This is a genomic window from Arcicella lustrica, assembly GCF_034930985.1.
Lineage (GTDB): Bacteria > Bacteroidota > Bacteroidia > Cytophagales > Spirosomataceae > Arcicella > Arcicella lustrica.
The window spans coordinates 519042-576366 of record NZ_JAYGIM010000001.1; the positions used below are offsets into that span (position 1 = coordinate 519042).

The 57325-nt window shown below is 33.3% G+C and carries 69 protein-coding genes (2 of these 69 only partly in view); 57 read left to right on the forward strand and 12 right to left on the reverse strand.

Annotated features, from left to right (window positions below; all coding sequences use genetic code 11):
* Positions 1 to 765, reverse strand: the beginning of a protein-coding gene (locus tag VB798_RS02035; protein WP_323255433.1) for a DUF5916 domain-containing protein. It extends 1494 nt beyond the left edge of the window; only the first 765 of its 2259 coding nucleotides appear in the window; its start codon is at positions 763 to 765; its stop codon lies off the left edge, out of view.
* Between the two features lie 450 nt (positions 766 to 1215).
* Here VB798_RS02035 and VB798_RS02040 point away from each other — a divergent pair, with 450 nt between their 5' ends.
* Positions 1216 to 2304: a sensor histidine kinase gene (locus VB798_RS02040; RefSeq protein WP_323255435.1), complete on the forward strand. Its 1089-nt coding sequence runs from the start codon at positions 1216 to 1218 to the stop codon at positions 2302 to 2304.
* Between the two features lie 4 nt (positions 2305 to 2308).
* A complete protein-coding gene (locus VB798_RS02045) occupies positions 2309 to 3052 on the forward strand; it encodes a LytR/AlgR family response regulator transcription factor (protein WP_323255436.1) in 744 nt (247 codons plus the stop codon).
* Positions 3053 to 3121: 69 nt separating this feature from the next.
* Here VB798_RS02045 and VB798_RS02050 read toward each other — a convergent pair whose 3' ends face one another.
* From VB798_RS02050 to VB798_RS02065, 4 genes are all read right to left on the reverse strand, one after another.
* A complete protein-coding gene (locus tag VB798_RS02050) occupies positions 3122 to 4390 on the reverse strand; it encodes a lipoprotein N-acyltransferase Lnb domain-containing protein (RefSeq protein WP_323255438.1) in 1269 nt (422 codons plus the stop codon).
* Positions 4391 to 4438: 48 nt separating this feature from the next.
* Positions 4439 to 5113 carry a 16S rRNA (cytidine(1402)-2'-O)-methyltransferase gene (gene rsmI, locus VB798_RS02055; protein ID WP_323255440.1) on the reverse strand — a complete coding sequence of 225 codons (675 nt, stop codon included), beginning with the start codon at positions 5111 to 5113 and terminating at the stop codon, positions 4439 to 4441.
* 50 nt (positions 5114 to 5163) lie between these two features.
* Positions 5164 to 5397, reverse strand: a complete 234-nt coding sequence (locus VB798_RS02060; RefSeq protein ID WP_323255442.1) for a 4a-hydroxytetrahydrobiopterin dehydratase — start codon at positions 5395 to 5397, stop codon at positions 5164 to 5166.
* Positions 5398 to 5581: 184 nt separating this feature from the next.
* Positions 5582 to 6037 (reverse strand): helix-turn-helix domain-containing protein, encoded by a 456-nt coding sequence (locus VB798_RS02065; protein WP_323255444.1) that lies wholly within the window; start codon positions 6035 to 6037, stop codon positions 5582 to 5584.
* A 201-nt stretch (positions 6038 to 6238) separates the two neighbouring features.
* Here VB798_RS02065 and VB798_RS02070 point away from each other — a divergent pair, with 201 nt between their 5' ends.
* From VB798_RS02070 to VB798_RS02150, 17 genes are all read left to right on the forward strand, one after another.
* A complete protein-coding gene (locus VB798_RS02070) occupies positions 6239 to 6514 on the forward strand; it encodes a hypothetical protein (RefSeq protein WP_323255446.1) in 276 nt (91 codons plus the stop codon).
* A gap of 1 nt (position 6515) precedes the next feature.
* Positions 6516 to 7049, forward strand: a complete 534-nt coding sequence (locus tag VB798_RS02075) for a Rieske (2Fe-2S) protein (RefSeq protein WP_323255448.1) — start codon at positions 6516 to 6518, stop codon at positions 7047 to 7049.
* A gap of 124 nt (positions 7050 to 7173) precedes the next feature.
* Positions 7174 to 7344, forward strand: a complete 171-nt coding sequence (locus tag VB798_RS02080; protein WP_323255450.1) for a hypothetical protein — start codon at positions 7174 to 7176, stop codon at positions 7342 to 7344.
* Positions 7345 to 7700: 356 nt separating this feature from the next.
* Complete coding sequence (locus tag VB798_RS02085) at positions 7701 to 9170, forward strand: hypothetical protein (RefSeq protein WP_323255452.1); 1470 nt, start codon at positions 7701 to 7703, stop codon at positions 9168 to 9170.
* Positions 9171 to 9174: 4 nt separating this feature from the next.
* Positions 9175 to 9462, forward strand: coding sequence for a hypothetical protein (locus VB798_RS02090; RefSeq protein WP_323255454.1), 288 nt, complete (start codon positions 9175 to 9177; stop codon positions 9460 to 9462).
* The gene (locus VB798_RS02095; protein ID WP_323255456.1) at positions 9463 to 10158 is read left to right on the forward strand and encodes a hypothetical protein; all 696 of its coding nucleotides are present in this window, start codon (positions 9463 to 9465) and stop codon (positions 10156 to 10158) included.
* Complete coding sequence (locus VB798_RS02100) at positions 10151 to 10360, forward strand: hypothetical protein (protein ID WP_323255458.1); 210 nt, start codon at positions 10151 to 10153, stop codon at positions 10358 to 10360. Before VB798_RS02095 ends, VB798_RS02100 begins: the two co-directional genes overlap by 8 nt.
* A complete protein-coding gene (locus tag VB798_RS02105) occupies positions 10357 to 10719 on the forward strand; it encodes a hypothetical protein (RefSeq protein WP_323255460.1) in 363 nt (120 codons plus the stop codon). Before VB798_RS02100 ends, VB798_RS02105 begins: the two co-directional genes overlap by 4 nt.
* A gap of 403 nt (positions 10720 to 11122) precedes the next feature.
* Positions 11123 to 11344 (forward strand): hypothetical protein, encoded by a 222-nt coding sequence (locus VB798_RS02110; protein WP_323255462.1) that lies wholly within the window; start codon positions 11123 to 11125, stop codon positions 11342 to 11344.
* Positions 11341 to 12393 (forward strand): DNA cytosine methyltransferase, encoded by a 1053-nt coding sequence (locus VB798_RS02115; protein WP_323255464.1) that lies wholly within the window; start codon positions 11341 to 11343, stop codon positions 12391 to 12393. Before VB798_RS02110 ends, VB798_RS02115 begins: the two co-directional genes overlap by 4 nt.
* Before the next feature lie 17 nt (positions 12394 to 12410).
* Entirely contained in the window at positions 12411 to 12740 is a 330-nt protein-coding gene (locus VB798_RS02120) for a hypothetical protein (protein WP_323255466.1), read from the forward strand.
* A complete protein-coding gene (locus VB798_RS02125; RefSeq protein WP_323255468.1) occupies positions 12724 to 12948 on the forward strand; it encodes a hypothetical protein in 225 nt (74 codons plus the stop codon). Before VB798_RS02120 ends, VB798_RS02125 begins: the two co-directional genes overlap by 17 nt.
* Positions 12948 to 13199: a hypothetical protein gene (locus tag VB798_RS02130; RefSeq protein WP_323255470.1), complete on the forward strand. Its 252-nt coding sequence runs from the start codon at positions 12948 to 12950 to the stop codon at positions 13197 to 13199. The genes VB798_RS02125 and VB798_RS02130 overlap by 1 nt, the downstream gene beginning before the upstream one ends.
* Before the next feature lie 12 nt (positions 13200 to 13211).
* Positions 13212 to 13493 (forward strand): hypothetical protein, encoded by a 282-nt coding sequence (locus VB798_RS02135; RefSeq protein WP_323255472.1) that lies wholly within the window; start codon positions 13212 to 13214, stop codon positions 13491 to 13493.
* Positions 13494 to 13524: 31 nt separating this feature from the next.
* The gene (locus VB798_RS02140; protein ID WP_323255474.1) at positions 13525 to 13731 is read left to right on the forward strand and encodes a hypothetical protein; all 207 of its coding nucleotides are present in this window, start codon (positions 13525 to 13527) and stop codon (positions 13729 to 13731) included.
* A 5-nt stretch (positions 13732 to 13736) separates the two neighbouring features.
* A complete protein-coding gene (locus tag VB798_RS02145) occupies positions 13737 to 13970 on the forward strand; it encodes a hypothetical protein (RefSeq protein WP_323255476.1) in 234 nt (77 codons plus the stop codon).
* Positions 13957 to 14118: a hypothetical protein gene (locus tag VB798_RS02150; protein WP_323255478.1), complete on the forward strand. Its 162-nt coding sequence runs from the start codon at positions 13957 to 13959 to the stop codon at positions 14116 to 14118. Before VB798_RS02145 ends, VB798_RS02150 begins: the two co-directional genes overlap by 14 nt.
* Positions 14119 to 14463: 345 nt before the next feature.
* Here the strand turns inward: VB798_RS02150 and VB798_RS02155 are convergent, their stop codons facing one another.
* The 7 genes from VB798_RS02155 to VB798_RS02185 form a co-directional block, all read right to left on the reverse strand.
* Positions 14464 to 16758, reverse strand: a complete 2295-nt coding sequence (locus tag VB798_RS02155) for a tetratricopeptide repeat protein (RefSeq protein ID WP_323255480.1) — start codon at positions 16756 to 16758, stop codon at positions 14464 to 14466.
* Complete coding sequence (locus tag VB798_RS02160; protein WP_323255483.1) at positions 16755 to 16901, reverse strand: hypothetical protein; 147 nt, start codon at positions 16899 to 16901, stop codon at positions 16755 to 16757. Before VB798_RS02160 ends, VB798_RS02155 begins: the two co-directional genes overlap by 4 nt.
* 353 nt (positions 16902 to 17254) lie before the next feature.
* On the reverse strand, positions 17255 to 19174 hold the full coding sequence (locus tag VB798_RS02165) for a tetratricopeptide repeat protein (protein WP_323255485.1): 1920 nt from the start codon (positions 19172 to 19174) through the stop codon (positions 17255 to 17257).
* Positions 19171 to 19557, reverse strand: a complete 387-nt coding sequence (locus VB798_RS02170) for a hypothetical protein (protein WP_323255487.1) — start codon at positions 19555 to 19557, stop codon at positions 19171 to 19173. The genes VB798_RS02165 and VB798_RS02170 overlap by 4 nt, the downstream gene beginning before the upstream one ends.
* A 460-nt stretch (positions 19558 to 20017) precedes the next feature.
* A complete protein-coding gene (locus tag VB798_RS02175) occupies positions 20018 to 20197 on the reverse strand; it encodes a hypothetical protein (protein ID WP_323255489.1) in 180 nt (59 codons plus the stop codon).
* A gap of 6 nt (positions 20198 to 20203) precedes the next feature.
* Complete coding sequence (locus VB798_RS02180) at positions 20204 to 20704, reverse strand: hypothetical protein (RefSeq protein ID WP_323255491.1); 501 nt, start codon at positions 20702 to 20704, stop codon at positions 20204 to 20206.
* A gap of 54 nt (positions 20705 to 20758) precedes the next feature.
* Positions 20759 to 20962 carry a hypothetical protein gene (locus VB798_RS02185; protein ID WP_323255493.1) on the reverse strand — a complete coding sequence of 68 codons (204 nt, stop codon included), beginning with the start codon at positions 20960 to 20962 and terminating at the stop codon, positions 20759 to 20761.
* A 205-nt stretch (positions 20963 to 21167) separates the two neighbouring features.
* Between VB798_RS02185 and VB798_RS02190 the strand changes: the two genes are divergently transcribed.
* The 38 genes from VB798_RS02190 to VB798_RS02375 form a co-directional block, all read left to right on the forward strand.
* A complete protein-coding gene (locus tag VB798_RS02190) occupies positions 21168 to 21476 on the forward strand; it encodes a hypothetical protein (protein ID WP_323255495.1) in 309 nt (102 codons plus the stop codon).
* A gap of 132 nt (positions 21477 to 21608) precedes the next feature.
* A complete protein-coding gene (locus VB798_RS02195; protein WP_323255497.1) occupies positions 21609 to 22214 on the forward strand; it encodes a hypothetical protein in 606 nt (201 codons plus the stop codon).
* On the forward strand, positions 22211 to 22684 hold the full coding sequence (locus VB798_RS02200; protein ID WP_323255499.1) for a hypothetical protein: 474 nt from the start codon (positions 22211 to 22213) through the stop codon (positions 22682 to 22684). Before VB798_RS02195 ends, VB798_RS02200 begins: the two co-directional genes overlap by 4 nt.
* 4 nt (positions 22685 to 22688) lie before the next feature.
* Entirely contained in the window at positions 22689 to 23705 is a 1017-nt protein-coding gene (locus VB798_RS02205) for a hypothetical protein (RefSeq protein WP_323255501.1), read from the forward strand.
* Positions 23706 to 23707: 2 nt separating this feature from the next.
* Positions 23708 to 24511 carry a hypothetical protein gene (locus VB798_RS02210; RefSeq protein ID WP_323255503.1) on the forward strand — a complete coding sequence of 268 codons (804 nt, stop codon included), beginning with the start codon at positions 23708 to 23710 and terminating at the stop codon, positions 24509 to 24511.
* An 89-nt stretch (positions 24512 to 24600) separates the two neighbouring features.
* Positions 24601 to 24969 carry a hypothetical protein gene (locus VB798_RS02215; RefSeq protein ID WP_323255504.1) on the forward strand — a complete coding sequence of 123 codons (369 nt, stop codon included), beginning with the start codon at positions 24601 to 24603 and terminating at the stop codon, positions 24967 to 24969.
* 102 nt (positions 24970 to 25071) lie between these two features.
* The gene (locus VB798_RS02220) at positions 25072 to 25638 is read left to right on the forward strand and encodes a hypothetical protein (protein ID WP_323255506.1); all 567 of its coding nucleotides are present in this window, start codon (positions 25072 to 25074) and stop codon (positions 25636 to 25638) included.
* A gap of 79 nt (positions 25639 to 25717) precedes the next feature.
* Positions 25718 to 25930, forward strand: coding sequence for a hypothetical protein (locus VB798_RS02225; protein ID WP_323255508.1), 213 nt, complete (start codon positions 25718 to 25720; stop codon positions 25928 to 25930).
* Entirely contained in the window at positions 25927 to 26703 is a 777-nt protein-coding gene (locus VB798_RS02230; protein ID WP_323255510.1) for a hypothetical protein, read from the forward strand. The genes VB798_RS02225 and VB798_RS02230 overlap by 4 nt, the downstream gene beginning before the upstream one ends.
* On the forward strand, positions 26700 to 27155 hold the full coding sequence (locus VB798_RS02235; RefSeq protein ID WP_323255512.1) for a hypothetical protein: 456 nt from the start codon (positions 26700 to 26702) through the stop codon (positions 27153 to 27155). Before VB798_RS02230 ends, VB798_RS02235 begins: the two co-directional genes overlap by 4 nt.
* Positions 27155 to 27394, forward strand: a complete 240-nt coding sequence (locus VB798_RS02240; protein WP_184134523.1) for a hypothetical protein — start codon at positions 27155 to 27157, stop codon at positions 27392 to 27394. Before VB798_RS02235 ends, VB798_RS02240 begins: the two co-directional genes overlap by 1 nt.
* 42 nt (positions 27395 to 27436) lie before the next feature.
* Positions 27437 to 27916, forward strand: coding sequence for a hypothetical protein (locus tag VB798_RS02245; protein WP_323255514.1), 480 nt, complete (start codon positions 27437 to 27439; stop codon positions 27914 to 27916).
* On the forward strand, positions 27844 to 28446 hold the full coding sequence (locus VB798_RS02250) for a hypothetical protein (protein WP_323255516.1): 603 nt from the start codon (positions 27844 to 27846) through the stop codon (positions 28444 to 28446). The genes VB798_RS02245 and VB798_RS02250 overlap by 73 nt, the downstream gene beginning before the upstream one ends.
* Positions 28436 to 28777 (forward strand): hypothetical protein, encoded by a 342-nt coding sequence (locus tag VB798_RS02255; protein ID WP_323255518.1) that lies wholly within the window; start codon positions 28436 to 28438, stop codon positions 28775 to 28777. The genes VB798_RS02250 and VB798_RS02255 overlap by 11 nt, the downstream gene beginning before the upstream one ends.
* 132 nt (positions 28778 to 28909) lie before the next feature.
* Positions 28910 to 29563: a lysozyme family protein gene (locus VB798_RS02260; RefSeq protein ID WP_323255520.1), complete on the forward strand. Its 654-nt coding sequence runs from the start codon at positions 28910 to 28912 to the stop codon at positions 29561 to 29563.
* A gap of 1 nt (position 29564) precedes the next feature.
* Positions 29565 to 30011, forward strand: coding sequence for a hypothetical protein (locus VB798_RS02265; protein WP_323255522.1), 447 nt, complete (start codon positions 29565 to 29567; stop codon positions 30009 to 30011).
* 58 nt (positions 30012 to 30069) lie between these two features.
* Entirely contained in the window at positions 30070 to 30987 is a 918-nt protein-coding gene (locus VB798_RS02270; protein WP_323255524.1) for a transglycosylase SLT domain-containing protein, read from the forward strand.
* Positions 30988 to 31470 (forward strand): hypothetical protein, encoded by a 483-nt coding sequence (locus tag VB798_RS02275; protein ID WP_323255526.1) that lies wholly within the window; start codon positions 30988 to 30990, stop codon positions 31468 to 31470.
* 4 nt (positions 31471 to 31474) lie between these two features.
* Entirely contained in the window at positions 31475 to 32062 is a 588-nt protein-coding gene (locus VB798_RS02280) for a hypothetical protein (RefSeq protein ID WP_323255528.1), read from the forward strand.
* A 2-nt stretch (positions 32063 to 32064) separates the two neighbouring features.
* Complete coding sequence (locus VB798_RS02285; RefSeq protein WP_323255530.1) at positions 32065 to 32871, forward strand: hypothetical protein; 807 nt, start codon at positions 32065 to 32067, stop codon at positions 32869 to 32871.
* Positions 32872 to 32873: 2 nt separating this feature from the next.
* Positions 32874 to 33464, forward strand: a complete 591-nt coding sequence (locus tag VB798_RS02290) for a hypothetical protein (protein ID WP_323255532.1) — start codon at positions 32874 to 32876, stop codon at positions 33462 to 33464.
* Between the two features lie 4 nt (positions 33465 to 33468).
* Positions 33469 to 34008: a hypothetical protein gene (locus VB798_RS02295; RefSeq protein ID WP_323255534.1), complete on the forward strand. Its 540-nt coding sequence runs from the start codon at positions 33469 to 33471 to the stop codon at positions 34006 to 34008.
* 6 nt (positions 34009 to 34014) lie between these two features.
* Positions 34015 to 34353, forward strand: a complete 339-nt coding sequence (locus VB798_RS02300) for a hypothetical protein (protein WP_323255536.1) — start codon at positions 34015 to 34017, stop codon at positions 34351 to 34353.
* Complete coding sequence (locus VB798_RS02305) at positions 34350 to 34751, forward strand: hypothetical protein (protein ID WP_323255538.1); 402 nt, start codon at positions 34350 to 34352, stop codon at positions 34749 to 34751. The genes VB798_RS02300 and VB798_RS02305 overlap by 4 nt, the downstream gene beginning before the upstream one ends.
* A 1-nt stretch (position 34752) precedes the next feature.
* The gene (locus VB798_RS02310) at positions 34753 to 41349 is read left to right on the forward strand and encodes a fibronectin type III domain-containing protein (protein ID WP_323255540.1); all 6597 of its coding nucleotides are present in this window, start codon (positions 34753 to 34755) and stop codon (positions 41347 to 41349) included.
* A gap of 121 nt (positions 41350 to 41470) precedes the next feature.
* Positions 41471 to 43255: a hypothetical protein gene (locus VB798_RS02315; RefSeq protein WP_323255542.1), complete on the forward strand. Its 1785-nt coding sequence runs from the start codon at positions 41471 to 41473 to the stop codon at positions 43253 to 43255.
* A gap of 1 nt (position 43256) precedes the next feature.
* Positions 43257 to 43760: a hypothetical protein gene (locus tag VB798_RS02320; RefSeq protein ID WP_323255544.1), complete on the forward strand. Its 504-nt coding sequence runs from the start codon at positions 43257 to 43259 to the stop codon at positions 43758 to 43760.
* Between the two features lies 1 nt (position 43761).
* The gene (locus VB798_RS02325) at positions 43762 to 44295 is read left to right on the forward strand and encodes a DUF5675 family protein (RefSeq protein ID WP_323255546.1); all 534 of its coding nucleotides are present in this window, start codon (positions 43762 to 43764) and stop codon (positions 44293 to 44295) included.
* Positions 44296 to 45207: a hypothetical protein gene (locus VB798_RS02330; protein WP_323255548.1), complete on the forward strand. Its 912-nt coding sequence runs from the start codon at positions 44296 to 44298 to the stop codon at positions 45205 to 45207.
* Positions 45208 to 45209: 2 nt separating this feature from the next.
* Positions 45210 to 45752, forward strand: coding sequence for a hypothetical protein (locus VB798_RS02335; RefSeq protein WP_323255550.1), 543 nt, complete (start codon positions 45210 to 45212; stop codon positions 45750 to 45752).
* Positions 45749 to 46756: a hypothetical protein gene (locus VB798_RS02340; RefSeq protein ID WP_323255552.1), complete on the forward strand. Its 1008-nt coding sequence runs from the start codon at positions 45749 to 45751 to the stop codon at positions 46754 to 46756. Before VB798_RS02335 ends, VB798_RS02340 begins: the two co-directional genes overlap by 4 nt.
* On the forward strand, positions 46753 to 50802 hold the full coding sequence (locus VB798_RS02345; RefSeq protein WP_323255554.1) for a strawberry notch C-terminal domain-containing protein: 4050 nt from the start codon (positions 46753 to 46755) through the stop codon (positions 50800 to 50802). The genes VB798_RS02340 and VB798_RS02345 overlap by 4 nt, the downstream gene beginning before the upstream one ends.
* Before the next feature lie 145 nt (positions 50803 to 50947).
* Positions 50948 to 51424, forward strand: coding sequence for a DNA N-6-adenine-methyltransferase (locus VB798_RS02350; RefSeq protein ID WP_323255556.1), 477 nt, complete (start codon positions 50948 to 50950; stop codon positions 51422 to 51424).
* A 6-nt stretch (positions 51425 to 51430) separates the two neighbouring features.
* A complete protein-coding gene (locus tag VB798_RS02355; RefSeq protein ID WP_323255558.1) occupies positions 51431 to 51715 on the forward strand; it encodes a hypothetical protein in 285 nt (94 codons plus the stop codon).
* Between the two features lie 10 nt (positions 51716 to 51725).
* Positions 51726 to 52427, forward strand: a complete 702-nt coding sequence (locus tag VB798_RS02360) for a hypothetical protein (protein ID WP_323255560.1) — start codon at positions 51726 to 51728, stop codon at positions 52425 to 52427.
* A 15-nt stretch (positions 52428 to 52442) separates the two neighbouring features.
* Positions 52443 to 52670 carry a hypothetical protein gene (locus tag VB798_RS02365; protein WP_323255562.1) on the forward strand — a complete coding sequence of 76 codons (228 nt, stop codon included), beginning with the start codon at positions 52443 to 52445 and terminating at the stop codon, positions 52668 to 52670.
* Between the two features lie 549 nt (positions 52671 to 53219).
* Positions 53220 to 54542: a TRM11 family methyltransferase gene (locus VB798_RS02370; protein WP_323255564.1), complete on the forward strand. Its 1323-nt coding sequence runs from the start codon at positions 53220 to 53222 to the stop codon at positions 54540 to 54542.
* An 8-nt stretch (positions 54543 to 54550) separates the two neighbouring features.
* A protein-coding gene (locus tag VB798_RS02375; RefSeq protein WP_323255566.1) for an ATP-dependent DNA helicase crosses the window boundary here: on the forward strand, positions 54551 to 57325 show its 5' portion. 87 nt of this gene lie beyond the right edge of the window; the window shows 2775 of its 2862 coding nt (coding positions 1–2775); its start codon is at positions 54551 to 54553; its stop codon lies beyond the right edge, outside the window.

The following is a 57325-nucleotide window of genomic DNA, read 5'->3' on the forward strand; positions in this document are numbered from 1 at the left end:
GTATTTATCTTCAGAAATTAACAAATAAGGTTGAAATCTAATATTTGCTTTTGGTGGTGGTGGCGAAATGTTTGATAATTTACCTGCATATTGCATTCTAGCAGGAGTAAACGAACGTGGCAAAGCCGACCAAATCGTTTGTTCGTTGGTCATTCTTCGCATTCTGAAGAAATTAATTCCCCAAGTATTAAAATCAGAACTTCGTTGGTATCTCAGCGTTTGCCAAGGAATTGAAAACTCTGCTATCCAAGCGGTGTCTGTTCGGGAAGTACGTACACGCCAAAGTCCGTCCCAATCTTCATCAAAAACTTGGTCGTCAAAAGCCAATAAATCTCTTTGTGAACCATAAGGATTAGTCATGAAAATCATGGCATTTCGTTCGTCATTAAAACCATCAATTGAAATACCGATTTGGTCGCTTCTGCCATAATCGAAATCACGTTGTAGATTCGTTACACGCAATGCTTTTTTGCCCAAAGGTTCATGCAAAATGGCAGCGATGTACAAGTAATCTTTATTGTACAATAATTTGAACACAGATTTTTGCGAAGCCTCTTGTTTTTGAAAAGGCTCAACTTGTACGAAATTGGTAATTGGATTTGCTGTACTCCACGCAGATTCTTCTAATTTTCCGTCAATTTTAATAGAATGCTCGATACGGACGGCTTGTGTTTGCTTTTTAATAGAATCTGGTAAGAAAATTTCTTGGGCTTGAAGTAGCTTACTAAAACAAAGAATTATCCCCAAAGCGTAAAAATATTTCATATTTAAATAATGTTGATAAAGAGGTTTTGTTTAATTAAATGAGGTTTGAGGTGACAAAAATTAGGGACACAGCAAAGCTACGTCCCTAGACCCCTTAACCAAATTAATTATTATTTTTCTTATTTAAAAAGATCTTTTGAGAAGATTATTTAAAAAAAGCTCCGTAATAAACACAAGTTTTTACGTTTACTTCGGAGCTTTTGAAATTTACTCTGTATAATTTTATGTTGATGAATTGTAATTCAAAAGATTACAGTTCGCAAATAACGTATAATTTGTATATGGATTTAGATAAATTCGCCAAAAAACAATATCCTTTCGACCAATAACGTAAATGATGTAAAATCGGAGAAAGCCAATTTGTTTTACTGTTCATCGAAAAGAATATATTTTTACTAATTTTTTGTATAAATTTGATATACAATCTTCTCAATATAAAAGCTATTAATCGTGCAATCAACTGCTTCATTTCCACATAGAACAGCCTTTTTTACTGATCTCCCCGCCAAAGGAGTACTTAGTCAGCGTTGGGCTTATCATTCCCTTTTTTGGATTGTACTAAGTATGTACAATATTTTGTACTTTGGCTTTTTGCTCAATAACTACACACAGGCGGTTTTTGAATATTCGGTAAAATTCCCATTTTACTTTATTCTGGTTTATGGAAATATATATTATTTAATTCCCCGTTTTTTACTTACAGGTAAATACTTTCAATATTTTGTATTTTTGGTTTTATCCACTTTGCTGTCGGTAGCTGTTATTCAAACGCTGATTAACCATTTAATTTTAATCAATTATTGTCCAGTGGGTTATCATCCAAATGTTTTATTCGACCCAAAACCTACAGCCAAAAGGATGTTCGATACTTTTTCGGTTTTAGGAGTAACCAGCGGGTTGAAACTAACGAAAGACTGGATTGATAATCAAGAAAAAATCAAAGAATTAGAAGGACAAAGTGTAAAAAATGAATTAGAATTTTTGAAGTCTCAGATTCAACCTCATTTCTTTTTTAATACCTTGAATAATTTATATTCCTTGACCATCAAAAAATCTGACTTGGCACCAGAAGTAGTAGTAAAGCTTTCAGGATTAATGAGTTACATGTTGTATGAGTCGGATAGCCATGAAACTACATTAAAAAAAGAAATAGAACATATTCAAAATTATTTAGATTTAGAAAGCCTGAGATTCGGGAAACGTTTAAATTTAGATTTTCAAATTGAAGGAAGTATCGAACAGCGTAAACTTGCGCCACTTCTTTTATTGCCATTTATTGAAAATGCTTTCAAACATGGGACTTCGCATGAAACAGGTGTTTTAGATTTGAAAATTACCCTTAAAATCTTAAATGGAAAATTACTTTTTGTGGTTGTAAATCCTCGATTTGATAATAGTTCAAATCGGAAAAAACACAAAGGTTTAGGACTTAAAAATGTTCAGCGAAGATTAGCCTTACTTTATGGGAATAATTATGAATTGAACATACAGCCTACTGAAAAACAATACTTTATTTCATTATTTATTCCTTTAAAATAGGCACATGAAATTGAAAACCCTTATAGTGGATGATGAGCCATTGGCATTAGATGTATTAGAAACTTTTATCGAAAGAATCGACAGCCTTGAATTAGTTGGGCGTTGTGAAAACGGTATTCAAGCTTTTAATTACCTGAAAAAAGGCGATATTGATTTACTTTTTCTGGACATAGAAATGCCAACTTTAGATGGAATGGAATTGTTGAAAAGTCTTCAAAATCCACCAAAAGTAATTATCACAACGGCTTATCGAGATTATGCAGTAGAAAGTTTTGAGTTGAGCGTGGTAGATTATTTATTAAAACCCATTCCTTTTCAACGTTTTGTAAAAGCTGTCAACAAAGTTGTACCGAAAGAAAACGAAACGAATCAACAAATAACTACTAGTGCTTCCGTTCAATTAAATGGTAACGAACGCCCCGAAGCGATGTTTATTAAAGTTGATAAACGCATTGTAAAGATTAATTTTTCAGATATTTTATTCATCGAAAGTTTAAAGGATTATATCCGAATTTACACTTTGGCAGGCACTTTTGTTACTTATCAAACCATGAATGGCATTGGTGATATTTTACCAGCAGAACAATTTGCTAGAATTCATAAATCATTTATTGTGTCGATAGCCAAAGTAACTTCTATCGAAGCAGGAGATTTAATTGTTTCTGGAAAAAGCTTACCAGTAGGCAGAAGTTTCAGAGATGGAATTTTAGAAAAGATTTATAAAACAGGTGTATTAGCAGTAAAGTAAATTTTGCTAATCATAAAAAAGCCATTCTTCATGCGAAGAATGGCTTTTTTATGATGTTTTGATACTTGATTACTCCAAATTATGTTCACTATGAATAACTTCCAAACGTCTTCCTTTAATGATTTTGCGGAATTTAGTTTGTGTCATTCTATGTTCTCTTTCAAAGCCAGCGTGATAAAATGCTCTGATGATAAGAATTAAAACCAATAAAGTAATGTCCCAAGAATATTGAACGGCATAAAACAGACCCATTGCAAGTAATAAACCTACCAAAATATAATAATAGCCATACCAATAACTACCGTTACGTTCTTGCATAAACCACACCAACGGAAGGTGTAAAGGAAAAGCCCACAATAAATTTCTGTTGTAATCAGTTACGCCGTGGTCTGTTCCGAACCACAAGAAAAGTAATAACCAACCAATTAGACCAGCAACTGAAAAAAGTATTTTATCAAAAGAGTATCCTTTCTGTCGCCTTTTCCAGTGAAAGTAGGTTTTGTAGCCAGTGAAAAGAAATATTAGTAATAGCCAAAATCTTGGAGTAAATATAAAAAGTGGCTCTTCGTCGATAGGAGTTGTTGAATAAAGTGGATTTTCTGAACGAACTAAAAAGCGTAAAACATGGTGCGTCATTCTTTTAGCAGCACGCATACTTTTTTGTAAATTTTCAGGTAAATAACAGGCTTTAAATTGTAAAATTCTTTCGTCAGCAGGTGCGCCTAAAGCAATGTTCATTCCCAATGCCGACCAATAATGATGTTTTCTGATTAAACATTTGTTCATCCATTGGCGGTAGGTACTATCATTCATTTCAGGGATATTTTGTAAATGAACACTATCAGTACAAGCCAACATCATGGCGTCTCTTACCCTTGTAGCACAGTTATCGTAGAAGAATTTATACATATAAACCCTTTTGTTGGGGTCGTTATAAGTATTTTCAAGATGATTATAAACAATTTGCTTTTGACTAGCCGAAATATCAAGTACTTGCTCAGTCATATTGCGGTGTTGTTGCTGATAATACTCTTGGTAAGCCATTAAAGGCGCATAAGACATTTTGTATGGAAGCTGACCTTTGACAAATTTCCAATAGAAATTTTCAGTTTCAAAGTCATATACACCAAAATTGTAAGCTTTATCTATTTGATTTTCAGGGTCATAAATCCATAAAAGCGTATGCCCAAAAGCATCATTTAGTTCATTGCCGGGTTCAACAGTAATTAAACTTACTTTGCTGTTTGCAGAAAGATTTTGAGCTTCGGTCCTGATATTTGTAGAAATCAGGAAGGCGAAAAACAGTATCAAATGTTTAAATGAAGAGAGGTATTTCATATATTAGTTTGGATTTGGGATGAATTAACCCCCTAAAATAATAAATTTTTATGCTTTACCAGCAACAACAATCACAATTTCACCTTTAATTGTGTTTGGATTACTTTGGTAGTGCAAAAGTATTTCAGATAATGTACCTCTGATATTTTCTTCAAAAACTTTCGTTAATTCACGAGAAACGCAAGCTTGGCGGTCTATTCCTAAGAATTCCGCTAATTGTTCCAGTGTTTTTAAAAGACGATGTGGTGATTCATAAAGGATAATTGTTCTTTCTTCTTCTACCAAATTTTTAAGCCTTGTTTGCCTGCCTTTTTTATGAGGAAGGAAACCTTCAAAAATAAAACGATCAGCAGGTAAGCCAGAATTTACCAAAGCAGGAACAAAAGCAGTAGCACCCGGCAAGCATTCTACTTCAATACCTTGTTTCAAGCATTCTCGCACCAATAAAAAACCAGGGTCAGAAATAGCAGGCGTACCAGCATCTGAAACCAGTGCCAATACTTTTCCTTCTTTCAATAATTTGATGATGCCATTTGTGCCATGATGCTCGTTGTGCGCATGATGTGCATATAAAGGTTTCGATATATTCAAATGTTTTAGCAATATCCCTGAATTTCGAGTATCCTCAGCTAAAACAGCATCAACAGATTGTAAAATTTTTACGGCTCTGTAAGTAATATCATCCAAATTTCCGATGGGCGTGGGAACAAGGTATAATTTCATAATAATTGGGGAATTTAAGCCTATATGAAGCAAATTGGAGTACAACCTGATTAAAGAATTAACAAATCTATCGCTTTAGCCAGTTTGTAATCTTTGTCAGTAATGATGTTTCCAGCATCATGAGTATTGAGTTCAATGCTTACTTTATTATAAACATTAGTCCAGAAAGGGTGATGATTTTGTTTTTCAGCCAAGAAAGCCACACGAGTCATAAAGGCAAAAGCCTCTGAAAAATCTTTGAAAAGAAAATCTCTTTTCAATTTATTGTCTTCTTCTATCCACATAGTTTTAATGTTTAATGTTAAGAAAACTGTATAAAACAAAAAAGGTTAGCTGTTAGGCTAACCTTTGTAGAGAGTGAGGCTCTACATTTTAGCCGTCCAAATATTTCTTTTTCACCTAGTTAGCAATTAGCTAACTTGCCTGCCGCCACAAGTGCCACCAAAAAATAATCAAAAAAAAAGCTGACTAACAATTAGCCAATATTTTTTTCTCAAATTCAGGAAATAAAACTACTATTTTCCCAGTGGTACTCGGTGAATTTGGGGCAGGCTCATCCTTTTTTAAGGAATTCATAACAAGTGCATTATTTGTTTGCAGTAACTGACTAATTTGTTCATCTTTTCGCCTTAATTGTTCTGATTGTTCCGTCATTTGTTTTTCAATTCTTTCAAGAATTTGTAACAAATAATTGTTCTCTTCATTGTCTTCTTTTTTGCCATCAATTTTTGAAAGTATGACTTCTGATGTTGTTTCTAATGCTTTAGCCCATTTTTCAATATCTTCCTTATCCATTGTTTTTCGATTAAAACTTTGGTAGATAGCTTGCCTTGAAATTCCTAATTGGTTTGCAATTATGGAAATAGATAGATTTTTTTCGGCTATTAAATCCTTGATTATCAAGCCAATAGGATATTTTGACATATTTTGTGTAATTATTTTAAATCAAATTACTTGACATTGTAAAGTAATTTAATTTACTTTGAAGTATAATTTAATTAAAGTTCGTTTAAAAATCATGTAAATATAGTTTAATGACAATATAATTTTCATTTACCCCTATATTTTTTTTAAAGAATTTTACTTGTCATTAAATAAGTATAACCATCATTAAAAAAATTATATATGAGTTATATAAACGAAAAAATACCCGTAAAAACAAAAATACAAAACCTTACTCCGTCTGATAGGAAAAGGGTTGAAAAGGCTTTCAAAGTGCTGTTACCTGAGTCTGCCGAAACTAGATTTATCAACGTTGTACGTAATTCAAAATTTGACTTTGATTCTAGGGAGGAAGCAGTTTTGGAAAAACTTTTTGTAAAAGTTAATGGAAAATGGAAGCTCAATGGAACTTATGAGTTTTTCCAATTAATCGGCGAAGAACTCCCAATGGCTTTATAATATGAAAGCTGTTTTAACCCCAATTGATGAAACTACGCAACTAACTGTAGGTAAAAGTTACCCTGTTAGATGTGCGAAAATGAAGGATGGTTCTTTAATACCAATTTTAGGGAAAAAGCATGCTGACCCTGAATTGGGTGTTGTTGGCGAGCATTATCATATTGATGGAAGATTTTTTCTGCCAAAATCAGTAACCGAAAAATATCAGATTGATGATGAAGGTAGAACAAATGTTATTCTATGCGCTGATGAAGTGGATATTGATTGGAATTGCATTGTTGAGCTAGTAGTTAAGCAAAAGAAATGTGTTAGGTTAACCACGGGTGTGAATCCACCTAGTCGAGAAGCAACAAGCATTTGGGCTCATTTAAAGGGTTTGAAGTACTATAAGTGGTATGACAAATTTCTAGGCAAAGAAGTTAACGAAAATATTTGTCCGCATTTGGGTACAAAAATGATTGAACATGATGGGGTTTTGGTTTGCCCTCTTCATAACCTAAAAGCTTGTAAAAAGGCTAAAATCATTATCAAATGAAATACCTCATAGGATTGCTTTCAATATTTTGCTTTTTGATTTCACTTGTAAAGTGTTCAATTGGCTTTTTTTTAGCAGGATTTGCATTACTTATTTATACATCCATTAAATTCGACTCACAACCATGAATCCTGTTATTATTGCAACTACTACGTTGCCCATCCACGGTTTCCCAATAGGTCAAACCATAAAAGTTTTGCCAATTGAAGGGAGATTTATCCCCATCGAAGATGCCAATGTGAAAAACCAACGTGTTTTTCCCAAAAATTCATTACAGTTTATTGGAATTAAATAGGTGTAGAGGTAATACATAAACCCCTAGGTTTTGCTTAGGGGGCTTTATGAATCCCTAACCTTTAAAAATAGATGTGGTTTTGATTTGAATTGCCCCCGATATTTTAGGGGGTTAATTATCTAAACTAAAAATTTTAAGCAAAAAACAGAATATTTATTTAAAATCCCCTGTGATTTTCAGGGGTATTTTTTAAAAACATTAAATCGGGTGGTTCTTAATTGGAAAAGGCTAATGTTGGAAGGTCGTTAGCTAATGGGAGTTCGATTCTCTCAACCATCACAAATGAAGTAGAGTCCATAGTGCGAGTAAAAAGGGAGGTGTGAGAAACCTCCCTATTAAAACTTAAATTTTGTAAAATGTTATCACAAAATCCAAACATTGTTCAATTGCCCATCTCTTCTCAGAACGGGAAGCCAGGCAATAACAAAAGTTTTAAAACTGGAAATTCTTTTTCGCTCAGCCCAATGCACGAGCGTTACAGGATTTTTAAGGAAACGTATAATGAATCACGTGAGGACTTAAAAAGCAAAATTAGGCTTACTCGTGACAATGTTGCGAACAGGATTTTGTACGCATTTTACAATAAATTCTATACATTAGAACTTAAAAGATGGGGTGATAAAAACCCTGAAATGCTACCCAATTTATACCTAAACAACCTTGATTTAATAGAGCGTGTAGGTGTAGAAGCGAAGTCAACCGCATGGCGAGCCATGAACTTTCTTTGTAAGGTTGACCTTGGTGAAGGTCGTGGTGTACTAATGCGGAAAATTTTTCATGGCTTTTATCAAGATTATACTATTCTTATAAACCCTTGGATTTTAACGGGTCAAATTATCGAAAATTGGGGAACGGAAACCGAAAAAAAATGGCAAAAACCTCAAAATTTTGAAAACCAAAACCAATCGCCCCTTTTGCCTCTGGTTGCAAATTGCAATCTACCTTTTATTAAAGGAACAATGCTAAAGCATAATACTACTATAAGTCTCTGTGGAAAAGCGGATAAATTTACAGTTATTCAGGAACAAGAAACAGGAACAAATGAAGAGAGTCAACCTGCTAACATTAATCCTTTCCTAAAACGTTATTTGCAAGGGCAACAAGCCCAAAAAAATATCCAAACGGCGGGTGGTGTCGAAAATAACGCTACGTTCCGTAGCGAGCAAATAAAGGGCAAATATTTCGGTAAGCCTTCAAGCACTGAAAAAATCACAAGTGCAGATGATACTTCCAAAAATGTGGATAACTCTGTTGAAAAGCTTAAGAATAATGAAATTAGAGCCAAATCAGTCGAATTAACGGTTGAATTATACCGATATGCGATGCCAATTTTGTACCCAAGACATCGAGAATCTTGTAAAACACAGCAGAAATTGATTCTCAACACCATTTGGATTCATTGGTTTAAGCCCTATGTGAAAAATAGGAACTGTACCGTTGAATTTTTAGAAAAAATGTTTGAGGATTTGAAGGAATTGGTTGTAATGACACGTGAAGAGCTTGATAATAAGCCTGATAGCTATGTTCACGCTAATCCAGCAGTATTTTTCGACATCACTTTTGCACATGGTTTGTTCAGAGCGTATGACAGGTTCAGAAAAAATAAGCTAAACAAAGACCGAAAGATTCTGAGAGCTGCCGAAAAATCTGTTAAAACTGGCAAAGTACCACGGAACATCAAAAACATACATTCAATGATCGATTTGGTTGCATATTGGAAGGCTCACATTGACCGTAAAACAGTCAACAAACAAATGATTTTGAAAGCATTCAATTTGTTTTTGACCAACCCGAAAAACCTTTCAATGAATGGTTTAAAAATTTAGAAAATTGAGTACCTCTACCAAAGAACGACAACCACACCCCGAGAAGTCGCTATACAGGGTTTGGATAATATTAAAAAATGGCGAAACAAAAACACATTACAGTTTCATCAACCGATTAAACCCTAAAAAGGCAAAAGAGTATATCAAAACAATACATGAAAGAATGGAAGTTGGGTATGCTTGGTTGATTGATAATCAGAGTGATGAACTGCTTGAAGTTTTTGACACAGACCACTGGCGACAGCCTGATTATTATGAATATTACCTCTTCAAAAAAAACAAAAATAAGTAAATGGCAATCCGCAATAAAATAGATAAAGAAGCTGTTTTTAACCTTTTTTCAAAGGGAAAAACCGCAGCGGATGTAGCGAAGGAATTGGGCTATCCATCATCGACAATGCGTATGTATCGGTCACAATGGGAGGCTACTATTTTAGACAAAGCTAATGCAATTTCTTCTATCAAAACAGAGGAAATAACATTAGCGGAAGATGAGCGAATTAGTGACGATAATTTTACGGTAAAATCTGAAAAAGAAGAGGTTATAGACAAAATTAGTGGCGTTTTAGTAACGAAAGATGAGCGAAAAGGCGATAAAGCTTGGTTGATATTAATCAATATAGGATTGATGAAAATTTATAGCATTAGTAGCGTTTTTAGCGTATTAATACAAATGCACGACATTCAATTTGTAGCTTTTTGTGTCGCTATTGTTGTAGTATTTGCTCCGCTAATCATGCTGATACAAAACGTTAAAAAGTCCTTACGTATTTACGCTATTTTGATAATGCTGATAGTGTTTGCCATCCAAGTTTTGTTTTCAGCTATCAATTTTAACATGAAGGTTTCTAACGAATTTATTGCTTCAGTATCGCAAGTTACAAGTCTTCAAAAATCGAATTTCGTGCTAACAATGGCATTCCTGATGCCAATACTTGAGCTTTTATTTGAAATCGTTTACCTCAAAATAAAATACCCTAATGATTAACTATATAATTCCAAAAAGACCAGGAGAAGAAAGAAGAAAAGCTGAAAAAGCTTATCAACAACAGTTGGTAAGAGATTATTTTCAGGGATTGCACATCCAAGATGTGAAGTCAGAAGTAGTAGGGACAAGAATACTTGACAAAGAAGAAAATTGCTTCAAAAGTATCAAAATTACTCCAACCAAAACCATCATAGAGCTATGAGCAAGATTACTACAGACAATTTTATTATCACGATTTTGGCAGAGTTTATCACTTTTTTATTAGTAATAATTGCCATGCCAATGTTAGTTGTATTCCATTTTAAAAGAAAACTACTTAAAAAGAAAGAAACGCTTCTCCAAAAATGCCTTCAAGAGTTAATCGAGAGAAAAATTGATTTTATGGTAAGCTCTGATAAACATGGTGTTGGTTGTTTTATTGAAAACATACAAGAGCCATATTTCTTCATTGATTTCGACACTGAAAATAAAGTATTTAACATGATTGGAAAAGATGTAAAAGTTATCACCACTATGGAAGGACTTTTGAAACTTAAACCCTTTGTTGAAAATGATAAATGAGTTATGCACATGGCAAACAATTTTTGTCAATCTTATATTAGGTACAATTTTTACTTTGTGCTTAGTGTACAATGTTCTTATCATAGATTCCCTAGGAATCAAGCAACTGCTTTTCCCCAAAAAAACAACTCTAATCAGTCAGTGTGTGAATGAATTAATAAAACGAAACATTCAGTTTACATACGAAAGTAAAGGGTTGTCAAATAATCTTTTTTGTGTAATTCATAATGAAGAGTTTTACGATAATTCAATATCATTTCACTTCTATTTTAAGGATAAAAATCAAGTTGCAATAAATTGTATAGACCATTCTTCAGACGAAAAAATTACTAAGAACATAACCGAATTTAATGAGCTTTTAAAATACAAACCCTTTACCATTTAATCAAAATTTTCCCCAAAAATGAGCGAACTTAAAAAGGTAAGAATTACCTATCCTGCAACTGTTTTTGTGTCAAAATTCATTTTTGTTGAACAAGATAAAATTGACGAAATGATTGATAACCATGAGTTAATCGTTGATTTTATTTACGGCAATATGACTCAGGAGCAAAAAGACTTCACTGAAAAAGATTCAATCCATTCAGCATACACTCAAGGTTATGCAAAACTCAAGATACTATGAAAAAAGACATCTCAATGGTAGAGCTTTTCAGTGGTACTGGTGGCTTTTCAGTAGGCTTTAAAAACGCTGGTTACAACATTACAGAACATTACTTTTCAGAAAAAAACAAACACGCAATCGCAAATTTTAAATACAACTTTCATGGAGCAAAATTTCTTGGGCCAGTTGCCAATGTTTCCGCAAGACAATTCTACAAACCCGACGTACTCACTTTTGGAAGCCCTTGCCAAGATTTCTCATTACTTGGACGTAGAGCTGGGCTTGAAGGAGCAAGAAGTATTCTTATCATGGAAGCAATTAGAATTATTTCTGAAAGCCAACCAAGCGTATTTATCTGGGAAAATGTTAAAGGAGCATTCTCCAGCAATGGTCGCAGAGATTTTTGGGCAATCCTGCAAGCGTTTGCCAACCTACGGGGTTATAGATTTAAATGGCAATTGCTTAATTCAAAGTGGATTTTACCCCAAAATCGTGAGCGACTGTACCTTATTGGACATCTTGATGGAAGAAGTTTCCCCGGAGTATTTCCTTTCACCGAATCAGATTTCAGGACTACTCAAAGGACAACAAACTCCCCAGTTATTAGAACTATTACAGCCGGTGCCAACTCAGGAGGACACCACTCTTCAATGACGCTTATTCATGATGTTTCTAACAAAAACAACTTTGGTAGAAACTCTAATAAACAGCATGAAAGGGTTTATGACCCAAAAGGCATTATTGGAACGCTTACAGGAAATAGATTGGATGATAAAGCTAAAATAATTACTACAGGTAGAGGATACGTTGAAGGAGATTTAAAGGATTATGTAGGAACTATCACATCAAGTTCCTTTGAGCAAAATAATCATTTATACTTCCAAAATACCATCAGGAGGTTAACAGAAATAGAATGCGAGCGTTGCCAAGGGCTTCCAGACGATTGGACTCGATATGGCATTTACACCAAAAGAGGCAAAGAAGTGACGAAAGAAATAGCAAAAACCAATCGCTATAGAATGATTGGAAATGCGGTTTCTGGAACGATGGTACAAATGATAGCTGAATGATTAAAAATAATTAAGTGATGAAAGACAAATATTTTCTATTAACAGCAATCTGGATATTACTGTTTTTTGGCTCTGCTATCAGTATGAGTTTTTTGACAGATTACCTACAAGCTTCAGGTTTTTTTGTTGATGAAAAAGTAGTCGATATGACAATGCAATGGGATAATTCAAGTAATAAATATATCCTAAAACAAGCGACTGACGGTTCGATTGACAAAAATTTCAAATGGGGTTATAGACACTTCTTATTCTTATTTATGTGGTTCTTCCTTTCGGTATTAAGTATCCTCAAAATTGGACTTTCAATTAATTCATACATCCAAAAATCAAATGAAACTAAGCGGTAAAGAAACAGCCCTTCAGATAAGCTCCATTCAACTTTTAGGACAGCTTTGTAAAGAGGATTACGGAATAGCGATGGCTATTTATCAAACTAAAATTGATTTTTTGGATGAATGCCTGAAAGTTTGCGATGTCAATGATTATCAGGCAATTTTTGAAGATAAAGAGAAGTATTTAACACTACATTTTATGCTAAACAACTGCCAAAAATAATGAGCGAATTATTAGAACAATTTGAAAAATTAATCCAAGAAAAGACAGTAGTCTTTAATCAAGATGTTGAGGATGGTTTCTTTATTCAAGTTTGCAATCGTGGAGAAAACTTTCTTCAAATAGCGGAAATCGAACCAGAACATCATAAAACGATTGAATCTGCTATTGTCGCAGCAGTTGGTTATCTCAAGAAACAAAAAGAAGATTTTGAAACAGTTTTAAAAGGAATTCAAGACCGAAACAAACGTTAACCTCAAAATAATATGATAAAGATATTTAGCGAACTTATCAAAGCACTTGCTTTTGGCTTCTTGGTTTTTATATTCTGTACAGTCATCAACGAACGCTTAGATATGGAAGAGCATGGTAATAAAACCAAGAATAGTAATGAAATACCATTCAATAGCAAAATCGGCAGCCTTCAATATTCTTTAGAGAGTAGAGACACCATCAACCGAATTATCATGCAAAATAGTTACTCAGGTAAATTTCATGAAATCGTTCTTCCTAAAGGCACAATCGTAAAAAGTTTAAAGATTAATTAAAGTGTTTTCAAACAAATAAACAATTCAAACAATGCAAAAATCAGAAGTTATCGTCGGTCAATTAGTTACTTATTTCGCAGTCATCAAGGAAGACGGCACAAAATTAAATCCATGTTCTACCCGTATTCTCTCAGAAGTAACCGAATTGCCATCAGGTGAAGAGGTTTGCCAGATTGAAGGCAAAAGAGGTTTAGTATCAATCCAACATCTTGAAATTGTACCACAAACTGAAAATTAATCGTCATGGTTGTACAAGAATCTATGGAGTTTGATTCAATAATTACTGTTCAAATTCTTGAAAAGGAAAAAAGAGATTGGGGTATAGTCGACTTAGAATTAGCATTTGAAGGTAAAGTACAAATAACACCTAAGAAAATGCGAGAGCTGGGTAAATGGCTAATCAACCAAGGGAAAAGAATCGGAAAAGAATACAATGTGAACGGTAAGAAAAAACGGAAAAAACATGAACAAATATAAACTTGGGGATAAAGTATTATCCCCAAGTAAATTGATAGTCAATGGTATTAGAGCTGAAGAAGTTGAAGTAAAGAGTATATCAGGAGCTTTAGGATGGCCTCTTTCAAGCGACTTAGTAATTGGCTCCTCTCGAAATGAAAAAACATGAATTTAACAAATACACATTTGGAATAAAGGATTTTCGAACAATAATAAGAACGTAGTAAATTCTATAGAAATATATGTTAATTATTCCCTACGCATAGTTTAATCCCAAATTGCATTGAGTGGTAGTTGTTTCTGGATGTTCCTTACCAAATATTTTATCCTGCTACAATACTACAATTTTCATATTATCACAAATAAACACTTATCATTATTAGACCACATTTATACTTTTTTTTAATGGACAAGTTTAATGAATTGATAATCAAGACAATTTAATTAAATATTGTATTGCAGTTTGATTGAAATGCCTATTTTATTATTCAGTATAAAGTAGCGAAATAAATGCTTATTTCTTCTTACACTCCTCGTAATTACTGATGATTTTAGAGGTGTTTATCTTACTCAATTTGGCTAACTCGAGAGCTTTTTCAAAAAACTGAAGAGCTTGTTTTTGATTACCATAATAGCAATGAACTTTAGCAAGGTTTTGATAGACTATTACCCATAAAACTTCTTCTTTGGCTACTTTACCATTTTCTAATAATTCTAAAGCATAAGTAAAGTAGTTAATAGCTGAAGTAAATTGGTTTCTACTAAATGTCATTATACCTAATTCATTTATAACTTCAGCTTGTTTAGATGTTGTTTCATTACCAAACCATGTTTTTTGAAAATAAGCAACTCCATTTTGCTTTTCACCTTTAACTAAGTAAACAAATCCCAAGTTATTATATAAGTTTTCAGTTGATGGATGTTCTTTACCTAATACTTTTTCAAATATCACTAATGCTTTTTGATAATAGTTAATTGAGGTATTATAATCTCCTTTATTGGAATAAACAACTCCTAAATTATTGTAGGAGTTTGCAGTTGATGGATGTTCTTTACCTAACACTTTTTCTTGTATCAATAATGCTTTTTGATAACAGCTAATTGAGTTATCATATTCTCCTTTATTGGAATAAACAGCTCCTAAATTATTGTAGGAGGTAGCAGTCTCTGGATGTTCTATACCTAATACTTTTTCTTGTATCAATAAAGCTTTTTGGAAATAGCTCAGTGCGTTATCAAAATCCCCTTCATGAAGATTAAGTGCTCCCAAATTACCATAGGAGATAGCAGTCTCTGGATGTTCTATACCTAATACTTTTTCTTGTATTATAAGAGCTTTTTGAAAATAGTTCATTGCGTTAACATAATCCCCCGTATCTAAATAAACTAATCCCAAACTATTATAGGTAGTAGCTGTTTCTGGATGTTCCTCACTTAATATTTTTTCTTGAATCACCAATGCTTTTTGGCAAAAGCTTATTGCTGTGTTATAATCTCCTTTTTCAGCATAAACTCCTACCATATTATTATAGGTGATAGCTATTGATGGATGTTCCTTGCCGAATACTTTTTCAAATATCTCTAATGCTTTTTGATAATAGTTAATTGCCGTATCATAGTCCCCTTTTTTGTGATAAACTAGTCCCAAATTATTGTAGGAGGTAGCAGTTAATGGATGTTCCTTACCTAAAATTTTTTCTTGTATTAATAAAGCTTTTTGATAATAGTTAATTGCGGTATCATGATTTCCAATATGTCTATAAACTAATCCCATATTACCATAGGTTATAGCTGTTTCTATATGCTCCTTACCTAAAACCTTTTCATATACAATCAACGCTTTTTGATAATAGCTGATTGCGATATTATAATCCCCTAGATTATGATATTCTAACCCTAAATTATTGTATAGGGTTGCTGTTTCTGGATGTTCCTTGCCTAATACTTCAACTATTATCAAAGCTTTTTGATAATAGTTAATTGCGGTATTGTAATCCCCTTTATGGGCATAAACCCTTCCCAGATTACTGTAAGAGGTAGCTGTGTTTGGATGTTCTTTGCCAAATATTTTTTCATATATTCCCAATGCTTTTTGAAAAGAGATAATTGCTAAAGTATAAATTCCTTTCACATCTAAAATATATCCTTCTTCAGACAAATAGTCAGGATTATTAGGCTCATAATACAAGGCTTGGTCAATCTGTTCCAACGCTTTATCTAATTGGTAATTAATACTGCTATTTCTTGCTTGCAAATAGCTTATGTGGGCTATTTCATGTTGTTGTTGAGCTATTTTGGTTTTGCGTTTTTGTTTAAAGGTTTCTAGCAGACTTTGATAGCCATAGTTATCAAAAATATCTAACCTTTTATTGACTTCAGTTAATAATTGACTTAGTTCAGTATCTTGAGTTTGATTACGGTATGCTTTTACTTCATCCTTTAATTTTTGGTTTTCTAATACTACTTTTCCATATTCTTGTAAAAAAGCTGTAGAGTCAAATATTCCTGACCCTTGAGATTTAGCAAGTATTTGTTTTAATAATTGGTTATTTTCTTTTGTCAGGGTTTCTATGTGAAGAAGCTCTTTTGCTAAAGCAGGTATTTTTTTGAGATATACAGCAAAAGCATCAAACTGTTTTTTATCAGTAAGGTCATATACTATCACATTTTCTCCTTGTATTACCTTCACTATATTTTGGCTACCTTCAATCTTTACTTCAGCGGATTGCCCTTTTTTAGGTTTTTGAGGTATTTGTCCCCACAGCTGAGTTGCAAGGATAAGCAATATGATTAATAGGAGCTTTTTCATTTTTTTCTTTTTTTGATTACTCTGTAGCCACCCCAAGCCAATCCAGTAAAAGTAGCTACTGCAATCAATGCTATAAATACATTTTCAGTGTTTTTAGCCCAATCAACAAAAGAATGTTCTTGTTTGATTGAAGTTTTATACAAATTAGAAGTATCTTATTTTATCCTCTCCTTAGCTTACTTTTAGTTTTTTTACTGGCCTGTTCTATTCCAACTATAGCTTTTTGACTGGTATAATTTCCTTGCTGTGTGATGGAAACATTGTTATCAGTACTTTGTTTGTGCTTATTTCCTTGATGGAAATTTTAGCCTCTTGTTGGGCTTTTATAGAGGTAATACTTAGGGGTAATATTAGGAAGAAGCAATAAAAGTAGATTTTATACATAGTGATAGAAGTTCAATGAATTGATAATCAAGACAATTTAATTAAATATTGCATTGAAGCTTCATTAAAAAGCCTATTCTGATTATTCGGTATAAAGTAGCTATACAAATTATTATTTATTCTTACATTCCTCATAATTACTGACGATTTTGGTGGTATCCATCTTACTAAATTTGGCTAATTCAAGTGCTTTTTCAAATAGTAGAAGAGCTTGTTTTTGATTACCATTATAGCAATGTACTTTAGCAAGGTTTTGATATACAATTGCCCATAAATCTTCTTCTTTTGCCACTTTGCCATTTTCCATTAATTCCAAGGCATATGCAAAATAGTTAATAGCCTCTAAATATTGGTTCTTGTGAAATACTTGTACACCTACTTGAATAATAATCTGTGCTTGTTTTGATAGTATTTGCTTATCTAACCATGTTTTTTGTAAATAAGCAATTCCATTTTCTTTTTCACCTTTAGCTAAGTAAACTAATCCCAAAAGAATATATAAGTCCGATGTTGATGGATGTTCCTTGCCTAATTTTTTTTCATTAATCCTCAAAGCTTTTTCAAAATAGAGTATCGCATTAGTATAATCACCTATGTTGTCATAATTTACACCCAAATTATAGCATAAGTCAACTGTGAAAGGATGTTCATTACCGAATATTTTTTCTCTAATACTCAAAGCTTTTTCATAAAATTTAATCGCTGTGGAATAATTACCTTGTTTATCATAAATTAATCCCAAGTTATTATACGAAGTAGCAGTTGATGGATGTTCCTTGCCTAATACCTTTTCTAGTATATCCATAGATTTTTCATAATAGCTTATTGCGGTAGTATAATCACCTTGATTTTTATAAACTAATCCCAAATTATTATAAGTCGCTGCTATTGATGGATGTTTCTTACTCACTCCTTTTTCAAAAACCAATAAAGCTTTTTTATAATACATTATTGCTTTAACATAATCACGTTGCTTGTCATAGACTGCCCCTAAGTTAATATAAGAGGTAGCTGTTTTTGGGTCTTCTTTACCTAACACTTTTTCATATATCACCAAAGCTTTTTGAAAATAGTTAATTGCATTAACGTAATTTCCTTGATTATCATAAACTAATCCTAAATTATTATATGTGATAGCAATTATTGGATGTTCTTTGTCTAATAATTTTTCTTGTATCTCCAAAGCTTTTTTATGGTAGTTTAAAGCAATTGCATAATCACCTTTATGATTATGAACTAGTCCTAAATTATTATACGTGATAGCTGTTTCAGGATTTTCTTTCCCTAATACTTTTTCCTCTATTAATAAAGCTTTTTGATAATAAATAATTGAATAAACATATTCCCCTTTCTCATCTAATATATGTCCTTTTTCAAATAAATATTCAGAGTTATCGGATTCATAAAACAAGGCTTCATCAATCTGTTCTAGAGCTCTGTCTAATTGATAATTAGAATGGTTATTTCTTGCTTGCAGATAGCTTATTTGGGCTATTTCATGTTGTTGTTGAGCTATTTTGATTTTACGTTTTTGTTTAAAATTTTCTAGAAGACTTTGATAGCCATCGCTATCAAAAACATTCAATTTTTTATTGGCTTCTGCTAGTAATTGGATTAGTTCAGTATCTTGAGTTTGTTTACGGTAGGCTTCTACTTCATCCTTTAATTTTTGATTTTCTACTGCTAACTTTCCATATTCTTGTAAAAAAGTACTAGGGTCAAATACTCCAGACCCTTGAGATTTGTAAAGCATTTGTTTCAATAATTGATTATTTTCTTTTGTCAGTGTCTCAATGTGATGAAGGTCTCTTACTAAAGTGGGTATTTTTTTTAAATATGCAACAAAAGCATCATACTGTTTCTTATCAGCGAGGTCATATACGATCACTTTTTCTCCTTGTATTACCTTCACTGTATTTTGGCTACCTTCAATATTTACCTCAGCATATTGTCCTTTTTTAGATTTTTGAAGCGTTTGTCCTGAAAGTTCAGTTGTAAGCATAAGCAATATTATAAATAGGAGCTTTTTCATTTCTTTCTTTTTTTGATTGCTCTGTAACTTTTTACACAGTAGACTATAAAACTAACTATAGCCATTAAAATCCCAATTATCACTTCAGTTTTGCTTCTCAAATCTTTAAAGATGGATTCATCTTTTACTGAAGTTTTCAGTATCTCAACACTATCTTTTTTATACACTCCTTGGTTTATTTTTAATTTGTTTTTACTGGCTTGTTCTAGTTCAACTGTAGCTTTTTGAATAGAATCATTTGCTTGCTGGGTTATAGAAATATCGTTATAAGTACTTTGTTTATGTTTATTGCCCTTGACTGTAATTTTAGCCTCTTGCTGAGCTTTTACATAAGCAAAATTTAGTGTTATTAGCGTCAAGCAATAAAAGTAAATTTTTCGCATAATTTATATATGTTAAATGAAATGATAATCAAGTCTATTTAATTATTGGATTGCTTTTTATTGAAAAGCTTATTTTCAATAAAAAGCAATAGATAAATAGAAAGACGATGTTTGAGATTATGAAGTACTAAAAACTATTTAAAAGATAATCTGTTAACAAATAACAAACTTGAAAAATATTAAACGATTTTCAAGAATTAAGTACTTTTAACTGTAAAAATAGATAAATATTAAAATATCAATAGAGCCACTTATTTTGCTGATAAGTGGCTCTATTGATATACCTCACTAGAGGCAATGTTTTTATTTTTACTTTTAGTCTTTTCTCTTTTTTTCTAAGATATACAGAGAACTCCATTTGGTCAATCTCTGGGGATTTAACATAACTATTTTAAAATCAGTACTATATAGTTTTTCAAATCAGGCTTACTTCTCATTCTTAAAATATGAAACTTTGTAGTTAATGGTTTACAACCCTAACTTGAGGATTTGAGCTTTTCGTAGCTCTTTTTTGGCTTGCCAATTTTTTATTACGAAGATATTCACTGAATTCAAGAGCATCTTTCTCAACAGTTTCTGGATTACTACTAATTAGAAATTCAGCTTCATGAAGTTTCTTTAAATTTGGTCTATTTCTCATAAAATATTATTGGGGGAAATATTGATTAACAAGAATTTTAGAATTTTTGGTATCAATTGCCATTAATAAGCCACTTCCAAACCTTTCAGCACCAAGCGTTAATTTGTAATGCTCAAACAATTTGGTTTTAGATTGAAATGAAATATAGCCATCATAATTCATTTCAAACGAAAGCTTGCAAGCAAATGCAAAAAGGTTGCCGGCTACACCTTGATAAACTTTTTGTTTCCCCTTATTGAATTTAGCATTTTCAATATGATGGACAAAAATATGGTCCTTTTTGTCCTCAATACTAATTAATCCATGCACTACTTTTGGGTTTTCTGTAGTAATGAGCTTGTAAATTTGAACATCAGGATTTTTAATGATTTTTTTCCAATCAAACTGCCAGTCGGATTTTACAATTTCACTTGCTTTTGCAAGTACTACATCGGTTTTAAAACTCTCTCCAGTCTTAACATTCTCAATGCTATTGGTAAGCTTATCAATTCGTTCAAATACGGGCATAAAATACGTTTTATATTATACAAAGATACAAAATAACGTATAGTTATCCACGCATTAAATCGCTTGATTTTTGATAAATTTTAGATTGAAAATTTCTTCTAAAATTTTAATCTCTTCTTCAAAAAATGTCTTCTTTGACCAAAAAAAATCAGGAAGTTTTCCTTTGACTCCAGAACTTTCAAGATGGCTATTAAACGTCTTTCTGTTTGAATAACCCATGTAAAATCTTATTTGTTTTTTTGAAATTATACGTCCCATAGTACAGATTATTGCTTATCGTTACCATATCGTTTCAGTTTCGTATCTAAAGCGTTTCAGGTATTTCAAGCGTATTTTATTTTAAACAACTTTGAGAAATAAAAAGGGACGTAGGGGTATGTAATCAGTTTTATTGTTTTTGGGGAAAATCAATAGCTTAAAATTACATATTTCCTACGCTTTTTCAATATAAATCGAAGGAAATATGTTCGGATTTGATTTAGTGAATTTCAAAGCAAAGCTTGATGTAGTAGAAACTACACTCGCTGAAAGTACATTTGAATTTACTGTAGATGATATTATTATCATCGTTTCACACAATAAGGTAGTCTATCTTAATTGGAAGGTAGAGCCAACGCCAGATGAGTTGATGGCTGCCATCAATGAAGCTTTTGAATTGCTTTCTGAGCAAACAAAAGAAAAGCGTGAAACATCTGTGAAAGAATTACTCAGCAGTGTTCCCGAACCCGTAAAGTCTATCCTTGAGAGACAGTATAACACTTTAGCTAATTAAATCATGGGACACATAGGCATACGAACTACAGACGAACTTGAGAAGGAATTTACATTAGAAGCTGCTTCAAAAGGCAAAAATAAATCAGATTATCTAAAATAAATCATTGAGGCTAGACATGCCATTGATTTTTTGAAGAATAACGATGGTTTGTTGATTATACTTACTCAAGATACCTTAGCTCGTTTTCAATATTTTGCAGGTTTGAAGAACATAAGTGTAGATGTTTGGGTAACAAATCTATTGCATGAAATGTACTTTGATATGGATGGAAATCCGTGTACAGATACTTCTATTTTTCAAAATCCAGAAATTGGCATTCAATCATCTGGTAAACAGGCGTTTACAGATGTGAACGCAGGTGTGAACAGCCCTGTAAACGGGCGTACACAGGTAATTTTTCAAAATCTTCCTGTTTTTGTACACAGAGGATTTGAAGGAATAATTCATGATTTTTACGAAAATCCAAGGGAAGATTTAATTTCAATGGAATATCTGCAAACAATTGTTGATTTATTGTCAGATAACCCTAAATCAGATACATTTCATGCAATCGAAACCTTTCAAATCTTGTTGAAAAATGCCCAAAATGTAATAAACTTTTACTATCAACAGGAACAAAATGCACTGACTCAGCTTCGTATGAGGCAATTAAACTATATGCTATACGAAGGCATTAAAGCCGAGGAAGTGCAAAAGGTTGAAACATTCTTTGAATTTTTAAATACATTCAAATGAAACAACTGGCAATCGTGGAACACCTCCAAGATGGTTCTACAAGAATAAGTAAAATCATAGGTGATGGAGATGAAGAATTCTGGCAAACACAGTTTGAAGTAGCACGAGAAGCAATCGAATTTCAAGGCACTATTTCAGACCTAGAAAAGTTCAATACTTTACATCTCAACCTACTACTTAGCCACTGTATCAAAGTTGGAGTAATCACAAAACAAAACATCAACCTTGAACCACTGTTGGTTAAAGTAGTGGAAAAAGAAGTGGCAAAAACTGCTTGGCGGTTATCCCGTAGAAAGAAACTAATGCGACAATTTGAGATTCAGTATCAGCATCTTTCAGGCACTTTTCAAAAATCCGTTTTTTCAAGATTGAGAAATGATAGCTTCCAATGGTTTAGAACTTTTATTTTCATAAGACTTCCCATCCCTTTTCAAAATTTGTATAATACCTTAAAACAATTAACCAAATAGCAATATGTCATTTTTGGATAAATTAAAAAGAGCAACCAACACCGTAAAAGGGACTGGAGATGCTTTAAAAATTGCCGCAGATGCTTTTGGCGGTTTTTCTCCAAGTCAACATCCCTATCAAGGAATGATGGGGAATCCTACCACTTCAAGAGGGAATGCTGGTCAGCTCAAAAACTATCAATATCAGCAACTGCAAAATCAAAATGAAGAAGAGGAAGAAGTTCATTATCATCCAGAGGTGGTAGAACGTGAGGTTTCATCTGCACTCTTGGAGTCTTTTCGAAAAAGAGCTACTATGAAGACTGATAAAATTATTCTCAGTCTCCAAAAAAAGTATTTATTTCAAAAAGTACTTGCGAAAATCGTTATTAGCAATCAGGGAGATGATTTGATTGCCAAAAAACATGAAGATTTAGAGGATGATGAAATAAAAGACCTTCCCAAAGAAGTACAAAAGATTTTGCGAAATCAAAAGCATCTTCAGGCTATTGAAGGCTTCAAGATTGAAGACTATTTCAAAGAATCTTGTATTGAGTATTTCACAATGGAGTTTGAGGAAGATTATCGAAACGGACTTACTCCAGATTTTAAAGACATTAACCCTATTGAATTGCTCACGATGAAGATGCAAGAGCCATTCAATAACCTAATGGCTGACTATGCGGTAGATTATGCACTTCGCATGAAGCCTGAAATTATAAAAGGTGCAACTGCCATTAAGTCTAAATACATTGATGGAGCAATCAAAAAAGTTACCAAAACTCAAGAAACGCCTGACCCCAAAATGGTTTTGATGGATATTGTTAATACGCAAAGCCATAGCATTCAAAGTAATGTACAAAATGAGATGGAGCAAATAGATAAGGACATCAATGATAAGTGGGCAGAAGCCGAAAAGAAACGAAATGAAGAAGAAGTTACAACAGATTCATTTAGCAGTAATGTTATGAAGCTTGCATCATTTCAAAAATCTCAGGAAGTAGTTAATTCAGAATTTGGTGCTGATTCACCAGAAGAATAATTATGGATAAGCCAGAATTACAAAGTTTTAATTGGCTGATAGCAGGTAGTCAGAGAACAGGAAAAACTGTCTCTGCATTATTCCTAGCAGCTATGCTTCAAAGAATAGCTTTTCAGTATGGTAAAACTAAAAGGGTTATCATTTTTAACCCACAAGAATACAATCCAATGTTTTCTTCGAAATCAAAGATTCAGGAAGCTGTTTCTTTGATTCAGCCCGGCTGGAAAATGCCAGGAGTATTCCATAAAATTACTTGTAGTAAAATCCTTCATGTAGCCAACGATAAATCTAATCTGTTTGATTGGACTGTAGTGACAGATGGCGAATTACAAGACTTTGTTAATCAGGCACACCACTTGCTAGATTTCATTATCATTTTCGACGATCTAAACAATGTAATCAAGGGTAACCTAACATCTCGTAAGTTTCAACATTTATTTACCATTTTGGCAGGTAATCGAATTAAGTGCAACGAAGTATTTTTTACTTACCATACTTTCCACCAAGTGCCTCCTAGTCTTTGGACATACTTCCAAAGGGCTATCGTAAAAGAAACAGATGATGATAAAGATGGTATTGGCTTCAAAAAAATTCAAAAAGGTAGAGACGTTCTCACAAAGGCACAGATGCAAGTTAGGGCGATGAACCAAGTTGCTAATCATCCAAACAGATTGAGGCTTTCTGAACTAATCGTGTGGCTAAATGAAGGCTACATTTTTGAACAATCAAATGGAGAATTAATCACCAAAATTGGTAACGTATATCATAGGGCGGTCGGAGATGATGTTGAACCTTTAGTACCTTAAACCATGTATCCAGAGCTTTGTATAATCATCATTTTAGGGATTTTCCTAATAGTATTTTTTGTAATTGTTGTCATAAGCAAGCTTTTAAAATGAACAAAGTCGATAAAAAAACAACTACGAATAAGGTTCATCTAAAAACCTTGGCAATAGAACATGAAATTCATTGTGATACTTACGTTGCAATCATGGAGCAATTTGATAATTATTTATGGCTTACTTATAGATTAAAAATTGAAAATCTAAAGGGAAAAGCTTTAATGCCTTGGCAAGTACACCTTTTAAGAAGGCTTAACCCGACTGATTATGAAATAAACTCAATGGTAGAGTTGAAGGAATTCGATGATTGGCACCAATGGATGTCAAATGTGATGATTATTTGTGCAGATAGTCGAGTAGAGTCTAAAAATATGATGATTTTATGCTCACATAAACGAGATGAGTCTAAAATGGTTGAATAGAGCTTGATTCAAACGAATGTAGTCTATACCTCAAAATGCCTTAAAAATACAACATATAGATTTGTTCAAATAAAATTCAAATCGCAATTAAACAAATCTTATATGGCAAAGAAATTTCAATTTATTAAGGCGAATGTCGGTGAAGTATTATCTATAAATGGAGCAACATTGACTAAAACCTTAAAAATCCACGCACTAAAAGAGGTGGATACCGAAAATTATGTTTATGGTTGGGAGGGTGATGTAGCAGGAAATTTCCATTTCTTCAACAAAACGTCCTTTAACCTAACGCCCAAAAAAACCATCAATGGTTTAATGTCGTTCACTGCAACAATTACAGATAGTGTATATACATCTGAAAAATTGACTGCAACAGCTTACGCTTACAATGCTGCTACTGGAGAATTTCAATGGGATACGATAAAGGCAGAAGACCTCAGTGACGTACCATCAGATATTGATTTGAGAAGTGGAAAATCTAAAACTGAAACAGGTACTGGTTCTGGAAGTGGTACAAGTACTGATAGTCCCAAAACTGCTTCTGCCGCTTTAGCCTCATTGCCAACTTGGAGTTGGTTCTTGATTGTACCTGCAATTGGTGTACTTGGTTGGATGGCAATTAAAGCAGTAGTAGGTAAAGGAAAGAAGAAAAAGGTCGTATCAAAGTAACCTTAAAACATTTTAAAACTAAGAAAGGAGTATAGCAATCGTAACGACTGCGATGACTCCTTTTTTTATTTATTTTTAAATGGAAAATACTCAAAATACCGCAACAACAACCGAAGAAACCAACAAAGAGAAAATCCAAAACAAGGCATTTTCAATTTTAGATTTCTTTATCGGAGCATTACTCTTTGGGCTTTTTATCGGAGTAGTGGTTGTTTTTGCTAACGGGACAATTAATCTACTAAGTAGATGGTCCCCTAGCCTAAAAAAAAAGCAGAAGGAGGATAAATCATGATGAATGTTGCTGATTATATCAGTTCGCTGACTTCCGCTGAAGCACGTTCTGGTCAAGGTGCTAAGGTGAAAGCCAATAAACGAACTGTAGGTAAATCGTTTATTTTTGGTACTGGTACTCCAAAAACCCTTTCTTTGGGTTTGGGTACTGTAATTGGGGTGCTTGACCAAGTTTCAACAATTACCGAAAAATCTGGCACTACGAGTGTAATCCGTAGATATGGTAAGGTACTATTAGATGAACCATATTACGACGATTCAAATAAGTATGTGTCGTACTTATGGTTTAGAATTGAAGACTTAGACTTTCTTGTATCAGCCTCTACTCAAGCAAAGCCAGTTGTTAATACAAAAGAGCTGAAAACTATCTATGCGATTACAACAGGAGGTTCAAGGCTTAGAAGCACACCAAGTGCGTTAAACTTGAGTAATCTAATTAGAGTCGTTCCTTATGGTGATATTGTTGGTTATACTAATTACGAAAGTAAGCGGTATCTCACAGTAACTTTTTATAAAGTTTTCTCATCAACAGGTAAAGAGCTTGGCTGGATTGGTAAAAATAACATTTCTGAAACTAAGCCACAGTCTAAGGGATTACCAAAAGAAACAGCTACTGGGATTACAGATGCAGAAGACCCACAGGCTAAATCTGAAAGCTCTTCACCGCTTTCTTTTACTTCTATTTTGCTGTATGTAGTGGCTATTATTGCAGTTATTTTGCTTGGAATTGGTGGTTATAGAAAATTTGGCAAGAAAGGAGAAAAAGCGAAATGAAAAAGGCATTTGACGTAATCTGGAGAGGCATCAAGAAAATAGCAGCATTCCCAGTATTCTGGTATGTTGTCATCGCTTTACTTGCTTATTTAGCTTGGAAAAGGCTCACAAAACCACCTGAAGAATTATTTTTGGAGCAACCTTTGCCAAATTCAGGGACTGGTATTCCAGTTGGTTGGAAACCTGACCCACTAGCCCTCAAATTCCATGATTATTTTGTGTCATGGTTTGGAGACTCCACAGAACTACACATGCTTTATAATGAAGCCAATAGTTTAACGGATGACCAATTCGTAGCTCTAGTAAATACTTACAATGCCAAATATGGAAAAGTTGATGGCAAAACTTTATATACAAGAGTAAAGGGATGGTTTGGGATTTGGTTTGGACCAGGTACAGACCAACAAGATAAGTTTATTCAAAAAATGATTTTGTACAAGTTAGACTACTAATGGCAAACGTACTAGAGAAGTTATTGGAAGTACTTGATAACAAAACGTTAGAAGGCTTCATCTCAGGGAAAACAGCCCCTAAAATTGACCTCAATACCAATGTTTCTGTTGAGCCAGAAACCGTAAAAACAATGGGATGGTACATCTTTTTAGCTTTCTCGGGTTCGTTCATCATTCTAGCATTTTTGATGTATTGGGCAATGCGTTGGGCTATTATTTCAGCCCTAAGAAATAGATAATCAATTGGGGAGTTTTCGAACTCCCCTTTAACAAAAACTATAATGAAAAAAAGTAAAGCTCTTCAAGACGCTGAACAGAATTTGCTTTTAGCACAAAAAGAATTAGATGTGCAACTAGAAAAGGATGGAGTGTCATCTTTAAACGATTTCAGAAATGAGAATAAAAACAAAAATTCTTTGGTGTTTATTCTTATCACGATTGCAACATCATTTTTATACTTTTGGTTGAATGATGTGATAATTACTTTGTATCCAGATGCGGGTGTTCATGCCATTGTAACATTGCACAAAGCCGCAGCTGTGTTGGTGTTTATGCTTTTAACCGAAGTCCTTTTGATTGGGCTGGAAAAGGTAAAAGATAACTACTTAACAAGATATGGTGATAGTAACAAATACTTGACCCTTGATAAAATAAGTGATTTCTACAATGCTGAACCCCAAACAAGACTATGGTTAAGATTCGCATACTTTGCATTGCGCTTTTACTGTGCAATATCTTTAGCTTCGGGCAATCTAATTTAGATTCAACCCGAAAAATTAGAGCCATTCAAAAAAAGGTAATCCTAGCTCAATTGAATGTGAGAGAGGAAACGGGTAATAATGATGGCTACCAAATTGACCTTTATCGTGTCTCAGTAGCCAAATGGCTGAATGCCATGAAGCCAAAGCCCGCATGGTGTGCCTGTTTCTATTATTTTTTATTCTATTCAATTGATGTAAAGTTAACGGTACGTTCAGCCAGAGCCAGAGAGTATTTTAGCGATAAGCTTGGTAGTTATAACCCAAATCTTAGAATTGAACGACCTCCAGAATTCGGTTGGCCCGTTGGGTACAAGTTTGGGAAAAATGCAGAAATAAGGCACATCGGTTCAGTTTATGAATGGAATCCCGACCCCAAAGTAACGATGTGTAGAATATTGGAAGGTAATACAAGTAGTTCGGGTGTAACTGGTGTGGATAGAGATGGTGATGGCGTTTACATTAAATGGCGCCCTAAATCAGCTATCTACAGGTGTACACCACTAAATCGTTTAAAAACAAATGGGAAATAATTTTAAGGAACTTATCACCATTATGATAGGCTTAATTTGCTCAGGTTTTGTAGGTCTTATTGTTTATGTATTTACATCTAATTCAAATATTACTTCAAAACGAATCGACACAAGGTCGAAGGAGAACGAGGAAAATGCCGAAGAGATTTCAAATGTTAAGATTGCAATAAAAGGTCTTGAAGGGAGAATCGTTTCGCTTGAAAATGGTCAAGCTAAAAACGAAAAACTTCTCAATGAGAAAATTGATAGGTTAGAGCAGAAAATTGATAAATTATTTCAAATGCTTCTTCATTCGAAATTAAATTTAAAATCAATAAACGAAGATGGATGAAAATAAAGTAACACCCAAGATGGAGTATTGGGGTTGGGTATTATCCTTGATTGCCACCATCATCACAATCGTTTGGATTGGGTACAATGCCACTAAAGAATACAAGCGACGGCACAAAATAAAGCTACAATAATGTTAGTATATCTTGGAAATATAGAGAAGGAAAATCAAAATGAGTTTGAGGTAGTTGTTAGGCAAATTTGTAAAGACTGCAAAATAGCGAACCCAAATTGGTTGATGATAATCATGTATGCGGAGTCAAATTTGAGACTTGTAAGTAATTCAATTGGGGCTTATGGTTACATACAAATTACCCCTTCAACGGCACTTGGGCTTGGTATATCCATCACAGAATTGCGAAAGCTTTCTTGGAAAGGATATATGCAATATGCAAAAGCGTATATTCAAGAGCGTATCAAGGATGCAAACGGAGTTGCTCCATCATCGGCTTATGAGTTATACGAATTGATACACTATCCTATATCTTATAGAAAGCCCGACAGTTATGTACTTTATTCCGAAGGTTCTAGTGCTTATTCAGGTAACAAGGCTTTAGATTACAACAAAGATGGTAAGGTAATTAATGCAGAAGTGAAGCAATTTATTGACAGCAAATGCCCTGTTTTTTATGATAAATCTATGCTTTTGAAACCCGAAGACTCTACCAATTATTACTATCAAAATTATCAAGTAGGCAACATAATCGTATCTGTTTCAATCGTCGTATTGCTGTTTGTCTGGATGCAAATTTTTAAGAAAAGAAATTTTAAAATAAAAAAACAATAACATGGAAATTTTTGGATTGGGTAAAAAGAAGACTCATAAGTTTAAATTTAAAAAAGGTGATAAAGTAATTTACATCGGTACTTTAAAAAAGTATAAAGGTAAAGTCATGACAGTTGTTTCGGCTGAACACGACAAGGAAAGAGGTAATATTTATGAGGTAAAACACGGTAAAACGATGCACGATTTTTCCGAAAAAGTCCTAATTCGTCAACGTGGTTTGGGTGAAGGTTTGGGGGAGGGTTTAGGCGAATTGGAAGGATTAGGTAAAACACCTAAATATACCATTCAGCAAGTTGACCAAATTGCCAAAAAAATTCAGCATAATTCTGGTGTGAAGAAAACAGTAACGGTGAAACATTACAACATTTCAAGAAGTAAAGCTAAAGAAATTGCTTTTGAAAAAGTAAAGTCAATTTCGCCAAAAGCAATTCTGAAATCAATCAAGTAATTTTTATCATTTAAACCAAAAATGCTGTATTGATGAAGTACAGCATTTTAATTTTATCATGAAAACAGGAAAATTCATTCTAATTGTCGTAGCCTTTTTTGTGCTTTTATTCGGTGTATATTACTTTCTAAACTACAATCCACAAAAAGTGTCTGCTAAACTTGATTTAAACACTTATGAGCCAGACTCTAGTTATCAGGCTGGTTTCCAAGCACGTGATTTAGGTTTTGCCAAAAATAATTTTCAATATGAAATTTCTGGACAGCTCTTCAATTCTTTGACAGAAACAGTACCTGCAAATGCTACGAAACAGTCATTTTATCCAATGACTAAACTAATAAGTACTGGAAGTGTAGTAAAATGGTCAGCAACCAATAGAGAAGATAATAAGGTAAGAATTAAGTCTGTTTGGGATGCCTACGGTAAAATTATTCAAGAAGCATCAGATGTACATAGAATTCCTGCTCATATCATTTTAGGTATTATTGCCGTAGAGCATGATGATTCTGTTAGTGTAAAAGATTCTGCCTTTTCATCTTCAGGTATTTATCTCGGATTAGCTCAAATTTCTCTATCGACTGCCAAAGATTCAGTACTTAGATACCCGACTATTGGTTGGATTACAAAAGCACAATTGAAGCCGTTTCAGGATAAAGGATTAATCAAGAATAACACAATTATTCTTACAAAAAAAGATTTGCTTAAACCAGATGTTAACATTCATGCTTGCGCAGCAACTTTAAGTGGTTTAGCCTTCAAATATGGCTTTATTAATACTTATCGCTGGATTTTTGCCTATAACCGTGGGGAAGGTAGAATGATTAATGACGGTACGCAAGATTTGAAAATGGATGAGCTTGTCAAGTATTACAGAAAAGTGAAAGCCCATGCTGTGGGGGCAAACTACATCACCAATATTTTAGGACCAAACGGTTCGGTAGATATAATTTTCAACGACCTAAACATCCAAAGCTAAATGCACCTACTGTTTGAGCATTACAAAAATATTGATAATTACTTCAAGCAAAGAATAATGCTTTTGGGAGTTAAAGGTGATTGGGTACACTGTGAAATCATTTTTGATGAATTGGATAACCTGAGAGCATCTTCGTGGGGAAGCAAAGGAACTGATTTTGAAAAATGGGAGAACATCAAGAAACCTAATCTTTTTGAGATTTATATGCTCCCTTCTGAAAATTGGCGTGAAGTGTATCAGTTTATGAAAAATCATGAAGGAACACCTTATGATAAATTGGGGGTAATAGGCATGGTTTATGGGATAGCAGTTCAGCATAAGAATAGTAAGTTCTGTTCAGAAATCTGTTATGAAGCCATTAAAAACCATGTTTCTTTGCCGATACCATCAGTTCGTCCATCATCAGTAAGCCCACTCCAATTACGAAGATGGATTATTAATTCAGGCGTTAAGCGTGTGCCATCATCGGCATTAAACAAATAATCAAATGGCATCAATTATTGGAAAATACCTGTACGTCAATGATGGCATTGAGTACGTAGAATATTTTGAAGCACCTACCATTTCATCAAGAAGCTATGGTACTGGTTACGGTGCATTACTTGGTATAGTAACCAAAGAAAATGTATCGGGTTTAGGTGATACCACCAAGTTTACAGAATTTGAAAAAGACGGAGAAAAATTCTATGTAATTTTTAATACAAGGGAGTTTAATCTAGCAGACTCTATTGTAAACGATAGTACACCAGTTTCAGCAAATACCTCTTCTGATAAAAATATCTTTGAAAAAGGAATCGACCTTGCGAAGAGTTTATTTGATTTTTTTGGCAAAAATAAATCAAATAAACCCGTGACAAACGGCACTGATGATACTGAAAATAGTGATACTGATAATGTTAAAACTGAAACAGAGGTAGCCAATCCAGTACTCACTTGGTTAAAAGCAAATTGGCTCTGGTTTATGCCAATGATAGTTCTAATTCCTGTACTTATTTTTCTATTAATTAGAAGTGCGAATAGAAAACGACTTGCAAGAAACCAATTTAATCAAAGCCCGCAAACACCAATTTTATAGTAATGGCTTATACAAAAAGAAAAGTTGCATTGGTAGATATTTCCGCTAAAGTTGGTTTTACTAAACTTACCGAAATAGCTTCGGCTATTCAAATCCAAATGCAAAGGGATGTTGCTCCGCATTGGGGTATTGAAGCTGACGTTGTTGCGTTTAAGTACGAATCTGAAGTGCCAAATGAATACTGGATAGCAACAGTAGTTGATTCTATTCCAGAGCGTACTGGAATAAATGGTTACCATTCTTTTACGGGTACTGGAGATGCTAGAAGAGCTTATTGTAAGGTTATTTACAGAAATTGGACAGACTTTGATTTTACACAAAGTAGATTTGAAAAAGTAGTAAGCGAAGAAATCATAGAAATGTGTATTAATCCATTTCTTGAAAATAGGCTGGTTGGTACAGACCCTGAGTTTCCGGATAGAACCGCTACATTCTTGGTAGAGTTAGGCGACCCGGGTAATAGATTGGATATTGGATATTATATCAATGATGTATTTGTAACTGACTTTATTTATCCGTCTTATTATAATGCAATCCACGTAGATGGTACAAAATACGACCACCTAGGTTTGATACCAAAACCTTATTCAATTGTAGATGGAGGTTATCAAATCTTCCAGCGAGCTGGTCAATGGTACAACGCCCTAAAAATTAAAGGCAAACTGTATTTCATTAAACAAGGTGAAGATATTCCACAGCAAGCAAGTGAAGACATAAATAGTACCTTTTTGATGTGGTTTTTCGGAGTATTCATCCTAGTTTTTTTCCTAATCATTTTGTTGGGAAAGATTTTTAAATCCAAATATTAACAATGGCAGCAATTACTAAAGATACAGAATGTTATGTGGGTATTCCTGGGGAGCAATTCGCTTATGAAACGACAAATTTCCCCGGCAATAAGCAAATTTTACAATCCTTCTATGGTGATACAGATGGTGCAGCAGAGCCACCAAAAGACTTAGTACTTCTTATAGGGGATAAATTAGGAATTGCTTTAGGTCAAGTTATTATTGATGGAGGTATTGAATACCAGTTGATGAGTTTTAATGTGACTGTTAGGGAGTCTAGTGGATTTTTGGGGTGGGGTCAAGGTACATACAGAGAGGAAAGAAGACCCGTCTATGTGAAATCAGAAATTATTACCCTAGATGCTGTTTGGGCTGAACAGGAACGATACAAGCGCCTGAACAAAGAAAAAATAGCCACTGAAGCAGCTGCTAAAAAAAAGCAAAATATTATTGATAAGCTGGCTGATGGTACAACTCCCCAAACGGGTAATGCCGCTGGAAATAGTTCATTAAACCTTACAACAATTGTATTGATTGTCTTTGGGTTTATATCAGTAATTATAGGTGGTGTTTTATTGTGGAAAGGCAGACAAGACAAAAAAAATAAACAATAAGGAAATGGGTCTATTTAATTCAAAAAGTTCAACAACATCGCTTCCTATTGGTTCTTCAACGCCATCTACTACCACACCCACAAAGACTACTACTGAAACGAATGATTCTTCTTCAACAGGTGGTAGTTTTTTAGATGTAATTGGTGGGATTTTTGGCGCATCTGGTTCTGGTTCAGGTTCAAATAAAACTAATACGGGTTCAGGAGACCCCGCATCAAGTATCGTTTCATCGCTTACTAATGTTGCATCGGCGTGGATTAATGGTGATGCAAATAAGCAAGTAGCAAAGCTTAATGTAGAGGCTGAAAAGCTGATGGCACAGGCAGAAGCCAGTAAGGCTGACCAAGCCCTTTACGATGCCCTGAAAGCACAGGCAGAAACAAAAACTAATGAGGCTACTCAATTAGCCAATCGAGCAAAATCAAACAATATAACCAATTGGTTGCTAGTAGCCTCTGTGCTTGCTTTAGCCTTTGGGATTATTTACTTAGTCTTTAAAGCTGTTTTTGGATGGACATCCAAAAAACAAAATCCAATTACTTAATTCAAAATGGTTGCATTCGAGCCAATTTCAATTGCTGTTGAAGTATTATCTCAAATTGGGATATTCTTTGCTGACAAAGATGCCCAAAAATCAATTGAAGATAGTAAAAAAATCCAAAAGCTTTATGAAGCAGAGGCAGAAGCAAGTAAAGAGGATACTGAATTGTATCTGCTTTTGGTAGCTAAGGCAAATAAGCAAAAACAACAAACAACCCTATTGGCTTCTCAAGCGATACAAGAAAATAAGAAGGTCGTATATACAATAGGGTTTGTTTTCCTTTTAGTCTTGATTCTCTTATTTTTTGTATTCAAAATAGCGTTTGGCTGGGTCAAAAGAAGATTATGAACAAGAAAACAATTCTCCTTATCATTCTTTCAATCCTTGCAACTTTTGCAGGGTTTTTCTGGTATTTCTCGGCTTACATCAAAAGGAAAACAAGCTCTTCGAACATTCCACAAACAGGCAATAAGGATAACGAAGTAGATAGTATTGTGATAAATAATCTCTATGATAAAGTGCAGACTTTAATTGATAGAGATTTAGTTATTCATGTCAATTCTTTCGCATTGATACCTGACTTAGCACCTGAAGACGAACGAATTATTGTCGTAGCAGTAGATGAGACGAAGGGTAATGTGAAATCAACCTATCTACACGATGCTAGTGGGTTTACCCTTATATCTTCTCAAAACAATGCAGAATTTGAATATGTAATTCCATTAAATGGGTTTTTAAATATCTAATATGAAACTTCAAAAAGTAGTTTTAACAGACACAGTTAATTTAACGAAAGAAATTAAAATCGCTGGAACAAGTGGTATTATTCATTTTCATCAAGATGAAATTGGTGGTCATATTGTCAATATGCCAGAAGGAGATGCTGGATTTATTAATTTAGCATTTGCTCCATTTGGTGTAACAGAGGTGAAATGGCGAGCAGATGACCAAAAGGTATATTGGACATCAGAAAAATTGACAAGTGATGTTTCAATTAACAATCCATCACCAATAAATGACTTAATTCTTGAAATTGTTGATACTGTATCAGCTAAAATAAAGTGGTCAGCACCACAGGGCTTTGAAGAAAATGATAATTCAAAAGCAGATTTGTATTATCTCATACTATCGCTTTCAAGTATTTCAGGTAACGCAGAAAATGGTAAGGTACTTAAAATTGTACCACTTTCTCCAGGTTCAGCAGAAAGTTACATTATACCAAACCTTGAGTCTGGAAAAAGATATTATGTGGCTATTTATTCGCAAAAGATAGCATTCGGAAAAACACGAACTTCTACAATAAGTAATACGATAACTTTCTTTACTACAGCCTTAGACGGCACACCAACTATTCCTAAACGAATTCCTATTTTTTCTGATAAAATATATCAACCACTAGCTAAGGTAGCTTTTGCTGAAGGCGAAATGCTTACAAATTATCCTGAATTTAAAAGGTTGGCAGAAGTTCAGAATTATTATATTGATAACAATGGTATTCCCGAAGGAACTCCTCCTTTCTTAGAAGTAGCCGCTACATCAAGTTATGGCACTTGGGAAATTTCATGGTTCAATGTTGGAGGATTTTACAAAATTTACATTGAATTAGATGATTTTTACACTGTGGATCACATTTATTGTTTGTTTGGAACAAATAATCGTTTCAAACTATACACAAGTGCTGATGGTATTAATTTGATTGAAGCTTTCGACAGAGAATCAAATCCTATTAATATGATAGAAGGTTGGACTAAAATTCCAATTAATAGTATAGCTAAAACTGGTGTAAAATATATAGTTCTTGCAGTATCTGGAGGATATTCTTGGTATAATGGTTTTATTCCTTATGGTACAAAAGAAAGTTCTTCTGGTGTTTTAGGGAAAAAATACAAAAGTTTTGTTCCGCAAAAAACTTTATCACAAGTAATGGGGACAAACCTTTTTGCAGACGAAAATCAGTTGGATTGGACTGCTCAGGTATCCAATTTCCATAGGCTTTATACAAATGCTTATTGGTTAATGAGCGGAATATATAGAGAGCCTGGAGTTGTATCTACAAATCCTGATGATATACAAATGAATTCTATTCTTTCCGATTTTGTTAACTGGGAAGAAAAATTTGAAGAAATGCAGAGTCTTGGAATTAAAGATTTTTGCATTACAATTGTTGCAGATTTTGTGTATTTACGTGATTCAGACAACACAAACGCAAAACCTTTAAATAAAGGATTAAATCAATTTGACTTAAACGTAACAACTAACCCGCATAGTTATAGTCATGTTGCTCGTATTATAGGAGCATTAGCTTATCGGTGGGGATTTAATCCTGATGCACCAGAAATATATAATCAATTCGTTGAAAATGATGGTAGAAAAGGTTTAGGATACGTTAGATACTATGAATTTGGTAATGAAAGAGATAGACACTGGCATGGAGCATCTGCTTTCTTTAATCCAGAAGAAATGGCAGCTTATTTGTCTGCTCTTTGGGATGGACATAAAGGTGAATTAGGAGTTGGATTTGGCTTAAAAGGTGCTGACCCAAATGCAGTACTTGTTATGCCGGGTATGTTTTCTATAAACACTGACTATATAAGAGTAATGAAAATGTGGTGGGACGTGTATAGAGGCAAAGGGAATTATCCTATTAAGTTCCTTAACTTTCACCACTATAATACTTATTCTGAATTAAACGATATGCCGACTTATGATTTAAGTGCTGAGGGTTACGCTTTAATGCCAGAGTATGGAGAGTTAATACATAGAACGAAAATTTTGAATACATTTCGTTCTTTAGAGATGCAAAATTGTCACATTGGTGTCACTGAATTTGGTTATGATGAAACTTATAAGGCTCTTTATGGATTTGATAAATTTGACCCAATTGATAGGTCAAAATTTAAAGCTTATGGGTTATTAAGGTCATATATGATTTATAATAGTTTAGGACTTGATGTTGTTTGTCAATATATATATGGGCAAACAGGTCAAGCAAATCCATTTTTTCTCGAAAGCTTAGGACCTCAACAGGTTTTTCGTGAAAAGTTTAATACTTCTATGCTTACAGAGGGTATCGAGTATTATAATTCACCTAACAGAAAAAGGCTTTTGCCTTTTTGGTATGTTGCAGCTTTCAAAACAGAACTAGAAGGATTTACTTATTCACATACGGTTATAGAAGCTGGAGTGGTGCGTATTGCGGAACTTGATATTGTAGTTGATTATTCGCTAGATACTTGGATTTTTGCCTATAAAAACATTGATACTGATGATACTATTTTAGTTGCATGGAAAGCCGTCGATGACTATAGTTCATATAATCTTAAATTAAAAGTTAGTAACTCAGCTACTATAATTGAATCTATTAATTTTGAAGAACAAGAGGTAAAGCAAGATATAAATGGAACTGTATTTAATTTAATACCGGTAATAAACTCCAGTGCTAAATACATTACAACAACAATTAGTGCATTACCATTAATAATTAAAACCTCTCTAGTTGGAACGAAAGTATTAAAAACTCCTAAAGATTTAAAAACTCAAATTTTAAGTCCTACAAGTATTAAAGTTGTTTGGATAGATGAAAATATAGGTCAAAACAAGGCTCGTATCTATATGAGTACTGAAGCAAATTCAGGTTTTGCAATTATTGAGGAAGTTTATCGAGATAACGCAGAAACTACTATTTCTGGATTAACACCTAATACTACTTATTATTTCAGAGTGCAGTTTGTAGATGGAGAAAAACTATCTCAAGTATCAGTTACAGTCGAAAGAAAAACAGCAAGAGTTTTGGTTGAACCAACCAACCTTATTCAAGATAAATCAACATCAAGCAATGTTGAATTAAAGTGGTATTACCCAATTTTAGAAGAAGTAAATGCTACAAATTTCAATTTATTTAGAAGTAATGAAGCAAATGGAATTTATGTTCAAGTAGCTCAAATTCCAATTAATTTACGGACTTATAGAGATTTTGGTTTAGTAGCATCTTCGAACTACTTTTATAAAATACAATCTTATAATGATGGTTCATTTTCTCCATTTAGTTTTACAGCAGGAGGTACAACTACTACACCTTCTTATGAACCGCCAACTATTTTATCTATTAATACAGATATTCTAGGTTCTACAATAGAGTTAGTTTTTAATGAAGAGATGAAAGATGAGCAAACTGCTATCAATGCCTTTTCTATCATAGAGCAATTTGCTGGAAGAACTATTTTTCACCCTGTAACAACAATATATATACCTCCTTTAGACAAAACTAAAGTGATTTTAAAGTTTGATGTTCAGTTATTCAAATCATCTACAATTTCAGTAAGCTACTCTGCCTCAGAAGGTGCATTGAAATCTTTGTACAATTTTGCAGTAAATACATTTACAAATTATCAAGTAACAAACAATGTAGCTGTTCAACTGGGTGCTGTAAGAGAATTTATTGAGTTGAACAGTATGCAAGTTGCTTTCAATACAATAACGTCAACTACTCCAAATGCTTCTGGTGTAGCTAACGTTAAAATATTAGCAGGAGCAAGTTCAATTGTACAATGGAACGTAGAAGATACCAATGGTATTATTCTAGGTTTAGATTATACTCCTGACCCTGAAGGATTTACAGGGATGGATTTCTACACTAGAAAGTACGCAGGAAAGCAAGAATGGAAAGAAGGTGATACTTCTGGCTTATCGACTCAGGCAATTACAAAAGGGCTGATGAGATTTCGGACTACAGGTTCAAGTATTTACTATGAACACAGTACAGACGGTGGTATTACTTGGATTAGAGTACACACGGCTAATCAGCCGAATGTAGATTTGTATATTAAATTCTATGCTGATGGTACTGGACAAAAAATCATCAATTTGGTTGGTTATAATTTACAGGGTACTTCAACGATTATTACGCCTGATGCTCCAACAAATATGGTGATTGATGATGAACTCAACTTAGTTTATTTCACGTTGAATCCAGCATACTCGCTTTCAGACCATCAATACTGTCCAAATTTTAGTTCATTTTCACCTACTTGGCTTACTATACCTAGTAACCCTATTTCAATTGGTGATATTAATATACCAATGGGCGATTTTGCATTGCGTGTGGGAGAGGCTACAGATAGAGTGCCATCTGCCGCTTTAGTCAGTACCGTAGATATAACAGGGACAATAAATAGTTCATCTCCCATCATGGTTCAAAAATCAAATGGTAGTACTGTACTATTCGGTTGTAATACAAGAGAGGAACTTGATGCTTGGTTGCCTACAGCTAATATTACCGAAAATATAACTGTTCAATTCAATACCCAAACTACCTATTTGTTGGACGGTGAGTACAATCCTGTATATAACAATGGTACAAATTGGATTACCTTTCAAGGAGCTGCTGGAATCAAACCTAAATTTGATGTTCAAGGGCTTGCTGGAACAGTTTGGAATATAAGAAGTTATACAATTTTAAGGAATCTGGAGCTAGGAAATGCCGACATTGAAGCAAATGCAGGTACTATCATTAGAGGTGACCAAAGACACCATTGTAAATTCTTTGACCTTACTTTCGATAGGGGCTTCTGTTGTATTAGAGCAACAGATGGTGGTACTGCTGGTTTAGGAATTCATAATTTTGAAATTGACAACATAACTGTACGTAATGTGTGGGGCGGTTCATTTAGAATTAATGGTGAACTCACAAACCCTAATTGCAATATGATTATCAGAAACATTAAGTTAGATGATACTTCAGGAAATGCAGGAATTGTAGGAAAAGGTGGAATTATTGCAAACTCTACTAGAAGGTACTCTCCCGCTTTGGTACTAAAATTGACAAGTGGCTATACGATTGAAAATATTTATAATCTGTCTGGAGACAAACTATATGATATGGGTGAGCTTGAAAATTGTTCAAATGCTTTATTGAAGAATGTTCAAGGAACTGAAATTAAAATCACAGGTGGGCAAGAGGCTTATACTCAATTTATTGAAACAGGTGTAAATATCAGACTTGAAAATTGTTATTTCCCTACCAACGCAAGCTATATGTTTGCTTTGAATGGTTTAGATATGATTCACTGCCAGTTTAAACTTTTCATTTACGATTGTAAGAATTTACGCAAATTCAGAGGGAATATTTTTCTTCAAGGACTATATGGTAGATTAATGACCCCTGCCGATATGCCACTGGAAGAAAACAATAACATTTTAATAGCGGACTCAATTACTGACCGCTATGTAGAATGGACATTTCCTAGTAATGCTGACTTTGCTGTTACAGAAGCAAACAAAGCGGACTATAAGTTAACAAGAGGGCAAAATACACTATTTGTACCTTATTTACAAAGGGCAACTGTTAATCAAAACCCTTTTGGTTCTTTGCGTGCCAATAGTGTAGGTAAAGGTTTAATCACGGCTGTTTTGGATGGTGTTGATGTAGATGTTAACCGTTTGAATCGAGTTTATCCGTCAGACCCTGGACCTTTCTCAGGTTTAAGACCTGATGCGAATGACCAACCAGAGCCTCCAACAGTAGTAGCAGACAATTTAGCTCGAACATTAGTATTTTCACATCCTTTAGGTTCGTCTCAAATTGTTTACAATACGAATGGTGGTCCATTTGTTCAGTACACTGGAGTAATTTCCATGGGTGATAATGCCAAAAGTGCTAATTACCACATGGCAAAAATCAAAGCAGCTGCTTATAGAGATGAATCAGCGGTAGTAGGTTCTCCAGCTTTTACAGACAAGCCAGTTAACGAGAATTATGAGGTTTTACAAACTGTAGAAATTAGTTTCCGTGGCGCATACCATCCAAGCAGTAGTGATTCAAATGTTAATGAATATGCACCAGACCCTACCGATACTATTGTTAAATCGGTAAATCTTATTAATAAGACAACAGGTGCATCTACAGGTATTACAATTAGTGCTTTTGAAACAGGCTTTACGGGAGCAACACCAAATGCACTACCAGAAGGGGCGTACATCAGAAGCGAAAATGCAATGAGAACCGCATTGGAACTTAACAATGGAGACCCAATAGCGAAACTTAAACTAACAGGATTGGACGATACCAAGTTCTACCAGTTTTATATTATTTCTTGTTCTCAGTATTCTGGACATCAGACAAAATTTACAATAGGTGATGCAATAGAAATTAAGGATACAGGCTTGAGTTACCCGTATATCGCCGATGGTGAATTGCACAGTAACCCAGCAGTTACCAAAATCAATGATAGGGTTTCCACAAGTGGTGAGTTGGTATTAGAAATAGAAAAAACTGGTAGTGGATGGGATGCTACAGTAATTAACTACTTAGTAATTGAAGAAACTACTGAGGCAAAACCAGTTTAGCATAATACTATCTAATGCCGTCTAGTGTAGGCAAGTATGTCAAAGACCAATTTTTAAAACTTTTGAAATTTAGCATCACTGACAGAATGTCAAATTTCAAAAGTTTTAAAAATTAATTTTGATGAAAAACAAATTAATATCAATCCTTTTAAAAATAGTACTCCCAATCGTACTGGTGTATTATTTAGTTCGTTATTTATTTGCGAACAAAAAAGAAAGTTCTGATGGAAATGCCAATGTAGCCACAGGTAATATTAGCAAAGAAGAAGACTCTTCAAACACAAACACTAATAAGCAGATTACATTGCCAGTACTTTTTGACGATGTAGCTACTCCATTCCAATTACCTTCCTTCAGAAATTTAGCTAGAACACTCGCACCACAATCTGGCAACCTTAACATTGCACATTTTGGAACTATTAATGCCCGTTACTACGAGGATGAAAGTGGCTATCCACGACCAGTTTGGGGCGTATATTGGGATTTGGAACAGTATCCATTTGGTGCTAAGAAACCGTGGGAATGTGGATTTAGTGGGTCAACAAATTTAGACACTGCTAATGATGGCGTAGAATATATTCATACTCCAGAGCAAGCATTAACCTACCCAACTTTCACAAGTGCAATTCCTTTTCAGTACAGAACACATAGTCAGTATGGTGCTGGTGCAGTAGAACCTTGGCTAACGGGTTCAGATGAAGAATTGTTTGAATTAGGACGAGGCGTTGGTCAGTCGAATGCCTTTGGTGGTGGAGATAATTTATTAGATGCTACAAAAAGACAAATTGTTGTCGTTGATGTTGAAAATAATACCGAAAATGGCTCACGTAAGCATAGACTTTTTGGTTTAGGTGTCCTAAGTAGAACTTTCGGATATTATTCTAGTATGTATTCAGGACTCTTTTTAGAAATGGGTTATACTGAAGACCAAGGTACAGGGGCTAAAAAGTACTACAATTACCCTGATTCTAATGGTAACTATTCACCACAAGTTAACATTAATGAAGATTGGAAGCCAGAAACCACAACAACTTTACCAAGTAAGGATTTAATTGGTCTAAGGTTAACAGATTTTAAAAGAGCATTACCTTGTAACGAACAATCATTTTACTATGAAGAAGTCGCACCACAAGGTAGTAATTATATTTTAAACACAGCAGGTGATTTTATAATCGTCAATAAATTTGGACCTAACAAAACAGTTAGACACCCAATGAGTTTGTTGGTAACAGCTCTACAATGGCAGTCTTACTATTGTTACTACAAACTAGGTAAACATCGTAATATGTTTATGCCTAAAATGGTGTGCGACCGTGGTAATTTAGGTAAAAATCAATTCTCAAGAAGTTCGACAGGTGCATTAATTGCTGATACTCTTGCAAGTCATACGAATCAGAATGTAGGTAGAAAATACGCATTTTTATTCATGATATCATTGTTTATGAATGATGTTGATGGCTGGATGTGGGATAGAGCAGTTGAGGGAAATCTAGGTGGAATTGATACTTATGGTGGTGCAACTGCTGCGGTAGAAATGCTAGAGTCTATTGGGGCAATTGAACATTACAGGTCATTAGTTCCCGAATTTTGGTTTACAGAATACAGCCTTGACAATGGGGTAACATGGAAAAAAAGCTATGCCATTGATTGGGATTCAAGTACTACTGATGTATTAGGTGTATTAATCAAAAAATCTGGTTCAAAGGTTTTATTGACAGCTTTTAGACCCGAAGGTGTTGAGCCTCTTTCCTTTATTGCTAGGACTCAGGTAGGATACAGAATGAAATACTTTAGCGTAGGAGTTAACGATTGGGAATCAGTACAATATGCTGACAAAGACCTTAATCTAAACCAAATTCCAAACGCCAATAAGACTATATATTGCCAAATGTTTGATGTAGAATAGCATGAAAAAGTATTTTTTAATTTCGATTTTATTTTTGTTTCAATTCAGTTGCGTGACCGAGAAAAAAGCTCGGTCACGTGCTATTGAATTTTATCGGGAACATCCTGCCGAGTTGGCTCAAACCTGTGCCGACAAATTTCCAATCGGTACAGAGTACATCAAAGGGTTCACAATAGTCAAGAAGGATACTACTATTAATAGAGCCATCTTTTTGAATTGTCCTGAAACAATTAATCCAATCACAAATACATCTTATGTGCCTCAAGTTAAGTGTCCAGAGGTTCAAACGATTTATATTGAAACAATAAGGGTGGATACCTTTAAAAAGGAGAATCCCGCTCGTGTTGAACAATATCGATTAGAAAAAGAAGATGTTGAGAAAAAGTTTTCTGTTTTAGAAGCGGATTTGAAGGCTACGAAGAATGAATCTCAACAGCGTTTATACCTCATCATTATTTTATGTGCCTTGGTTGGTTTGTCTATTTATTTAAGAATTAAAAAATAAGATGGATTTAGTAGTAAAGAGATTTTTGAAAACTAACAAAAGTACCATTGGCAAACTATATGTCGATGGTACTTTTGAATGTTATACATTAGAAGATATTGACAGAAATTTAAGCAACTTAATGACTCTTGAACAAATCAAGGAACTAAAAATTTATGGAAATACTGCAATTCCCAGAGGGAAATATGCTTTGGTAGTTCAACAGTCACCGTCGAACGGGAAAAGATACTTCTATCTACAAAATGTTAAAGGTTATACCGGCGTAAGAATTGAATGGGGTAATACTCAGATGGATACTTTAGGCTGTATTTTGGTTGGAACTACCTACACAACCGACAAAGTAAATAACTCTGTTGTGGCTTACAATGCCCTTGTTAAGAAAATGAATGCCACTAAAGGACATACCATCACTATTATGGATGAGAAAAATATATCCAATAGTTTTTGGGTCATATTGGTAGGCATTCTACTTGTTGTCACTTATTTTTTCAGAGTAAAAGTGATTGATTTTTTTAAAAAGCTACTTAAAAAATAGATGGAAAATTATTTTCAAAAATTCATTCAAAAGCCCACAAAAGCAGATTACATCAAAAAGCCTGTAGCAATCCATACAGAGGATACTTTTTATGATATTTGTAAAAAGTACATTCCTGCTTCATTAAAGCAAACAAAATTATTTTCCGAATATTTTAAAAGTCAGAAAAACTCTTACGTAACTTCTAAGAAAATATATGCTTTTGTAAAAACGTATATCAAATATCGTGAAGACCAAAAGGGCTTTGAAGAAATACGTTTTCCAAACAAACTTTGGAAAGATAAGGTTGGAGATTGTGAGGATTTTACCATTTTCTGTTCTTCTATTCTATGTAATTTAAGCATCAGCCATACCATCAGAATGGCAGATTATGGAAAAGGTTGGCAGCATATCTATATCAAAGTTGGTAATACTGTTTTAGACCCTGTACAGGAAATGTTCAATTATGAAGACAAAGGAAAATATCTTGATTATGAAATTAAAACGATTGGCTTGGGGAAATTACCTGTAAGCCTTTATTCTGCTCGTGAAAAGTTCATCATGAAGCTTTGGGAAAATTTTCAAAGTGATGGTGTAGCTTTCAGAAAAGAACTAAAAACGAATACTTTACCAACTCCTAATGTAGAGAGTTTAGTCGATTACATAAAGCAATATTTAGGAGTTACCTCTTCTTATTTACCAGCAGAAGAAAAAGTAATGATAATTGAAGGTCGGAAAACAACTGTTAAGTTTCCTGAACGTATTAAGGTTATCTTAGAAAATACAACGGTCACGTTTGACCCTGAGACTTTAATACTTTTAGTGATTAAAATTGGAGGAAGCGAAGCATTTAAGCCTACAGCTCCTTCAAAAAAAGAAAATAGATTGAGAAAGCAATTAGTTTCATTCCAAAAAGCACTTCAAAAGATATAATAATGGGCTATACAGGGAGTAATTACAACGGAAAATTAACAGCACTTGAAATTTCAAAATTAGTAAAGAATGATATTTTAAATGAATATCCAGATATAGATATTTCTGTTAATAAAAAATCATTCTCAAATGGATGGTCACTAAGAGTAGAGATAAAAGATTGTGGTTTTAAACCATTTAAACCTGATTATAATGGTTGGGATTCATTTTGGTATCAAGAACATCCAAATGAGAGTTATTTTAATAAAAAAGCTGAAGACTTATTAAATACTTGTAAAAACATAGTAGAAAGCTATAATTATGATAATTCTGATACAATGACTGATTATTTTGATGTATTCTTTTATTCGTCAGTCAAGTTCGATTTGGATACTCATATTCTTTTGTATTTGAAAGAAAGTTCGTGGGCTGAAACTTTAATAAGAAACAATTCAGAATTAGTAAAATGGGCTAAAAACAGGTTGGAAAAAAATAAAACTAAAGAGAAAATTCCTAAGTGGAAAACAGCATTATTGAAGTTTGAAAACAAATTAAAAACCCTATGAATTGGAAAGATTTACTTTTGTCGTTTAAGGACAAATTGACAAAGATTTCAACAATAGAAAGTCCTCTAAATTATATTGACAGTATTACACTTAGATTTAATAAAGGGGATAAGCTTAACAAAACTTCGCTTGAATTAGAAGCTAAACGTTTCGGAATTAGCAATGTCCGTGAAGTTAAAGAGCAAACTGAATATGCTTTAGTTGTAATTTATCGTAAGATGGCCCATGATGAAACTAAAACTGTTGAAGAGCGTTTTGAATCGATCATTGAATTTTACAAACGGCAAGTAAATTTATCTTTAAGAACAAGTACTTCTGTTTTGTTGCAGCAATATAGTACACCCGCACCAATTGCTTATTTAATGGGCCTATATTGTGGCATTGACAAACCTCATAAAAGTAGTCGATTCTTTGAGCCAAGTGCGGGTAATGGATTACTTACAATTGCTGGCTTTACAGATAATTTTGATGTGAATGAATTGGATGATATTAGAATAATCAATCTTAAAAGAGATAATTATGATAAAGTTTCCAAAATAGACTCTTCCAATCAGGATTTCTTCAAGGATAAAATCAAAAAGTATGATGCAGTGATAACAAATCCTCCATTTGGGGCTTTAGAAAAGCACGAATACCAAAATTTTGATGGGTTTACCATCAAAGACCTCGACCATCTTATGGCAATTTTGGCTCTTTCATCCATGAGAGATTCTGGTAAATCTGCCATTATTATTGGCGGGCATACTAATTACGATGAAGTTGGCAGAATTCAGGCAGGTAAAAACCGTATTTTCCTTAATTTCCTTTACAGTCATTACAAAGTACAGGATGTAATCAATATCAATGGTGATTTGTATTCAAGAATGGGAACTTCTTTTAACATCAGATTAATCCTAATTGATGGGCGAAAAAAAGAAGTAAGTGGTTATGCTCCACTTCAAGACAAAACAAATTCTAATCAAATAAATACCTTTCAAGAACTCTATCAAAGAATTTTTCAATGAAAAAATCAATTCTTTTCAATGGTTTAGGTGTACCATACATGCCACTTAGTAATTCAAAATCATTACAAGTAGATACCCCCGATTCTATGGGTAGAGAGACTGTTAAAGCTTTAAAAAAGCTGAAATCAATTATCGGTGATGTTGATGATTTTCTTTGTTTAAAACTTCAGTATTCTAATAAAGAATCTTTATACAGAGCCTTTGCTGCAGAACAAATTGATGCAATAGCATTAGCAATTTTTAATATTGAATACAAAAATCAAGGACTAATCATTGGCGACCAAACTGGTGTAGGTAAGGGTCGTGTAGCCGCTGGGTTGATTCGTTATGCAATGGCACAGGGTATTCTTCCAATTTTTATAACAGAAAAGCCCAATTTGTTTAGTGACATTTATCGTGATTTGGTTGATATTGGCTTAGAAGATGCCACACAACCCCTGAAAATTAAACAAAACGAAACTAAAAAGCTTATTCGTTACAAGCCATATTCAAGCCTATCTGAAGAAGAGAAAATTGAATACGGTTCAGCAAAAGAGTATAAAACCTTTCAAGAAGAAAATCCTTATGAAATCATAGCAGGTTATTCTGAAAATAAAAATCGGGATTTATCAAAAGGTAGTCATGCGATTCCATACATATTGAACGCCCGTGCTAGTGCTTCCGATGTGAAAGATGCAGATGGAAACATTTTGTATCAAGCGTCAGACCCAATTCTACAAAAAAAGGTGCTTGATACTATGAAAATACCTGCTGGATTTGACCTTGTGATGCTTACCTACTCACAAATACAGTCAGGCAATAAAATTGTGGCTGGTAGTTTAGAGCTTTCGCCAAAGGCTAACTTCTTAAAAAATATTGCTAAAAATAATTTGGTGATTTTAGATGAATCACACAATGCTTCGGGCGAATCTATTAGAGGTATGGCATTATCAATGGTTTTAAAGAATGCTTATGTTGCCTTTTTGTCTGCAACTTTCGCAAAGAGACCCGATAATATGCCTATTTATGCTTCCAAAACATCTATTTCTGAGGCTAATTTAAACTCAGCGGAGTTGTCAGAAGCTATTTATAAAGGAGGAGTAGCTCTACAAGAAATTGTTTCTTCTCAATTGGTCGGAGAAGGGCAAATGATTAGAAGAGAAAGAAACTTTGAAGGCATTGAGGTCAACTATGTTACTCTTGAAGCAAATGGAGGTAATGAGGTGAAAACTAAGGATAAGTTTGAAAAGATGTATCAAGAATTTTATTGTACTGATGAGAATGCTAGAGCTGACAAGAAAAAGTCTGATGCTGTTACTGAAGTAATGCGTGCCATCATTGATTTTCAAGAAAAATACATAATTCCAGAAGTCAAAGAACTTGATAACATAGCTTCTCTAAGTCAGTCTGAAGTTGACATTAGAAAAGGTGCTAAAGGAGCTGGTGCCGACACAACCCCATATTTTTCTAAATTATTTAATGTTTTCAATCAATTGTTATTTGCTATTAAGGCTGAGGCTGTAGCAGATAGGGCCATCATGCGATTAAAGCAAGGTAAAAAACCTGTCATTGCTTTTTCAAGCACGATGGGGAGCTTTGTTGAATCTTTGTCGAACGAAAGTGGAGAAGATGGATTTGAAGAAGATAGCCTTATCAATGCAGATTTTACTACTGTTTTATTGAAAGGATTAAAGGGAATCTTGAGGTACACTGAAGTTACATCGAATGGAGTAAGAGAACACAAGGAATTTGATATTAATAATTTTTCTGAAGATGCGATATCGGAATACAAGTTTATCGAAAACATGATTAGGACTACATCTTCTGGTGTTGTTCTTTCGCCGATTGACTTGGTGAAAATGAGAATAGAGCGTGCAGGTTATATAGTAGCTGAGGTAACAGGTAGAAAATTGGCTGTTGAGCTGGAGCAAAAAAAGTTGACCAATGCAGAAGCTGCCAAATTAATGAGAACTGGCATTGATAATCCGAAAATGGGATTAGGTAAAATTGAATCTCAAACTTTGAGATGGGTTGGACGAATTGTGAAACGTCCAAAAGAAAATGCAACTGATGCTTTCCGTAGATTTAATGACAATGAAGTCGATGTTTTGATGATAAATCAAAGCGGTTCTACGGGTGCTTCAGCACACGCTATTCCAACCAAGAAAGTCCCAGCAAATCAAGTAAAACAACGTGTGATGATTGTGTTACAATCGGAACTTGATATAAATACTGAGGTTCAGAAATTGGGGAGAATTAAACGAACTGGCGAGATTTTAAAACCAATGTATGATTACGTTACAAGTTCTATACCAGCAGAAAAAAGATTGATGATGATGTTGCAAAAAAAGCTAAAATCACTCGACGCCAACACTGCTAGTAATCAGCGTAATTCAGAATCAATTTTGAAATCAGCAGATTTTTTAAATAAGTATGGTGACGAAGTGGTAACACAATATTTAGAAGAAAACAAAGCTATTAATGCCCGAATTGGTTATCCGATTCCAAAGAATGAAAAAGATACTGACACAGAAGTACAAGTAAATGCTGCGCAAAAAGTAACAGGAAGGATAGCTCTTTTGAAATGTTCAGACCAAGACAAGTTTTATAATGATGTATTGGAATTATACAGAAGTGCTATAGAAATAAAGCTTGAGTCTGGGGATTATGATTTGGAAGTTGAAATTGTGGATTTGCAAGCAAAAGTGCTTGATAGAAAAATCATTGTAGAAGGCAAAGGAGGTAAATCTCCATTTAGTACTTCAACTTATGTAGAAAGATGTGATGTTCGTGAATTGAAAAAGCCTTATTCAGCAGACGAGCTTCAAAAAAACATCACTAGGCAATTAGAAGGGCTTAGTCCTGAAAAATACGCAATAACTCTTACAGAAATTTGTAGAGATAAACTCATTGACCTTAAAGAAAAGAGAATTTTAGAGATTCAAGAGAAGTATAAGGAACGTAGAGATAAAATATCAAGAAAAAAAGACATCAAAAAAAATGAGAATGTTGAAATGCGGTTTATAGCGATTGAGAATGCTTTGAATTTATACAAAATAGATGAACAAAAAGAAATAGCCAGTGAAGTTGAATCAGTGGATAAACAAATTAAATATTTCAACGAAAATATTTTCAAATGGTTTAAAATTGGTATGGTGGTATATCTTCCTTACATTATTGAAAAGCCATCCGAGGGAAATACATTGGGTATTTTCACTGGTTTTCAAATTAACGAAAAGAAAGAAAATCCTTTTACGCCGGGCAACATCAAATTAAAGTTTGCCATCGCTTCTGGTAAAAGAAGTAGAACATACAATATTACTGGTGATGGCTTAAAGTGGGTAAATGGAATTAAATCTATTTCAAGAAGTCCTGAAAAAGTTGACTTAAATAATTCTTACCAAAAATGGACTGAAGCTTCAAAAGCAAATTATTCTGAGAGAGCTATAAGGTATATTTTAACAGGTAATTTATTGCAAGCTTTTGGTAGCCCTACCTTTAATGAATACAAGCTTAAATTAATTGAATATACTACTGAAACAGGTGAAATACGAAAAGGAATTTTGATGCCAGAATACTTTGAATATGGCAAAAGAACCTATGGAAGTGCAGATGATATGGTTGCAATTCCTATTGGAAACGGATTGAAAGTATTAAGAGGTGTTTATCAAGGTACAGTATTAACAACTAACATTGGTATGACGATACAAAATAGTCCTTTATCTTCAGTAAGGAGTTACATTTTTATTTTGCCTATCAAAAGTAAAATGAGTGAAATTTACCTTGATTCATCTCTTAGAAAACTTACAATAGAAAAGGATTTTGTAAAACAAGGAAGTGCATTTAAGGCAATTGTAACGGATGATAATTTGCCAAAATTCTTAGAAATTCTTCAACAAAATTACAGCTTGTCTTTATTGGTTTCAGACCGTAATCTTAAAATAACTGGTTATGAATTTAGTGATACCAGTTTAACAGATGGTAAAGAATTAAGTAAGCCTTTGCCAAGGCCCATTACCTTTAAAAATGAACTATTGTCATATAAATTGAAACTCAACCAAATTTAGATTTTTGACAATTTTAAAAAGACCTTCATTTCACTTTGAAGGGCTTTTTGTTTTTTATGGGTAGTAAAGTTGAATACAGTCTAATTGAGTTCAGTCAAATAGATAATAGATATTTCTCTTTAATAATTTCTCTAAAATTTGAGAAATGGATACTTCTTTCGAACGAAATAAAGGTATAGATGAATGGCTAACACCACCCTATATTATTGAAGCTTTGGGAAGTTTTAACATGGATCCTTGTAGTCCAGTTAAACGCCCTTGGGATACGGCTAAAAACCACTATACAAAAAAGCAAAATGGTTTATTACAAGTTTGGAAAGGACGAGTTTGGTGTAATCCTCCTTATGGAACAGAAACAGCAAAATGGCTTGAAAAGTGTTCAAAACATAAAAATGCTATTGCTTTAACCTTTGCCAGGACTGAAACAAAAATGTTTTTTGAACAAGTTTGGAATAAAGCTGATGCAGTTTTTTTTATAAAAGGAAGACTTAATTTTTATACTGTTAAGGGCATTGAAGGTGATAGTGCTGGTTCACCATCTGTTTTAATAGCCTATGGTAAACAGAATGCAAGGATTCTCCAAAAATGTGGCTTAGAAGGGAAATTTATTCAACTAAAATAAAAAACAATGATTTCAGCAAGTAATTACATCCAACAATCATCAAATATCCCGTTCAACGCTTTACCACCAGTTTTAAAGGATTTTGATAAGGTTTATCGTTCAAACTTCAAAGAAGCCAACGACGACCCATCCCTTACATCTGTCATTTCGCTTTACTACCAAAAGCTAAATGAGTATGTCGCTAAAACTCAGGTTCAAGCACCAAAGACTGAGAATTCGGCAGCAAAACAGAAATACAAATACCGTCTTAGATTGCAATTGCAAGAAGAGGCAAGAATGGCACTAAAATAAATTCCAATCAATGAAAGCAAACATAGCATTTATTAAAAATTTTGATACCACAACCTTGGCAAAACTCGATAAGGTATCTCAAGAGAATTATCAACTTCTTAAAGAAGATACCGAAACCTTTACCGACTTTTCAATTTTTGATGTTGTGCCAGATGCAGCAGCCACTTTGGAATCATGGGTTAAAACAGTAAAGGCAACTATCAAAGAGGTTGAACTCCCTAAGCCTTTGCTTGTAAAAGCACAAAAGAAAGAAAAAAAAGTTTCAGCTCCTATAAAAACTACAGAGAAAAAGGAAGTAGCTAAACTAGAAAAGTTAGCATCAGAAAAGCTCAGCGAGGAGTCGGATAAAAATAAATTATTAAAACAAACGCTTAGAGATGAAATTAAGCAGATGTTAGAACAAGTAAAGGAAAATTCAAAATTCAAAGATAAAATTTTTTTAGAACTTTCTAAATACCTTCAAAAGAATCAAACAGGTTTAGGAGCAAGGAAAGATGATGAGCTTACCAAATTAAAAGCCAGACATAAATTCTATAAGAATCTACTCAAAGGAGATACAGCAGACTTTAAGGCAATTGCAAAAAAAGTGGGATTATCATACACTATCTCAAAACCACGAGCTAAAAGAGCTAAGAAAGGATTGTTGGGAGTTAAGAAACCTAAAAAGGAGAAAACTTTGGGACAAAAAATATCAAGTTTCTTCGGATTTTAAAACCAATAAAGAACAATGGGAACAATATTAAATCTTTTCAACATTAAAGCGACTTACACTAGATATAAGTCAAAACAACTAGTATATTCTGGCCCTAAATGTCAGATTGTAATCGAAAATCTTGAAATTAAGGGAATCACTTATAATCAACAAGATCTACCAAGTCCAGAGGAGATTAAAAATTTACTTAATAAAGCTGTTCGAGAAATTACTCAGCAGGTTTCTGCTGAGTTTGGGTTTTAATCAATTCCATAAATACAACACTACAGTAATTTAAAGAAACAGCCTGAGGGAATTTCCCTCGGGCTATTTTAGTTTGTAGTTCTACACCTATTGTTTTAAAATTAGCAAACTTTTTTGTAATTAAAGTGTACTTTGTTATTAAAATTTTGGATAAAATATTTCGATTTAAGGCCTTAGATTATTTGAAATAACGTATTTATACGCTAAAATGTATGATTTTAAATTTATAATTTTGTTTTTTTGTTAGATAATATTTGGAATTAACAATAATAGGGTAAAAGCTTGAATTATTCTATTTTTAAGAATATTTTTAGCGTGAAACAATGTTAATTATCTTAAATATAAATAGTTATGTAGTGTATATTGATTATGGCATTGAATTGTTTTTGAAATCAACTTGTGTTGTCTTACCATATTCATATATTTGTATATTTTGCCAATTTTCATAAACAAAGTATTGTAATTAATGAAATTTACGATCTTTTAAAGCTTTAATTAAAATTACAAATAAGTTCAATGTCTATGTAAGATTTTTTTAAACCCGCCATTGTGAATAAGAATAACCAAAATATCAAAGAAAATATAAAATCCATAAGTTCAGAAATTCTGAATGGTGAAAATTATTCTAGAAATGATTTCGCTAGAAGTATTCTGAATTACCCAGCCATGATGGTACCATCTGTTCAGGAACCAATTATAGAAAAGCTTTCAGATGCGTTAAAAAATAATGTTTCTTTATTGGATCCTTTTATGGGGGCATCCAATACGCTTGTTACAGGTATGAAATATGGAATGAATGTATTTGGTCAAGATATTAATCCACTTTCAATATTATTAAGTCAAGTAAAGACTAGTTACTATCAAATCGATGAACTTACTGATGCAGAGCAAAGAGTAATCAGTACTATTAACTCTGATACTTCTCATATAATCGAAATATCTTTCTCAAATATTGATAAATGGTTTACTAAGGATATTCAAATTGAATTGTCAAAAATTTATAGAGCTATTTGTAAAGAGCCAAATCTAAAAATAAGAAAGTTTTTTTGGGTAGCTTTAGCTGAAACGATTAGATTGACCAGTAATGATAGAACATCTACTTTTAAGATGCATATGCGGTCTATCGAAGAAATAAATATGAGACAAGTTTTTGGAATAAAGACTTTTGTATCTGTTTGTCAAAAAAACATTAAAAATATTAATGATTATATTTCTGTTCTTATAAAAAATGATCATATAAAAGATGGAAAATATATTAAAAGTGCTGATGTAGTTTGGGGTGATACAAATACGGAAATCAGGACAAATAAAACGTTTAATCTGCTTGTTACATCTCCTCCTTATGGTGATAACCAGACTACTGTAACTTATGGGCAGTTTTCCTATTTACCTTTACTATGGATACCTGTTAAAGATATTGATAATTCTATTTCAATTGACTACTTAAAGACTTCTCAAGCGATTGATAAAAAAAGCTTAGGAGGTGAAATTAAAGAGAAGATATGTGATATTGAGGAAAGAGTTTTTCAGAAGTCCCCCACATTGAAAAAGTTTATTACAAATTTTCAGAATGTTGAAAGAAAAAAAGCAGCGAAAGTTACTAGGTTTATAAATGATTTGGATAATAGTATTGATGTAATGCTTCCCAAAATGAGAAAAGGCTCTTTTTTGGTTTGGACAATAGGTAACCGGAATGTAAATAAACAAATAGTAAGAAATGATTTAATTCTGAGTGAACTTTTTATGTCTAAGGGTATTGAGTTATTTACAGATTTAGAAAGAGAAATACTAAGTAAAAGAATGCCTGGTAGAAATAATTTCTCAGATACAATGAGTAAGGAACGAATATTGATATATAAAAAAACTAATTAATAAGCGAGATGATAAGCCTAGATTCTTTTTCAAAAAATCAACAAGAAGCTATAATTACTAATGATAAACATTTACGCATTATAGCTTGTGCAGGTTCTGGAAAAACAACAACTGTAGCGGGAAAGGTAGCTTATTTATTAGATTGTAAAAATGGATTTGATATCAAACCTGAAAATATTATAGCGTTTACCTATACTGAAAAAGCAGCCGGAGAATTAAAAAATAAAATTCTTAATAATGTAGGTCGGTATAGAGGTATGGCTGATATGTATATTGGTACAATACACGGATGGTGTTTAAAATCACTTCAGGAAAATCAGTATGAATATCAAAGTTTTTCAGTATTAGATGATATTAAATTAAAATTGTTTGTTGATAAGAATTATGATATAATTGGGATGAAGGAAGTGACGAAGCTTTCTAACCCCTCAGTTTCCCTTCGTCGTTTCATAGACACTTCTCTTTTTATCAAGATAATGGATATTGTCAGAGAATCAGAGATAGAAAAAAATAGGAATTTTCCTGATAATATTTTAAAAGCAAAAAATAAATATCAAAAAGTACTTTTATCCAAAAGATATTTTGATTTTTCTATGATAATGGAAAAAGCTTTAGAATGTCTTCAAGATGATACCAACTTGGCAAAATCAATTAGAGCTAATTTGAAATACTTAATTGTTGATGAGTATCAAGATGTAAACCCATTACAGGAAAAACTTATTAATCGTCTTCAAGAAATTAGTGGTTGCAAATTAGTTGTTGTAGGAGATGATGACCAAAATATATATCAGTGGAGAGGGAGTAATAATAAATATATTATAAACTTTGAGGATAAATTTGATAGAGATAAGGTAAAGACAATTCCTCTTTCTCTAAACTATCGTAGCTCTGAAGGTGTAACAATCTTATCTGAAACACTAATATCAAATAATGTAAAAAGGATTCTTGGGAAAAAAATGGAATCTTCTAAATCTCAAAATTTTAAACGAGATAGTGATATATTATATAATAGATATACTGATGTTAATTTAGAAAATGAAGCAATAGCACAGTATATAAACGATATTTTAGGAGTAAAGTTTAAAGATAATGATGATGTTGAACCAAGAGGAGTTGCATTTTCTGATGTTGTAATATTACTACGTACTTGGAATAAAGCAAGTTCAATTGTGCAAGCACTTGAAAAGTATAATATACCATATATTACTGCGGGGGTGAATCAATTATTTGAAATGGATGAAATTAAAGCTGCTCTTGCTATTTTTAATTATTTGTATGGTGATATTGATGAGGAACAACTAAAGGAAAAATGGCTAGATATTCCCCATGCTAAAATTAAACTTGAAAAGATTGATCATGCTATATCACAACTTTCTGAAAAAAAACCTAGCATTGGAGAAATTAAAGATAACTGGGAATATTCATTGCAAGATATATTTTGGAATTTTTTGAGTAATGCTGAAGTTTATGAAGAAAATTTTATAGATAGCTCATCTAAGGAGCTTGAGCAAAGAAGTAAAGAACGAGCTGAAATTATTTTTTTTAACCTTGGAAAATTTAGTCAAGTAATTAATGATTTTGAAACTATAAATTTTAACAGTACTAGTCCTAATTTTCATCTTTTTAGCTTTTTAAGTTTTATTACTTATGTTGCAAAAGATTATTATCCTGAAGGGTGGCTTAATAATCCGTATAAAACTCCTAATGCAGTTCAAATAATGACTATTCATCAAGCAAAAGGACTTGAGTTTCCTTGTGTGGTTATACCAGGCTTGAATCATAATTACTTACCATCTAAAAAAAGGGGCGGATTAAGTGAATGGCATTTTTTGGATAGAAGTTTAATTAATGAACAATCCAGATATGAAGGGGATGATGATAAAGAAGATGAGAGAAGATTGTTGTATGTTGCTTTGACAAGAAGCCAAAAGTATTTGCTATTGACACAAGCACCAGACTTAAACAATAGATTGTACAAAAAAGAATCTCTGTTTGTACAAGAACTTATTAGTGCTAAAATAAATTCTTCCCCAATTATGATTACTGATTTAAAACATAAATTTTCTATCAGTGAAAAGATTGATCCTAAACCCAAAGAAAAAATCAAGAACATTTCTTTAGATTTTACAAGCCTCAAAGATATTTTTGAGTGTTCCTACCGCTTTAAATTAATTTCAGTATTTGGTTTTTGCTATCCTTTAAATCAAAGAATGGGAGTAGGTAGATCATTTCATAATTGTTTAATGGAAATTCATAAAGAAGCAAAAAAAGGATTTCTTCTCAGTGAAGATGAACTTAGTGAGTTAATTAATAGACAAACACATTTCCCTTATTTAACCAAATCGATTAAACTAAGTAAACCTTTGTATGATAAGGTAAAGAATAATGTTGAAGAATATTATAAAGATAATTTAGATGAATTTAAGAACATCGAATTTGTCGAACAGGAAATACAATATAAAATTGATAGTAATATACTGGTTGTAGGGAGGATTGACTTAATAAAAAAAATTGGCGATTCTGGGCATTATGAAACTACGATTGTTGAGTTTAAGAGTGATGAAGATGATGCTGATGCACCACTTACAAAAGATCAATTGAAACTCTATGCTTTGGGACATAGAGAGCTGACGGGAGAAATGGCTAACTATATAATGACTTATGTGATAGGGAAAAATAAACCAAAAGCTCCTGTAAAACTTTATGATAATGATTTGGAGGAGATTCAACAAAAAATTAAAGACTCAGTCGCTTTGATACGTGATGAAAAGTTTATTTTAACT

Excerpts from the sequence above, each read along its gene's own strand:
- VB798_RS02045 (WP_323255436.1), top strand. The coding sequence starts at position 2,309 with ATGAAATTGAAAACCCTTATAGTGGATGATGAGCCATTGGCATTAGAT.
- VB798_RS02050 (WP_323255438.1), bottom strand. The coding sequence starts at position 4,390 with ATGAAATACCTCTCTTCATTTAAACATTTGATACTGTTTTTCGCCTTC.
- rsmI (WP_323255440.1), bottom strand. The coding sequence starts at position 5,113 with ATGAAATTATACCTTGTTCCCACGCCCATCGGAAATTTGGATGATATT.
- VB798_RS02060 (WP_323255442.1), bottom strand. The coding sequence starts at position 5,397 with ATGTGGATAGAAGAAGACAATAAATTGAAAAGAGATTTTCTTTTCAAA.
- VB798_RS02065 (WP_323255444.1), bottom strand. The coding sequence starts at position 6,037 with ATGTCAAAATATCCTATTGGCTTGATAATCAAGGATTTAATAGCCGAA.
- VB798_RS02070 (WP_323255446.1), top strand. The coding sequence starts at position 6,239 with ATGAGTTATATAAACGAAAAAATACCCGTAAAAACAAAAATACAAAAC.
- VB798_RS02075 (WP_323255448.1), top strand. The coding sequence starts at position 6,516 with ATGAAAGCTGTTTTAACCCCAATTGATGAAACTACGCAACTAACTGTA.
- VB798_RS02080 (WP_323255450.1), top strand. The coding sequence starts at position 7,174 with ATGAATCCTGTTATTATTGCAACTACTACGTTGCCCATCCACGGTTTC.
- VB798_RS02085 (WP_323255452.1), top strand. The coding sequence starts at position 7,701 with ATGTTATCACAAAATCCAAACATTGTTCAATTGCCCATCTCTTCTCAG.
- VB798_RS02095 (WP_323255456.1), top strand. The coding sequence starts at position 9,463 with ATGGCAATCCGCAATAAAATAGATAAAGAAGCTGTTTTTAACCTTTTT.
- VB798_RS02100 (WP_323255458.1), top strand. The coding sequence starts at position 10,151 with ATGATTAACTATATAATTCCAAAAAGACCAGGAGAAGAAAGAAGAAAA.
- VB798_RS02105 (WP_323255460.1), top strand. The coding sequence starts at position 10,357 with ATGAGCAAGATTACTACAGACAATTTTATTATCACGATTTTGGCAGAG.
- VB798_RS02110 (WP_323255462.1), top strand. The coding sequence starts at position 11,123 with ATGAGCGAACTTAAAAAGGTAAGAATTACCTATCCTGCAACTGTTTTT.
- VB798_RS02115 (WP_323255464.1), top strand. The coding sequence starts at position 11,341 with ATGAAAAAAGACATCTCAATGGTAGAGCTTTTCAGTGGTACTGGTGGC.
- VB798_RS02120 (WP_323255466.1), top strand. The coding sequence starts at position 12,411 with ATGAAAGACAAATATTTTCTATTAACAGCAATCTGGATATTACTGTTT.
- VB798_RS02125 (WP_323255468.1), top strand. The coding sequence starts at position 12,724 with ATGAAACTAAGCGGTAAAGAAACAGCCCTTCAGATAAGCTCCATTCAA.
- VB798_RS02130 (WP_323255470.1), top strand. The coding sequence starts at position 12,948 with ATGAGCGAATTATTAGAACAATTTGAAAAATTAATCCAAGAAAAGACA.
- VB798_RS02135 (WP_323255472.1), top strand. The coding sequence starts at position 13,212 with ATGATAAAGATATTTAGCGAACTTATCAAAGCACTTGCTTTTGGCTTC.
- VB798_RS02140 (WP_323255474.1), top strand. The coding sequence starts at position 13,525 with ATGCAAAAATCAGAAGTTATCGTCGGTCAATTAGTTACTTATTTCGCA.
- VB798_RS02145 (WP_323255476.1), top strand. The coding sequence starts at position 13,737 with ATGGTTGTACAAGAATCTATGGAGTTTGATTCAATAATTACTGTTCAA.
- VB798_RS02150 (WP_323255478.1), top strand. The coding sequence starts at position 13,957 with ATGAACAAATATAAACTTGGGGATAAAGTATTATCCCCAAGTAAATTG.
- VB798_RS02155 (WP_323255480.1), bottom strand. The coding sequence starts at position 16,758 with ATGAAAAAGCTCCTATTAATCATATTGCTTATCCTTGCAACTCAGCTG.
- VB798_RS02165 (WP_323255485.1), bottom strand. The coding sequence starts at position 19,174 with ATGAAAAAGCTCCTATTTATAATATTGCTTATGCTTACAACTGAACTT.
- VB798_RS02170 (WP_323255487.1), bottom strand. The coding sequence starts at position 19,557 with ATGCGAAAAATTTACTTTTATTGCTTGACGCTAATAACACTAAATTTT.
- VB798_RS02175 (WP_323255489.1), bottom strand. The coding sequence starts at position 20,197 with ATGAGAAATAGACCAAATTTAAAGAAACTTCATGAAGCTGAATTTCTA.
- VB798_RS02180 (WP_323255491.1), bottom strand. The coding sequence starts at position 20,704 with ATGCCCGTATTTGAACGAATTGATAAGCTTACCAATAGCATTGAGAAT.
- VB798_RS02185 (WP_323255493.1), bottom strand. The coding sequence starts at position 20,962 with ATGGGACGTATAATTTCAAAAAAACAAATAAGATTTTACATGGGTTAT.
- VB798_RS02190 (WP_323255495.1), top strand. The coding sequence starts at position 21,168 with ATGTTCGGATTTGATTTAGTGAATTTCAAAGCAAAGCTTGATGTAGTA.
- VB798_RS02200 (WP_323255499.1), top strand. The coding sequence starts at position 22,211 with ATGAAACAACTGGCAATCGTGGAACACCTCCAAGATGGTTCTACAAGA.
- VB798_RS02205 (WP_323255501.1), top strand. The coding sequence starts at position 22,689 with ATGTCATTTTTGGATAAATTAAAAAGAGCAACCAACACCGTAAAAGGG.
- VB798_RS02210 (WP_323255503.1), top strand. The coding sequence starts at position 23,708 with ATGGATAAGCCAGAATTACAAAGTTTTAATTGGCTGATAGCAGGTAGT.
- VB798_RS02215 (WP_323255504.1), top strand. The coding sequence starts at position 24,601 with ATGAACAAAGTCGATAAAAAAACAACTACGAATAAGGTTCATCTAAAA.
- VB798_RS02220 (WP_323255506.1), top strand. The coding sequence starts at position 25,072 with ATGGCAAAGAAATTTCAATTTATTAAGGCGAATGTCGGTGAAGTATTA.
- VB798_RS02225 (WP_323255508.1), top strand. The coding sequence starts at position 25,718 with ATGGAAAATACTCAAAATACCGCAACAACAACCGAAGAAACCAACAAA.
- VB798_RS02230 (WP_323255510.1), top strand. The coding sequence starts at position 25,927 with ATGATGAATGTTGCTGATTATATCAGTTCGCTGACTTCCGCTGAAGCA.
- VB798_RS02235 (WP_323255512.1), top strand. The coding sequence starts at position 26,700 with ATGAAAAAGGCATTTGACGTAATCTGGAGAGGCATCAAGAAAATAGCA.
- VB798_RS02240 (WP_184134523.1), top strand. The coding sequence starts at position 27,155 with ATGGCAAACGTACTAGAGAAGTTATTGGAAGTACTTGATAACAAAACG.
- VB798_RS02245 (WP_323255514.1), top strand. The coding sequence starts at position 27,437 with ATGAAAAAAAGTAAAGCTCTTCAAGACGCTGAACAGAATTTGCTTTTA.
- VB798_RS02250 (WP_323255516.1), top strand. The coding sequence starts at position 27,844 with ATGGTTAAGATTCGCATACTTTGCATTGCGCTTTTACTGTGCAATATC.
- VB798_RS02255 (WP_323255518.1), top strand. The coding sequence starts at position 28,436 with ATGGGAAATAATTTTAAGGAACTTATCACCATTATGATAGGCTTAATT.
- VB798_RS02260 (WP_323255520.1), top strand. The coding sequence starts at position 28,910 with ATGTTAGTATATCTTGGAAATATAGAGAAGGAAAATCAAAATGAGTTT.
- VB798_RS02265 (WP_323255522.1), top strand. The coding sequence starts at position 29,565 with ATGGAAATTTTTGGATTGGGTAAAAAGAAGACTCATAAGTTTAAATTT.
- VB798_RS02270 (WP_323255524.1), top strand. The coding sequence starts at position 30,070 with ATGAAAACAGGAAAATTCATTCTAATTGTCGTAGCCTTTTTTGTGCTT.
- VB798_RS02275 (WP_323255526.1), top strand. The coding sequence starts at position 30,988 with ATGCACCTACTGTTTGAGCATTACAAAAATATTGATAATTACTTCAAG.
- VB798_RS02280 (WP_323255528.1), top strand. The coding sequence starts at position 31,475 with ATGGCATCAATTATTGGAAAATACCTGTACGTCAATGATGGCATTGAG.
- VB798_RS02285 (WP_323255530.1), top strand. The coding sequence starts at position 32,065 with ATGGCTTATACAAAAAGAAAAGTTGCATTGGTAGATATTTCCGCTAAA.
- VB798_RS02290 (WP_323255532.1), top strand. The coding sequence starts at position 32,874 with ATGGCAGCAATTACTAAAGATACAGAATGTTATGTGGGTATTCCTGGG.
- VB798_RS02295 (WP_323255534.1), top strand. The coding sequence starts at position 33,469 with ATGGGTCTATTTAATTCAAAAAGTTCAACAACATCGCTTCCTATTGGT.
- VB798_RS02300 (WP_323255536.1), top strand. The coding sequence starts at position 34,015 with ATGGTTGCATTCGAGCCAATTTCAATTGCTGTTGAAGTATTATCTCAA.
- VB798_RS02305 (WP_323255538.1), top strand. The coding sequence starts at position 34,350 with ATGAACAAGAAAACAATTCTCCTTATCATTCTTTCAATCCTTGCAACT.
- VB798_RS02310 (WP_323255540.1), top strand. The coding sequence starts at position 34,753 with ATGAAACTTCAAAAAGTAGTTTTAACAGACACAGTTAATTTAACGAAA.
- VB798_RS02315 (WP_323255542.1), top strand. The coding sequence starts at position 41,471 with ATGAAAAACAAATTAATATCAATCCTTTTAAAAATAGTACTCCCAATC.
- VB798_RS02320 (WP_323255544.1), top strand. The coding sequence starts at position 43,257 with ATGAAAAAGTATTTTTTAATTTCGATTTTATTTTTGTTTCAATTCAGT.
- VB798_RS02325 (WP_323255546.1), top strand. The coding sequence starts at position 43,762 with ATGGATTTAGTAGTAAAGAGATTTTTGAAAACTAACAAAAGTACCATT.
- VB798_RS02330 (WP_323255548.1), top strand. The coding sequence starts at position 44,296 with ATGGAAAATTATTTTCAAAAATTCATTCAAAAGCCCACAAAAGCAGAT.
- VB798_RS02335 (WP_323255550.1), top strand. The coding sequence starts at position 45,210 with ATGGGCTATACAGGGAGTAATTACAACGGAAAATTAACAGCACTTGAA.
- VB798_RS02340 (WP_323255552.1), top strand. The coding sequence starts at position 45,749 with ATGAATTGGAAAGATTTACTTTTGTCGTTTAAGGACAAATTGACAAAG.
- VB798_RS02345 (WP_323255554.1), top strand. The coding sequence starts at position 46,753 with ATGAAAAAATCAATTCTTTTCAATGGTTTAGGTGTACCATACATGCCA.
- VB798_RS02350 (WP_323255556.1), top strand. The coding sequence starts at position 50,948 with ATGGATACTTCTTTCGAACGAAATAAAGGTATAGATGAATGGCTAACA.
- VB798_RS02355 (WP_323255558.1), top strand. The coding sequence starts at position 51,431 with ATGATTTCAGCAAGTAATTACATCCAACAATCATCAAATATCCCGTTC.
- VB798_RS02360 (WP_323255560.1), top strand. The coding sequence starts at position 51,726 with ATGAAAGCAAACATAGCATTTATTAAAAATTTTGATACCACAACCTTG.
- VB798_RS02365 (WP_323255562.1), top strand. The coding sequence starts at position 52,443 with ATGGGAACAATATTAAATCTTTTCAACATTAAAGCGACTTACACTAGA.